Source organism: Nocardioides lentus (assembly GCF_039529515.1).
Lineage (GTDB): Bacteria > Actinomycetota > Actinomycetes > Propionibacteriales > Nocardioidaceae > Nocardioides > Nocardioides lentus.
This window is the reverse complement of sequence record NZ_BAAAMY010000001.1, coordinates 460,532-508,573: the sequence shown is the minus strand read 5'-3', so window position 1 is coordinate 508,573 and position 48,042 is coordinate 460,532. Positions and strand designations below refer to the sequence as shown.

Annotated in this window: 53 protein-coding genes; 15 read left to right on the top strand and 38 right to left on the bottom strand. The window is 75.7% G+C overall.

The features are described 5' to 3' along the window. The 5 genes from ABD158_RS02495 to pcaH form a co-directional block, all read right to left on the bottom strand. A partial coding sequence (locus tag ABD158_RS02495) for a TerC/Alx family metal homeostasis membrane protein (RefSeq protein ID WP_344003222.1) occupies positions 1 to 681 on the bottom strand: 681 nt, incomplete at its 3' end. A 172-nt stretch (positions 682 to 853) separates the two neighbouring features. Beyond that, complete coding sequence (gene pcaDC / locus ABD158_RS02490) at positions 854 to 2,020, bottom strand: bifunctional 3-oxoadipate enol-lactonase/4-carboxymuconolactone decarboxylase PcaDC (protein WP_344003219.1); 1,167 nt, start codon at positions 2,018 to 2,020, stop codon at positions 854 to 856. Then, positions 2,017 to 3,246 carry a lyase family protein gene (locus ABD158_RS02485; RefSeq protein ID WP_344003217.1) on the bottom strand — a complete coding sequence of 410 codons (1,230 nt, stop codon included), beginning with the start codon at positions 3,244 to 3,246 and terminating at the stop codon, positions 2,017 to 2,019. Before ABD158_RS02485 ends, pcaDC begins: the two co-directional genes overlap by 4 nt. Next, the gene (gene pcaG / locus ABD158_RS02480; RefSeq protein ID WP_344003215.1) at positions 3,243 to 3,827 is read right to left on the bottom strand and encodes a protocatechuate 3,4-dioxygenase subunit alpha; all 585 of its coding nucleotides are present in this window, start codon (positions 3,825 to 3,827) and stop codon (positions 3,243 to 3,245) included. The genes ABD158_RS02485 and pcaG overlap by 4 nt, the downstream gene beginning before the upstream one ends. Further along, complete coding sequence (gene pcaH / locus ABD158_RS02475) at positions 3,824 to 4,615, bottom strand: protocatechuate 3,4-dioxygenase subunit beta (RefSeq protein WP_344003212.1); 792 nt, start codon at positions 4,613 to 4,615, stop codon at positions 3,824 to 3,826. Before pcaH ends, pcaG begins: the two co-directional genes overlap by 4 nt. Before the next feature lie 80 nt (positions 4,616 to 4,695). On the opposite strand from pcaH, the gene ABD158_RS02470 reads away from it, so the two are divergent. After that, positions 4,696 to 5,979, top strand: a complete 1,284-nt coding sequence (locus ABD158_RS02470) for an MFS transporter (protein WP_344003210.1) — start codon at positions 4,696 to 4,698, stop codon at positions 5,977 to 5,979. Between the two features lie 25 nt (positions 5,980 to 6,004). Next, entirely contained in the window at positions 6,005 to 6,754 is a 750-nt protein-coding gene (locus ABD158_RS02465) for an IclR family transcriptional regulator (RefSeq protein ID WP_344003207.1), read from the top strand. A gap of 7 nt (positions 6,755 to 6,761) precedes the next feature. Here ABD158_RS02465 and ABD158_RS02460 read toward each other — a convergent pair whose 3' ends face one another. The 3 genes from ABD158_RS02460 to ABD158_RS02450 form a co-directional block, all read right to left on the bottom strand. After that, positions 6,762 to 8,117, bottom strand: a complete 1,356-nt coding sequence (locus tag ABD158_RS02460; RefSeq protein ID WP_344003204.1) for an MFS transporter — start codon at positions 8,115 to 8,117, stop codon at positions 6,762 to 6,764. A gap of 103 nt (positions 8,118 to 8,220) precedes the next feature. Then, entirely contained in the window at positions 8,221 to 9,093 is an 873-nt protein-coding gene (locus ABD158_RS02455) for a shikimate dehydrogenase (RefSeq protein WP_344003201.1), read from the bottom strand. 207 nt (positions 9,094 to 9,300) lie between these two features. Then, entirely contained in the window at positions 9,301 to 9,933 is a 633-nt protein-coding gene (locus ABD158_RS02450; protein WP_344003198.1) for a TetR/AcrR family transcriptional regulator, read from the bottom strand. Between the two features lie 69 nt (positions 9,934 to 10,002). Here ABD158_RS02450 and ABD158_RS02445 point away from each other — a divergent pair, with 69 nt between their 5' ends. Next, complete coding sequence (locus ABD158_RS02445) at positions 10,003 to 11,772, top strand: bifunctional sugar phosphate isomerase/epimerase/4-hydroxyphenylpyruvate dioxygenase family protein (protein ID WP_344003195.1); 1,770 nt, start codon at positions 10,003 to 10,005, stop codon at positions 11,770 to 11,772. A gap of 101 nt (positions 11,773 to 11,873) precedes the next feature. Further along, the gene (locus ABD158_RS02440) at positions 11,874 to 13,625 is read left to right on the top strand and encodes an SCO7613 C-terminal domain-containing membrane protein (protein ID WP_344003192.1); all 1,752 of its coding nucleotides are present in this window, start codon (positions 11,874 to 11,876) and stop codon (positions 13,623 to 13,625) included. An 11-nt stretch (positions 13,626 to 13,636) separates the two neighbouring features. Here the strand turns inward: ABD158_RS02440 and ABD158_RS02435 are convergent, their stop codons facing one another. Next, complete coding sequence (locus ABD158_RS02435) at positions 13,637 to 15,358, bottom strand: DEAD/DEAH box helicase (RefSeq protein WP_344003189.1); 1,722 nt, start codon at positions 15,356 to 15,358, stop codon at positions 13,637 to 13,639. Between the two features lie 125 nt (positions 15,359 to 15,483). On the opposite strand from ABD158_RS02435, the gene ABD158_RS02430 reads away from it, so the two are divergent. Both ABD158_RS02430 and ABD158_RS02425 read left to right on the top strand, forming a co-directional pair. After that, positions 15,484 to 16,041: a hypothetical protein gene (locus ABD158_RS02430; protein WP_344003186.1), complete on the top strand. Its 558-nt coding sequence runs from the start codon at positions 15,484 to 15,486 to the stop codon at positions 16,039 to 16,041. 107 nt (positions 16,042 to 16,148) lie between these two features. Continuing rightward, complete coding sequence (locus ABD158_RS02425) at positions 16,149 to 16,289, top strand: hypothetical protein (RefSeq protein WP_344003183.1); 141 nt, start codon at positions 16,149 to 16,151, stop codon at positions 16,287 to 16,289. Between the two features lie 84 nt (positions 16,290 to 16,373). Here the strand turns inward: ABD158_RS02425 and ABD158_RS02420 are convergent, their stop codons facing one another. The 8 genes from ABD158_RS02420 to ABD158_RS02385 form a co-directional block, all read right to left on the bottom strand. Then, positions 16,374 to 17,273, bottom strand: a complete 900-nt coding sequence (locus ABD158_RS02420) for an SGNH/GDSL hydrolase family protein (RefSeq protein ID WP_344003180.1) — start codon at positions 17,271 to 17,273, stop codon at positions 16,374 to 16,376. A 47-nt stretch (positions 17,274 to 17,320) separates the two neighbouring features. After that, positions 17,321 to 17,926 (bottom strand): hypothetical protein, encoded by a 606-nt coding sequence (locus tag ABD158_RS02415; RefSeq protein ID WP_344003177.1) that lies wholly within the window; start codon positions 17,924 to 17,926, stop codon positions 17,321 to 17,323. A gap of 19 nt (positions 17,927 to 17,945) precedes the next feature. Then, entirely contained in the window at positions 17,946 to 18,434 is a 489-nt protein-coding gene (locus tag ABD158_RS02410; RefSeq protein ID WP_344003174.1) for a DUF1707 SHOCT-like domain-containing protein, read from the bottom strand. Then, on the bottom strand, positions 18,431 to 19,120 hold the full coding sequence (locus tag ABD158_RS02405) for a PadR family transcriptional regulator (protein WP_344003171.1): 690 nt from the start codon (positions 19,118 to 19,120) through the stop codon (positions 18,431 to 18,433). The genes ABD158_RS02410 and ABD158_RS02405 overlap by 4 nt, the downstream gene beginning before the upstream one ends. Positions 19,121 to 19,333: 213 nt before the next feature. Continuing rightward, positions 19,334 to 20,221, bottom strand: a complete 888-nt coding sequence (locus ABD158_RS02400; RefSeq protein ID WP_344003168.1) for an NAD(P)H-binding protein — start codon at positions 20,219 to 20,221, stop codon at positions 19,334 to 19,336. Between the two features lie 29 nt (positions 20,222 to 20,250). Beyond that, positions 20,251 to 20,730, bottom strand: coding sequence for a glutathione peroxidase (locus tag ABD158_RS02395; RefSeq protein WP_344003165.1), 480 nt, complete (start codon positions 20,728 to 20,730; stop codon positions 20,251 to 20,253). A gap of 78 nt (positions 20,731 to 20,808) precedes the next feature. Beyond that, on the bottom strand, positions 20,809 to 21,258 hold the full coding sequence (locus ABD158_RS02390; RefSeq protein ID WP_344003162.1) for a hypothetical protein: 450 nt from the start codon (positions 21,256 to 21,258) through the stop codon (positions 20,809 to 20,811). Next, the gene (locus ABD158_RS02385; protein ID WP_344003159.1) at positions 21,255 to 21,623 is read right to left on the bottom strand and encodes a hypothetical protein; all 369 of its coding nucleotides are present in this window, start codon (positions 21,621 to 21,623) and stop codon (positions 21,255 to 21,257) included. The genes ABD158_RS02390 and ABD158_RS02385 overlap by 4 nt, the downstream gene beginning before the upstream one ends. Before the next feature lie 93 nt (positions 21,624 to 21,716). Here ABD158_RS02385 and ABD158_RS02380 point away from each other — a divergent pair, with 93 nt between their 5' ends. Both ABD158_RS02380 and ABD158_RS02375 read left to right on the top strand, forming a co-directional pair. Next, positions 21,717 to 22,442 carry a TetR/AcrR family transcriptional regulator gene (locus ABD158_RS02380; RefSeq protein ID WP_344003156.1) on the top strand — a complete coding sequence of 242 codons (726 nt, stop codon included), beginning with the start codon at positions 21,717 to 21,719 and terminating at the stop codon, positions 22,440 to 22,442. A 30-nt stretch (positions 22,443 to 22,472) separates the two neighbouring features. Further along, on the top strand, positions 22,473 to 22,988 hold the full coding sequence (locus tag ABD158_RS02375; protein ID WP_344003153.1) for a mycothiol transferase: 516 nt from the start codon (positions 22,473 to 22,475) through the stop codon (positions 22,986 to 22,988). A gap of 21 nt (positions 22,989 to 23,009) precedes the next feature. On the opposite strand, the gene ABD158_RS02370 is transcribed toward ABD158_RS02375, so the two are convergent. The 6 genes from ABD158_RS02370 to yczE all read right to left on the bottom strand — a co-directional run bounded on the left by ABD158_RS02370 (position 23,010) and on the right by yczE (position 29,055). Further along, positions 23,010 to 24,308, bottom strand: a complete 1,299-nt coding sequence (locus tag ABD158_RS02370; protein WP_344003150.1) for an LCP family protein — start codon at positions 24,306 to 24,308, stop codon at positions 23,010 to 23,012. An 81-nt stretch (positions 24,309 to 24,389) separates the two neighbouring features. Further along, positions 24,390 to 25,088, bottom strand: coding sequence for a TIGR03943 family putative permease subunit (locus ABD158_RS02365; protein ID WP_344003148.1), 699 nt, complete (start codon positions 25,086 to 25,088; stop codon positions 24,390 to 24,392). Between the two features lie 23 nt (positions 25,089 to 25,111). Next, positions 25,112 to 26,101, bottom strand: coding sequence for a permease (locus tag ABD158_RS02360; protein ID WP_344003145.1), 990 nt, complete (start codon positions 26,099 to 26,101; stop codon positions 25,112 to 25,114). Between the two features lie 74 nt (positions 26,102 to 26,175). Beyond that, positions 26,176 to 26,958, bottom strand: coding sequence for a DUF6885 family protein (locus ABD158_RS02355; RefSeq protein WP_344003142.1), 783 nt, complete (start codon positions 26,956 to 26,958; stop codon positions 26,176 to 26,178). Beyond that, positions 26,946 to 28,367, bottom strand: a complete 1,422-nt coding sequence (locus ABD158_RS02350) for a type I glutamate--ammonia ligase (protein WP_344003139.1) — start codon at positions 28,365 to 28,367, stop codon at positions 26,946 to 26,948. Before ABD158_RS02350 ends, ABD158_RS02355 begins: the two co-directional genes overlap by 13 nt. A 13-nt stretch (positions 28,368 to 28,380) precedes the next feature. After that, positions 28,381 to 29,055, bottom strand: a complete 675-nt coding sequence (gene yczE, locus ABD158_RS02345; protein ID WP_344003136.1) for a membrane protein YczE — start codon at positions 29,053 to 29,055, stop codon at positions 28,381 to 28,383. Positions 29,056 to 29,117: 62 nt separating this feature from the next. Here yczE and yczR point away from each other — a divergent pair, with 62 nt between their 5' ends. Together yczR and ABD158_RS02335 are read left to right on the top strand one after the other, a co-directional pair. After that, a complete protein-coding gene (yczR, locus tag ABD158_RS02340; RefSeq protein ID WP_344003133.1) occupies positions 29,118 to 30,572 on the top strand; it encodes a MocR-like transcription factor YczR in 1,455 nt (484 codons plus the stop codon). 86 nt (positions 30,573 to 30,658) lie between these two features. Continuing rightward, positions 30,659 to 31,231 carry a hypothetical protein gene (locus ABD158_RS02335; protein ID WP_344003130.1) on the top strand — a complete coding sequence of 191 codons (573 nt, stop codon included), beginning with the start codon at positions 30,659 to 30,661 and terminating at the stop codon, positions 31,229 to 31,231. 20 nt (positions 31,232 to 31,251) lie between these two features. Here ABD158_RS02335 and ABD158_RS02330 read toward each other — a convergent pair whose 3' ends face one another. Continuing rightward, positions 31,252 to 31,425, bottom strand: coding sequence for a hypothetical protein (locus ABD158_RS02330; protein ID WP_344003127.1), 174 nt, complete (start codon positions 31,423 to 31,425; stop codon positions 31,252 to 31,254). 48 nt (positions 31,426 to 31,473) lie between these two features. Beyond that, positions 31,474 to 32,757 (bottom strand): MFS transporter, encoded by a 1,284-nt coding sequence (locus ABD158_RS02325; protein ID WP_344003124.1) that lies wholly within the window; start codon positions 32,755 to 32,757, stop codon positions 31,474 to 31,476. A 194-nt stretch (positions 32,758 to 32,951) separates the two neighbouring features. Between ABD158_RS02325 and ABD158_RS02320 the strand changes: the two genes are divergently transcribed. Then, positions 32,952 to 33,788, top strand: coding sequence for a helix-turn-helix transcriptional regulator (locus ABD158_RS02320; protein ID WP_344003121.1), 837 nt, complete (start codon positions 32,952 to 32,954; stop codon positions 33,786 to 33,788). 31 nt (positions 33,789 to 33,819) lie between these two features. Here the strand turns inward: ABD158_RS02320 and ABD158_RS02315 are convergent, their stop codons facing one another. The 11 genes from ABD158_RS02315 to ABD158_RS02265 form a co-directional block, all read right to left on the bottom strand. Beyond that, positions 33,820 to 34,362 (bottom strand): copper resistance CopC family protein, encoded by a 543-nt coding sequence (locus ABD158_RS02315; RefSeq protein ID WP_344003118.1) that lies wholly within the window; start codon positions 34,360 to 34,362, stop codon positions 33,820 to 33,822. Further along, the gene (locus tag ABD158_RS02310) at positions 34,347 to 34,907 is read right to left on the bottom strand and encodes a hypothetical protein (protein WP_344003115.1); all 561 of its coding nucleotides are present in this window, start codon (positions 34,905 to 34,907) and stop codon (positions 34,347 to 34,349) included. Before ABD158_RS02310 ends, ABD158_RS02315 begins: the two co-directional genes overlap by 16 nt. Next, complete coding sequence (locus ABD158_RS02305) at positions 34,904 to 36,418, bottom strand: PepSY-associated TM helix domain-containing protein (RefSeq protein ID WP_344003112.1); 1,515 nt, start codon at positions 36,416 to 36,418, stop codon at positions 34,904 to 34,906. The genes ABD158_RS02310 and ABD158_RS02305 overlap by 4 nt, the downstream gene beginning before the upstream one ends. Positions 36,419 to 36,499: 81 nt before the next feature. Beyond that, entirely contained in the window at positions 36,500 to 37,105 is a 606-nt protein-coding gene (locus tag ABD158_RS02300) for a hypothetical protein (protein ID WP_344003109.1), read from the bottom strand. Between the two features lie 23 nt (positions 37,106 to 37,128). Continuing rightward, positions 37,129 to 38,301 carry a glycoside hydrolase family 6 protein gene (locus ABD158_RS02295; RefSeq protein ID WP_344003106.1) on the bottom strand — a complete coding sequence of 391 codons (1,173 nt, stop codon included), beginning with the start codon at positions 38,299 to 38,301 and terminating at the stop codon, positions 37,129 to 37,131. A 19-nt stretch (positions 38,302 to 38,320) separates the two neighbouring features. Beyond that, positions 38,321 to 38,980, bottom strand: coding sequence for a vitamin K epoxide reductase family protein (locus ABD158_RS02290; RefSeq protein ID WP_344003103.1), 660 nt, complete (start codon positions 38,978 to 38,980; stop codon positions 38,321 to 38,323). Positions 38,981 to 38,993: 13 nt separating this feature from the next. Then, complete coding sequence (locus ABD158_RS02285; protein ID WP_344003100.1) at positions 38,994 to 39,791, bottom strand: DsbA family protein; 798 nt, start codon at positions 39,789 to 39,791, stop codon at positions 38,994 to 38,996. 64 nt (positions 39,792 to 39,855) lie between these two features. Then, complete coding sequence (locus tag ABD158_RS02280; RefSeq protein WP_344003097.1) at positions 39,856 to 40,557, bottom strand: hypothetical protein; 702 nt, start codon at positions 40,555 to 40,557, stop codon at positions 39,856 to 39,858. Positions 40,558 to 40,622: 65 nt separating this feature from the next. Beyond that, complete coding sequence (locus tag ABD158_RS02275; RefSeq protein WP_344003094.1) at positions 40,623 to 41,150, bottom strand: hypothetical protein; 528 nt, start codon at positions 41,148 to 41,150, stop codon at positions 40,623 to 40,625. Next, the gene (locus ABD158_RS02270; protein WP_344003092.1) at positions 41,147 to 42,922 is read right to left on the bottom strand and encodes a CehA/McbA family metallohydrolase domain-containing protein; all 1,776 of its coding nucleotides are present in this window, start codon (positions 42,920 to 42,922) and stop codon (positions 41,147 to 41,149) included. Before ABD158_RS02270 ends, ABD158_RS02275 begins: the two co-directional genes overlap by 4 nt. 42 nt (positions 42,923 to 42,964) lie before the next feature. After that, positions 42,965 to 43,372 carry a VOC family protein gene (locus ABD158_RS02265; protein WP_344003090.1) on the bottom strand — a complete coding sequence of 136 codons (408 nt, stop codon included), beginning with the start codon at positions 43,370 to 43,372 and terminating at the stop codon, positions 42,965 to 42,967. 87 nt (positions 43,373 to 43,459) lie between these two features. Here ABD158_RS02265 and ABD158_RS02260 point away from each other — a divergent pair, with 87 nt between their 5' ends. Beyond that, entirely contained in the window at positions 43,460 to 44,749 is a 1,290-nt protein-coding gene (locus tag ABD158_RS02260; protein WP_344003087.1) for an endonuclease/exonuclease/phosphatase family protein, read from the top strand. 52 nt (positions 44,750 to 44,801) lie between these two features. Further along, the gene (locus ABD158_RS02255) at positions 44,802 to 45,122 is read left to right on the top strand and encodes a putative quinol monooxygenase (RefSeq protein WP_344003084.1); all 321 of its coding nucleotides are present in this window, start codon (positions 44,802 to 44,804) and stop codon (positions 45,120 to 45,122) included. 19 nt (positions 45,123 to 45,141) lie between these two features. Here the strand turns inward: ABD158_RS02255 and ABD158_RS02250 are convergent, their stop codons facing one another. Next, a complete protein-coding gene (locus tag ABD158_RS02250) occupies positions 45,142 to 45,579 on the bottom strand; it encodes a hypothetical protein (RefSeq protein ID WP_344003081.1) in 438 nt (145 codons plus the stop codon). 53 nt (positions 45,580 to 45,632) lie between these two features. Here ABD158_RS02250 and ABD158_RS02245 point away from each other — a divergent pair, with 53 nt between their 5' ends. After that, on the top strand, positions 45,633 to 46,214 hold the full coding sequence (locus ABD158_RS02245; protein ID WP_344003078.1) for a dienelactone hydrolase family protein: 582 nt from the start codon (positions 45,633 to 45,635) through the stop codon (positions 46,212 to 46,214). A 14-nt stretch (positions 46,215 to 46,228) separates the two neighbouring features. Here the strand turns inward: ABD158_RS02245 and ABD158_RS02240 are convergent, their stop codons facing one another. Beyond that, complete coding sequence (locus ABD158_RS02240) at positions 46,229 to 47,035, bottom strand: carbonic anhydrase family protein (RefSeq protein ID WP_344003075.1); 807 nt, start codon at positions 47,033 to 47,035, stop codon at positions 46,229 to 46,231. Positions 47,036 to 47,145: 110 nt separating this feature from the next. On the opposite strand from ABD158_RS02240, the gene ABD158_RS02235 reads away from it, so the two are divergent. After that, on the top strand, positions 47,146 to 48,042 hold an 897-nt coding region (locus tag ABD158_RS02235; protein WP_344003072.1), incomplete at its 3' end, for a GAF domain-containing protein.

Here is a 48,042-nt window from a genome sequence, read left to right as displayed (position 1 = left end):
CGTGAAGACGATGTAGGTCTCCTGGGTGAGACCGAAGATCGCGGGGATCGAGTCGAGCGCGAACAGGATGTCCGTGCCGCCGATGGCGATCATCACCAGCAGCATCGGCGTCATCATCCGCTTGCCGTTCTCGTACGTGAACAGCTTGTCACCGTCGTAGTAGTCGGTGGTGTTGAGCCGCTTCTGCGCGAACCGGATGATGAAGTTGTCGGCCGAGTCGTCCTCGTGGTCGTTGCCGATCAGCGTGTACGCCGTGTACAGCAGGATCGCGCCGAAGATGTAGAACATGAAGCTGAAGTTGTTGATCAGCGCGGCGCCGATGAAGATGAAGCCGGTCCGCGCGATCAGCGCGAAGACGATGCCGAAGAGCAGCACCTTCTGCTGGTCGGCGCGGGGCACCTTGAAGCTCGCCATGATGACCAGGAAGACGAAGAGGTTGTCGACGCTCAGCGCCTTCTCGGTGATGTAGCCGGCGAAGTACTCACCGCCGTAGGTGCCGCCGGAGAAGACCAGCACGCCGAAGCCGAAGACGATGGCGAGGCCGACGTAGAACGCCGACCAGACCGCGGCCTCCTTGAGCGTCGGCTCGTGGGCCTTGCGGACGTGGAAGAAGAAGTCGAAGGCGAGCAGGGCGAGGATCGCGGCGACCGTCGCGCCCCAGACCAGAGGTGAGACGTCCATGTGCGGGTGTCCGATCGTTCGGTGTCAGGTCCACCCGCCACGGGCGCGCGCGGTGGTCCACCGCTGCGCGCTCCGCTCCCGGGCCTGCCGCCCAGAATAGCGGCGCCGCGCAGGCCCCACCGATTCCGCATTCAACGAGTGCCGGGGACGGTGCGCCTCGCCGAGACGTGCGTCACGCGCCGTCGCTGTCCTCCAGGGCCTGGCGCACCAGCCGCAGGGCGTGGTTCGCGTCGGGGACGCCGAGGTAGATCGCGTTCTGGAGGACGACCTCGACGATCTCGGCCTCGGTCAGGCCGTTGGTGATCGCGGCGCGCACGTGCATGGCGAACTCCGCGTCGTGCCCGCGCGCCATCAGGGCGGTGAGCACGACCATCGACCGCGACCGGCGGTCGAGGCCGGGCCGGGTCCAGATGCCGCCCCAGGCGTACTGCGTGATGAACCGCTGGAACTCGCCCTCCGGCAGTCCCCGTGCGGCCGCGGTCGCGCGGTCGACGTGGGCGGCGCCGAGCACCTCGCGGCGCACGGCCATGCCCGCGGCGTGGACGTCGTCGGTCGTGACCCCCGGGGTCAGCGCGGTGACCCCGCCGGCGCCCAGGTGGGCGAGCAGGGCCGCGGCGACGGCGGCCGGGGCCTCGGCGGGCGGGAGGTGGGACACGCCGTCGAGGACGACCCGGGTGCCGGGCAGCGGGTCGCCGCTCGGCGGGGCGACGGGGTCCTCGGCGCCGAGCAGCTCGAGCAGCGGCACGGCGACCTCGCCGAGCCGGTCCCGGACGTCGTGGCCGGCGAGCGCCTCGCAGACCTGGGCGTAGCCCTCGGGGTCCACGCCGAGCAGCGCGTCGAGCAGGGGGGCGGCGACCTCCGGGCGGGCGTCGGCGAAGCCCTCGGCGAACCACCGCTGCCGCGACCCGTCACGGACCGCCCCCGTGCCCTCGGCGCGCACCAGGGCGGCGCGCTCGTGCCAGGCCTCGGGGGTGCCGAGCACGGCCGCGGAGGCCAGGACGGCGAGCGAGGTCAGCCGCTCGGCGTGGTCGAGCGCGAGGTGCAGCCCGGTCGCCCCGCCGACCGACACCCCGGCGTGGGCGAAGGGTCCGTCGGTGAACCGGTCCGCCACCGCCACGACGCCGGCGGCGAGGTCGGCGACGGAGAAGGCCTCGGCCGGCACCCGGTTGCCGCCGTGGCCCGGCAGGTCCCAGGCGACCACGTGGAAGTGGCGCGCCAGCGCCGGGACGACGTCGCGCCACAGCAGGCTGGCCCCTGTGCCGAGGGAGGGGCCGAGCAGCAGCAGCGGGCCGGCGTCGGCGGGACCCAGCTCGGTGGCGGTGAGGGTGGGGACGCTCATGCGGACTCCTCGGTCAGGTGGTGCCGGGCGTCGGTGACGGCGGAGGACACGATCCACGACGCGAGCCCGTCGTACGACGCGGCGGGCGGGCGGCCGGCGAGGTCGGCCATCGCGCGCTGCTCGGCGTCCACGCCGTCGGCGGCGGCGAGGTTCGCGGCCATCCGGTCGACGTCGACGCGCAGGCCGCCGAGCAGGTCGGTGGCCTGCCCCGCCGCCACGACCGTACGACGGGCCAGCAGCGCGAGGGTCTCCCACTCCACGTGCCACGCGCCGTCGGAGCGCTCGTCGACCGCGGTCGCCGCGGCCAGGTGGAGCGTGGCGCCCAGCCCGGGGGCGGCGAGGGCGGCGCGGCGCAGGAGGACGGACAGGACGGGGTTGGCCTTGTGGGGCATGGTCGAGGACCCGCCGCCGGCACCCTCCGCCACCTCGCCGACCTCGGAGCGGGTCAGCGAGAGCACGTCGGCGGCGAGGTGTCCCCAGGCGTCGGTGGCCGCGACGAGCGCGTCGCCGACGACGGCGACCGGACCGCGGACGGTGTGCCACGGCGGCGCCGGGGCGAGGCCGAGCCGGGCGGCGGTGGCGTCGGCCAGGGCGCGGACGACGTCCGCGTCGCCCGCGAGCTCGACGGCGGCGGCCAGGGTGCCCGCGGCGCCACCGAGCTGCACGCGCAGCCCGGCGCGGGCGTCGCGGACCCGGCGGGTCGCGTCGAGCACCCCGGTCAGCCAGCCGGCGACACGGACCCCGAAGGTCGTCGGCACGGCGTGCTGCGTCAGGGTCCGGGCGACCGCCGGGGTCGCCGTGTGGGCCTCGGCGAGCTCCGCCAGCAGCGTCAGCTGGCGTCGCTGGTGGGCGGTGACCGCGTCCAGCGCGTCGCGGGCGCCGAGCACGAGGGCGGTGTCGACGACGTCCTGGCTGGTGAGGCCGCGGTGCAGCCAGCGGGCGGCCTCGTGGGCGCCGCGGTCGCGGAGCCGGTCGCGCAGCAGGGCCACCAGCGGCAGCACCGGCGTGCCCCCGGACTCGGCCGCGGCGGCCAGGTCCGCGAGGTCGTCGGGGCCGACGAGGCCGGACAGGTCCGCCGGGTGGGCCGTCGCGCCGGCCGGCGCGACGCCCGCCTCGACGAGCCCGGCGAGCCAGGCCGCCTCGACGGCGACCATCGCGGCGAGCACCGCGGCGTCGTCCAGGACGCCGGCGGCGCGCTCGTCACCGGGCCACAGGAGCCCGCTCACCGGTCGTGCCGGGCGGGGCCGTGCGTCAGGAACACCGTCTCGTCCTCGCCCTGCAGGCGCAGGTCGAAGCGGAACCCGTCGTCGTCGGCCGTCGCGACGAGGGTGTCGCGGCGCTCGGGGGGCAGCGCCGCGAGCAGCGGGTCGGCGGCCAGCTCACCGGGTCGCTCCTCGGGCAGGTAGATCCGCGTCTGCAGCCGGTCGAGGAGGCCGCGGGCGAAGACCGTCAGCGCGACGTACGGCGCCTGGCGGTCCGAGGTGCGTCCGGGCCGCAGGGTGGTGAAGGAGTAGGAGCCGTCGTCGAGGGTCGCGCAGCGGCCCCAGCCGGTGAAGGTCCAGCCGTCGCGGCGCAGCGACCCGGGCCGGGCGACGACGGCGCCGGCCGGGTCGGCCTGCCAGATCTCCAGCAGCGCGTCGGGCACCGGCGCGCCCTCGCCGTCGGTGACCACACCGTGGAGCCGCACGGCGTCGGCGCGGCCGGGCGCGACGAGCTCGGCGTCGCCGGGGTAGGGCAGCGCGTAGCCGTAGAACGGGCCGACGGTCTGCCCGGGCGTGGGGGCCAGGTCGGTGGCGACGTCCCTCATGCGCCCTCCTCCTCGGTCGGGGTGCGGTGGGACCCGGTGAGCACGATGTCCCACCGGTAGCCGGTGGCCCACTCGTGGGTGGTCACGTCGTGGTCGTACGCCGCGACCAGCCGCTCGCGCGCGGCCGGGTCGAGGATCGACTGGTAGATCGGGTCGAGGCCGACGAGCTGGTCGTCGGGGAAGTACATCTGGGTGATGGTGCGCTGCGTGAACTCGGTGCCGAACAGCGAGAAGTGCAGGTGCGCCGGGCGCCACGCGTTGCGGTGGTTCCGCCACGGGTAGGGGCCGGGCTTGATGGTGGTGAAGCGGTACCAGCCGTCGGCGTCGGTGAGGCAGCGCCCCATGCCGGTGAAGTTCGGGTCGAGCGCGGCGGGGTGCTGGTCGCGCTGGTGCACGTAGCGACCGCCGGCGTTGGCCTGCCACAGCTCGACGAGCTGGCGCCGCACGGGCCGGCCCTCGCCGTCGAGCACGCGACCGACGACGACCGTGCGCTCCCCGATCGGCTCGCCGCCGTGCTGGATCGTCAGGTCGGACTCCAGCGGGTGCACGTCGCGCTCGCCGAAGCAGGGCGCCCACAGCTCGACGCCCTCGGGGTCGACCTGGAAGGGCGCCTTGGTCGGGTGGCGCAGCAGCGACGAGCGGTACGGCGGGTAGTCGAGCCGCGGTCCGGTCTCGGGGCCGGTGCGGGTCGCGGCGATCTCCGCGATCTCGGCGCTGACGTCGGCCTGGCTGTGCGCCGGCGGGCCGGGGGCGGCCGGCGGGGGCGGGGCGGGAGTGGTGCTCGTCACGCGCCGACCGTAGCGGCGGGCCCGGAGTCGGGACGCCGATCGTCTTCCGCTGGGCGGAAGATGCGGCGTACGCTCCGCCCATGACGACCACGCCCGCGACCGGTCCCGCCCCCGCCCGCGTGGGCAGCACCTGGCCCGTCGTCCTGTGCTGGGTGGCGGTGGCCCTCGACGGCTTCGACCTCGTGGTGCTGGGCGCGGTGATCCCGACGCTGCTGGGCACCGGCGCCCTCGGCTTCACGGAGTCCTCGGTGACGCTGGCCGCGACGCTCGGGCTGGTCGGCGTCGGCATCGGCGCGGTGACCATCGGGCCGCTGACGGACCGCTTCGGGCGCCGGCGGGCGCTGATCGGCTGCATCGCCTGGTTCTCGGTGACCACGCTGCTGATCGCCGTGGCCCCGAGCACCACCGCCTTCATCGTGCTGCGGTTCCTCGCCGGGCTCGGCCTGGGGGCGTGCCTGCCGACCGCGCTGGCCTACATGTCCGAGCACGCCGCGGAGGGCCGCCGCGGGTCGGCGGTGACGCGGATGATGACCGGCTACCACGTCGGCGCCGTGCTCACCGCGCTGCTCGCGCTGCTCCTCGTGGACTCCCTCGGGTGGGAGTCGATGTTCGTCGTCGGCGGGGTGGCGGGCCTGCTCGTGCTGCCTTTGATGGTGCTCAGGCTGCCGGAGTCGGAGGCCTACCTCGCGGCCCGCGCCCGGGCGGAGGCGGCCGCCGCCGACGGCGGGTCCGCCGCGGCCGGGCCCGCCCCGGTGCGCACCTCCGCGGTGCTGCGCGGGGGATACCTGCGGATCTCGCTCGGCCTGTGGGTCGCGTCGTTCATGGGCCTGCTGCTGGTCTACGGCCTCAACACCTGGCTGCCCACGATCATGGAGGCCGCGGAGTACTCCATCAGCGCCGGCATCGGCCTGCTGCTCGCGCTCAACGTGGGTGCCGTCCTGGGTCTCGTCGTCGCGGGCGGCGTCGCCGACGCGCGCGGCACGAAGCCGGTCGTGCTGGCCTGGTTCGGGATCGCCGCGGTGTTCCTCGCGCTGCTGTCGATCCGCATCGAATCGACCGTGCTGGTCTACGCCGCGGTGACCCTGGCCGGAGTGTTCGTGTTCAGCGCGCAGGTGCTCGTCTACGCGTTCGTCGGCCACCTCTACCCGCCGGAGATCCGCGGCACCGCGCTCGGCCTCGCCGCCGGCGTCGGCCGCGTGGGGGCGATCGTCGGGCCGTCCCTGGGCGGGGCGCTGGTCGCCGCCGGCCTGGCCTACCCGTGGGGGTTCTACATCTTCGCGCTCGCCGCACTGCTCGCCGTCGTGGCGCTCGCGGTGGTGCCCGCGCACGGGCCGCGCGCCCGGGCGACGGCCCCGGTGGCCTGAGCGCGCGACACGGGGCGGGGACCGGGTGGCCGGGGGGTCGGCGTCGGGCGCGTCCGTCACGCAGCGCGCGCTCGCGCTGGTGGCGGCCTTCGACGAGGACCACCGCCGCCTGACGCTCACCGAGCTCGCCGAGCGCGCCGACATCCCGCTCTCGACGGCCCACCGGCTGGTCGCGGAGCTGGTCGCGTGGGGGGCGCTCGCCCGCTCCGGCGACGGGGCCTACGTGGTGGGACGTCGACTCTGGGACGTGGGCCTGCTGGCCCCCGTCCGGGCCGGGCTGGTCGAGGTGGCCTCGCCGTTCCTGCACGACCTCTTCGGCGCGACCCGCGCGACCGTGCACCTGGCCGTGCGCGAGGGCACGGAGGCGCTCTACCTCGACCGTCTGCGCGGCCACTCCTCGGTGCCGGTGGTCTCGACGGTCGGCTCCCGGCTGCCGCTGCACGCCACCGGCGTCGGCAAGGTCCTGCTCGCCCACGCCCCGCGCGAGGTGCAGCGCGCGGTGCTCGCCGACCTGCGCGGCGTCACGCCGTACACGGTCACGCAGCCGGGCCTGCTCTCGCGCCAGCTCGAGGCGGTCCGCCGCGAGGACCTGGCGACGACCCGCGAGGAGATGAGCCTGGGCGCCTGCTCGCTCGCCGTCCCCGTGCGCCGGGGCGAGACGGTCGTCGCGGCCCTGGGGGTGGTCGTCGCCGACCTGCGCCGCGACCGCACCCGCCTGCTGTCCGGCCTCCAGGTCGCCGCCCGCGGCATCGGCCGCTCGTTCACCCGCCCCTGACCCGGCCTCAGGCCGCGACGGGCTCCCGGTCGGGCTCGCGCCGACCGAGCCGGGCGGTGGGGACGGCGCGGGTCTCGCGGGCGGTGAGGGCCGCGACGGTCGCGACGGCGCAGATGACGGCGGTGAAGCCGGCGATGACGACCCAGCCACCCTCCTGCACGCCGCCGAGGGCGGTGACGATCGTCGGCGCGAAGCCGGCCATCAGGAAGCCGAGCTGCGTGCCGATGGCCATGCCGGAGAATCGGACCTTCTGCGAGAACATCTCGCCGTAGAACGAGGGCCACACCGCGTTGGCGGACGCGTAGCCGAGCGAGAAGGTCGCGATGCCGAGGGCGAAGACGAGCAGCTCGGAGTCACCGGACATCGAGCGCATGTAGAAGGGCATCAGGACCGCGCTGGAGACCGCGCCGTAGACGAAGACCGGCTTGCGGCCGACGCGGTCCGCGAGCATCCCGAAGAGGGGCTGGGTGAAGAGCGCGACCACGTTGGCGACCACGACGAGCCACAGGGTGACGGAGTCCGCGAGGCCGACCTCGGCGCCGTAGGCGAGGGCGAGGTTGCCGAACACGGTGGAGACGGCGGCGATGAAGGCGCAGCAGACGACGCGGGCGACGTCCCAGCCGTGGTGGCGCATCAGCTCGACGAAGGGAAGCTTGGCGACCTGGCCGGTGGCCTTGGCCTCGGCGAACTCCGGCGGCTCGGTGAGGGTACGGCGGATGAAGTAGGCGACCACGACGACCAGGGCCGAGAGCCAGAACGGGATGCGCCAGCCCCACGTGAACTTGATGTCGTCGGGCAGCGCGAGCACGGGGATGAACACGAGGGCGGCGAGGATCTGGCCCCCCTGGGTGCCGGTCAGGGTCCAGGAGGTGAAGAAGGAGCGGCGGTCGTCGGGCGCGTGCTCGAGCGTGAGCGAGCTGGCGCCGGCCTGCTCGCCGGCGGCCGAGAGGCCCTGCATCAGCCGGCACAGCACGAGCAGCGCGGGCGCGGCCCAGCCGATCGTCCCGTAGCCGGGCAGGCAGCCGATGATGAAGGTCGAGAGGCCCATCAGGACGAGCGTGAACATCAGGACCTTCTGGCGCCCGACCTTGTCGCCGAAGTGGCCCAGGATCACGGCACCGAACGGGCGGGCGACGTAGGCGAACCCGAAGGTCGCGAAGCTCATGACCAGGGCCGCGTCGTTGTCGGACGGGAAGAACACCGTCGGGAAGATCAGCGCGGCGGCGGAGCCGAAGATGAAGAAGTCGTAGTACTCCACCGCGCTGCCCATGAAGCTCGCCGCGGCGGCCTTCTTGGGGGTCTTGACGGCGGTCGCCGGGTCGTCGGGCGCTCCGGACGGCACCGTGGGGGTCGCTGTGGTCATGACGTGCTCCTGCTCTGCGTCGGACTGGGTCGGGCTGGTCGGGCTGGGCGGGCTGGTCGGGCTGGTTGGGGGGGCCGGGTGGGCCGGGGAGGAACGGCGGAGGTCAGGACCCGGCCCGCGCGACGAGGTCGCGCAGGTGGCGGGACATGCGCTCGACGTCGGGCTCGAGCGAGGTGATCAGGCGGAAGGCGTCGACGGCCTGGCCGACGGCCATGTGGCCGCCGTCGAGGGTGCGGCAGCCCGCGGCCTCGGCGGCGTCGAGCAGCGCGGTGCGCAGCGGCCGGTAGACGATGTCGGCGACGAAGGCGTCGCCGTGCAGCAGCGTCGCGTCGAGGGGCAGGCCCGGGTGCTCGGCCATCCCGGTGGGGGTGCAGTGGACCAGGCCGGTGGCGGCGTCCATCAGGACGGGCAGCTTGTCGGGGCTCGCGCCGTCGGCGCGGACGGCGGGGTGGCGCAGGGCGAGGTCGTGCGCGAGGCGGGTGGCGCGGTCCTCGTCGACGTCGACGACGACGAGGTGCTCGACCCCGAGGCGGGCCAGGCCGGCGGCGACGGCGGCGCCCGCTCCCCCGGCGCCGAGCATGACGACCTCCGTGAGGTCGGCGTCGGGCAGGTGGGTGCGCACGGCGGTCTCGAAGCCGGTGGTGTCGGTGTTGTGGCCGACGGTGGTGCCGTCGGCGCGCAGCAGCACCGTGTTGACCGCGCCGAGGCCGGCGGCGACCGGGTCGACCTCGTCGAGGTGGGCGAGGACGAGCTGCTTGCAGGGGTGGGTGACGTTGAGGGCGTCGAAGCCGAAGACCCGCGCCTGGTCCAGCAGGTCGCCGATCGAGGCGGGGGCCAGGTCGTGCTCGAGGAGGTCGATCGGGCGGTAGACGTAGGACAGTCCCTGCGCCGCGGCCTCGGCCATGTGGAGCGCCGGCGTCAGTGACGGCCGGACGCCGGTGCCGACGAGCCCGACGAGGTAGGGGTGCGTGTCCATGGGGTCTCCCGCTTATGTACTAACTGGTACGTACGCTGCGATGAGGGTCACACGAGGCGCGACCGTGTGTCAACGGTCACGTGGGGATTCGGTCCCGTCGGGCCGCGGGGCCCCGACGCGCGTCGCCTCCTCGCGGGCTCAGGCGCGGCGCGTCAACGGCGGGTCAGCGGCGGGTCGACGGCGGGTCAGCGGCGGGTCGACGGCGGGTCAGCGGCGGGTCAGCCAGGAGACGACGACGTCGCCGATGAGCCCGCGCAGGTGGGCGGCGTTCTCGGGCGCGGCGAGGTCGCGGCCGAAGAGGTGGCCGAAGGTGTACTGGTTGGCGACCTGGAAGACGCAGTACGCGCTGATCACGAGGTGCACGTCGAAGGCCTCGACGTCGGCGCGGAAGACGCCCTCGTCACGGCCGCGGGCGAGGACCTCGTCGACGAGCGACATCGCGGGCTGCCCGAGGTCGCGCAGCGACTCGATGCGGCGCATGTGCTCGCCGCGGTGGATGTTCTCGATCGCGACGAGGCGGATGAAGTCCTGGTGGGCCACGTGGTGGTCGTACGTGGTCTCGGCCAGCCGGCGCATGGCCTCGAGGGGGCCGAGCTCCCCGACGTCGAGGCCCCGCTCGGCCTCGCGGATCCCGCGGTAGGCCTCCTCGAGCACGGCGAGGTAGAGGCCCTCCTTGCCGCCGAAGTAGTAGTAGATCATCCGCTTCGTGGTGCGGGTGCGCTCCGCGATCTCGTCGACGCGGGCCCCGGAGTAGCCGGACTCGGAGAAGACCTCGGTGGCGACGGCGAGCAGCTCCGCGCGGGTGCGTACGGCGTCGCGCTGACGCTCCGGCTCGACCACGCCCCCACCCTAGGGGCCGGCCGGCCGAGCTCTTCCGCAGGCAATGTACTGGTTGGTACATTGCCCGGCGTGCGGACCTCCATCGCCACCGTGTGCTTGTCCGGTGGCCTCGTCGAGAAGCTCCACGCCTGCGCCGCGGCCGGGTTCGACGGGGTCGAGATCATGGACGCCGACCTCGTCGCGGCGTACGAGTCGCCGGAGGAGGTCCGGGCGCTCTGCGACCGGCTCGGGCTGGGCATCGACCTGTTCCAGCCGTTCCGCGACGTCGAGGGGGTCGACGAGGCGACGTTCGCCGACACCCTGCGGCGCGCGGAGGCCAAGCTCGCCCTGATGCAGCGCCTCGGCGCGGACACGGTCCTGGTCTGCAGCAACGCCGGCACGGCCACCGTCGACGACGACGCGGTCGCCGCCGACCAGCTCGGCCGTCTCGCCGACCTGGCCGCGCCGTACGGGGTCCGGATCGCCTACGAGGCGCTCGCCTGGGGCCGGTACGTCGCGGACTACCGCCACGCGTGGCGGCTCGTGCAGGCCGCGGATCGGCCCAACCTCGGCACCTGCCTGGACAGCTTCCACATCCTGTCGCGTGGCGACGACCCGTCGGCGATCCGCGAGATCGACGGCCGGAAGATCTACTTCCTGCAGCTCGCCGACGCCCCCGCCCTCGACATGGACCTGCTCTCGTGGAGCCGCCACCACCGGCTGTTCCCCGGGGAGGGCGACTTCGACCTGGTCGGCTTCCTGGGCCACGTGCTCGCCGCCGGGTACGTCGGGCCGCTGTCGCTGGAGGTCTTCAACGACACCTTCCGCCAGACCGACGTCGTCCGCACCGCCGCCCACGCCCGACGGTCGCTGGCGTGGCTGTCGGACCGGGCCGGCTCCGAGGTCCTGGCGCACCCCGGGGCGCCCGAGGCGGTCGACTTCGTCGAGCTCGCGGGCGCCGACCTCGCCGAGCTCGACGAGACCCTGGACCTGCTCGGCTTCACCTTCCGGGGTCGCCACCGCAGCAAGCCCGTGCGGCTGTGGTCGGCCGGCGACGCCCACGTCGTGCTCAACGAGCAGTTCCGCGCCGAGGCGCCCCACCTCGCGGGCCTCGGGGTCGTGGTCGACGACGCCGGGGAGGCGGCGGCCCGGGCCGCGGCGCTGGGCGCCCCCCCGGTGTTCCGCCGCACGTTCGCGGGCGAGCAGGTGCTCCGGGTCGTCGCCGCCCCGGACGGCACCGAGATCTCCTTCGGCGGCGCGGGCTCCTCGTGGCGCGACGAGTTCACCGGGGGCGCGGACCGGCCCGGCGCGCTCGGGGCCGGTGCGGTCGTGGACCACGTCAACCTCGCGCAGCCGTGGCAGGACTTCGACGAGGCCGTCCTGTTCTGGACGAGCGTGCTGGGTCTGTCGTCGGGCGCCTCGACCGAGGTGCCGGGCCCCGCGGGCCTGGTGCGCAGCCAGGTGATGCGGACCGACGACGGGACCGTGCGGATCCCGCTCAACATGGCCCCGCCCACCTCGCCGCTGCCCGCCCAGCACGTCGCGGTGCGCTGCGGCGACGTCGTCGGCGTGGCCCGCCGGGCCCGCGAGCGCGGGCTGCGGTTCCTGCCCGTGCCCGCCAACTACTACGACGACCTCGACGCCCGCTTCGGCCTGCCCGCCGCGGTGCTCGCCGAGCTCCGCGAGCTCGACCTGCTCTACGACCGCGACGCCGACGGCGAGTTCGTCCACTTCTACACCCCGACCATCGGGGGCGTGTTCCTCGAGCTGGTCGAGCGCCGCGGCGCCTACGACGGCTACGGCGCGCCCAACGCCGCCGTCCGGCTCGCGGCGCAGCGCGCCCAGCGCGCCGTCGGCTGAGGCCCGCGGACCCCTCGGCCCGCCTCGGGCTCGGACGGACCCGGGCGGGTTGAGTACGCGGACCCATGCGCCGGGGGCCTCCCCGGGCGCACGCTGGACCCATGACCGAGACCGACGAGCGCCCCCGGCACGGCTCCCCCGAGGAGCTCCTGACCGAGCTGCGCTGGATCGACGGCCAGCTGGACGCCCTGTTCGCCCGACGCGCGGGGGTCGTCGGGCGGCTGCAGGCGCTCCACGCGGGCCGTCCGCTCGACGCCCGGGCGGGAGGGCCCGGGGCCCCGGGGCCGTCCGGCGCCCCGATGGCCGCCCCGGCGTCCGGGCCGAGCGGCGTGCAGGGCCTGCTGCTCGGCACCGGTGCGGTGCTGCTCGGGCTGGCGGGGCTGTTCTTCGCCGCTGTGGCGTGGGCGCTCGTGGGCCCCGGCGGCCGGATCGGCATCCTCGTCCTCCTGGGCCTCGCCCTGGGCGGCGGCGCGGTCGCGCTGCGCGGGCGGCTCTCCGGCGCGGCCGGCGCCCTCGCCTCGGTGTCCGCGTCGCTGGTCGCCACCGCGGGGTACGCCGGGCCCGCGATCGTCGGCGTCGACCTCTCCCCCACGGCGTACGCCGGGTGGGCGACGGCGGTGTCCGGGGTGCTCGCGGCCCTCTGGGTCGCGGCGGTCGCCGTGACCGGGATCCGCAGCTGGTCGGTCTCGGCGACCCTGGCCGCGGCGGTGGGCGTGCTCACCGCGGGCCTGACCGCCGCCGGGCTGGCCGACGACGTCCTCGCCCACACCGCGACCACCGCCGTGCTGGCGCTGGCCGTCGCCGCGGCGAGCGCGACCCCCTGGCCGCGCTGGTCGTGGACCCTGGTGCTCACCGTCGCCGGCGGCGCCTCGGTGCTGTCGCTGCTCGCCTGGGTCGTCGAGGTCGAGCGGGCCGTGCCCTACGCGGCGGCGCTCCTCGGCTGGGCCGGCGTCGTCCTGCTGGGTCGCCGGCTGGCGCCGTCGGCGGTGCCCGCGGTGGCCGCCCGCACGGCGGCGGCCGGGTTCGGCGCGGGCGCCGTCTCGCTCGTCGTCGGCACGCAGGCCTGGGGGCTGCCCAGCCTCCCCCTGCTCGTCGTCGCGGGCCTGCTCCTCGTCGCCGTCGCCCACCTGCGGGCGCTGCCCGTGGTGCCGCTCGCCGCCGCGGTGGGCGTCCTGGCCCTCGGCTCGCTGGCCGTGCCGGCGCTGGTGGGCGAGGGGGGCTCGCAGGCCCTCACGCTCGCCGCCCTGCTCGTCGTGACCGCCGCGACCGCGGCGGCCGGACTCGCCCCCCGGCTCGGGCCTGACGCCGCCCCCCGGGGCGCGCTGTGGTGGACCGCCGGTGCGGCCGCCGCCCTGGCCTGGGGCGTCGCCCTCGGCGACAGCGCGCTCGAGACCCCGGTCGAGCGGTTCACGGTGCCCGCCGGCCTGCTGCTCGTCGCGGCGGGCGTCGGCTGGGCGGCGGCCGTCCGCCGTACCGGCTCCGGCTGGCTCCCGACCGCCGCGACGCTCCTGCCCGGCCTGCTGGTGGCCCTGGTGCCCGGTGCCGTGGCCGCGCTGACCACGACCTGGGACGCCGGCTGGGCCGACGCCCTGCCCCGGTCCCTGGCCTACACCGCCGTCGGCGGCGCGGTCGCCGTCCTCGGCGCCCGCCTCCGGGTCGCGGCCCTGCTCGTCGCCGGCGAGGTCGTGGTCGCGGTGTGCGTGCTCGCGCACCTGTCGGGTGCGGCCCAGGTCGTGCCCCAGTGGCTGGTGCTGGCCGGCACGGGCGCGCTGCTGCTCGCCGTCGGCGCCCGCTGGGAGTGGCTGCGCACCCGCGGCAGCGCCGCCGCCGGCTGGGTGGGCCGCCTGCGCTGACGCGCGGGGGCTCAGCCCTTGCGGTGGGGCTTGGCCGGGCCGGAGTCGGGCTTGAGCTCGATGAGCTTGCCCGAGATGCGCGTGCCGCGGAGCTTGTCCCACGCGCCCGGGGGCAGCTCGGCCGGCAGCTCCACGATGGAGTGGTCGGCGCGGATGTCGATGTGGCCGAAGTCGCCGCGGGCCAGGCCGCCCTCGTTGGCGATGGCGCCGACGATCTGGCGGGGCTGCACCTTGTGGCGCTTGCCCACCGAGATCCGGTACGCCGACATCGGGCCCCCGCCACCGCGGCGGGGCCGGTCGGACCCGGGGCGGCCGCGACCCGGGCCGGAGCCCGGACCGTCGCCCGAGCGGGACGGACGGTCGTCGCGGTCGCGGGCCGGTCGCTCGGGCCGGTCGGCCTCGGGCGAGAGCAGCAGCGGCTCGTCGCCCTGCATGACCACGGCCAGGGCGGCGGCGACGTCCATCTCGGGGACGTCGTGGTTGGTGACGTAGTGCGCGACGGTCTCGCGGAAGAACTCGAGCCGGTCGGACGACAGCGCCTCGGTGATCGCGTCGTCGAAGCGCGCGAGCCGGGTGGTGTTGACGTCCTCGACGCTCGGCAGCTCCATCGGGGTGATCTTCTGCCGGGTCGACTTCTCGATGTGCCGCAGCAGGCCCTTCTCCCGCGGGGTCACGAAGGAGATGGCGTCGCCGGAGCGCCCGGCGCGGCCGGTGCGCCCGATCCGGTGGACGTAGGCCTCCGGGTCGGTGGGGATGTCGTAGTTGACGACGTGGCTGATCCGCTCGACGTCGAGGCCGCGGGCCGCGACGTCGGTGGCGACGAGGATGTCGAGCTTGCCGTTGCGCAGCTGGTTGACGGTGCGCTCGCGCTGCACCTGGGCGACGTCGCCGTTGATGGCCATCGCGGAGAAGCCGCGCACACGGAGCTTCTCGGCGAGCGTCTCGGTCTCGTTCTTGGTGCGGACGAAGACGATCATCCCCTCGAAGTTCTCGACCTCGAGGATGCGCGTGAGGGCGTCGACCTTGCGGGGGTAGGACACCGTCAGCCAGCGCTGGGTGATGTTGTCCGCGGTGCGCGACTGGTTCTCGACGCGGATCTCGACCGGGTCGTCGAGGTGCTTCTCGGCGATCCGGCGGATCGCGGCCGGCATCGTGGCGGAGAACAGCGCGACCTGCTTGGTCGGCGGCGTGGAGGCGAGGATCGTGTCGACGTCCTCGGCGAAGCCCATCTTGAGCATCTCGTCGGCCTCGTCGAGCACGAGGAACCGGAGCGCCGACAGATCGAGGGTGCCCTTCTCCAGGTGGTCCATGATCCGGCCGGGCGTGCCCACGACGACGTGGACGCCGCGGCGCAGCGCGGACAGCTGCACGCCGTACGCCTGACCGCCGTAGACGGGCAGGATCTGGACGCCCTTCATCCGGGCGGCGTAGCGGCCGAACGCCTCGGAGACCTGGAGCGCGAGCTCGCGGGTCGGGGCGAGGACGAGCACCTGGGGCGCGCGCTTGTCGGCGACGTCGAGGTTGGACAGCACCGGCAGCGCGAACGCCGCGGTCTTGCCCGTGCCGGTCTGGGCGAGCCCGACGACGTCACGTCCGGCGAGCATCGGCGGGATGGTCGCCGCCTGGATGGGGCTGGGGGTCTCGTAGCCCACGTCCTTGAGCGCCTTGCGCACGGGCTCTGCCAGCGCGAGGTCGTCGAAGGTGGTCGTGGTCTCGGGTGTTGCGTCGTTCACCGGTCAAGGGTAGTGGGCCGACGGCGCGGGAGCCGATTCCCGAGCGTGCCCGATCGTGTGGGCTCGCCGCGCCCGCGGTCGGGATCCGGGGACGCCGACCGCGCGGACGCAAGTAAAGTGCGCGCGTGCCACGTCCCCCGTCCCGCGCGCAGGCGGCGTGGTTCGACGACTGGCTCGGCCCCCACGGCACTCTCGACCGGGTGCCGCCCGGTCACGAGGCCGCCGTCGCGCTCCTGCACCCCGGGACCCGGGCGGCGCGCGACGAGCGGTTCCCGCCGTACCGGGGCCCGCGGCGCGGCGAGCTCGGCGCCGAGCAGAAGCGGTTGCTCACCCACCTGCTGATCGCCGTCAGCGGCACCCGCAGCCCGGCGACCTCCGCGTCCTGGGAGCCGGCGCCCGACGTGTGGCCGCAGCCGCCGCTCGACCTCGGGCTGCTCGTGCGCTCCGAGCTCGACTTCGTGCTGGTCGGCGGGCGCCTGGGCTCGCTGGTGTGGAGCACCTGGGAGCCGCGCCTGCGGCAGTCGCAGCCGGTCTCGGCGCTGTGGCCCGACGACCACGCGTGGTGCGTGTGGTCCGACCCGCGGCTCGCCTACAGCGTGCTGGCCGGCTCCGCCGCGCTGTGCGACCGGGCCCGCGAGGCCACGTCGCTGGGGGTCGCCGACCTCCGCCCCACCCGGCGCTAACGTTCCACCTGCGTCACCGGGCCCCACGTCCGCCACACGAGCGACTCGTGTTCCGTGAACACGTCGGCTATGGTTGGTGAACAGAAGGTGAACGAAAGGTGGACGCCATGGACATCACGGTCGACGACCGTCCGGTCATGCACTGGGTCGAGGTGCCTGACACGCGGGGCGGTACCCGTCTCGAGGCCCGGTGGAGCACTCCTGCCGACGTCACGTCGCAGGTCGCCCTGACCGCGCAGGCTGCCTGACCCACTCCTACGCACGAGGCCCGGGGCTCCCGCCCCGGGCCTCGTCGTACGTCCGGGCCCGTCGGGCCCCTGCCGCGCCGGGGCTCAGCCCCGCCGCAGGCCCAGGCGCTGCATGGTCAGCGTCGCCATCCGCGCCTCGCCGAAGGCGTTCGGGTGCACCACGACGGGGTTGGTGCCACCGACGACGGGCTCGATCCACCGCACGCCCGGCGCCTGGCAGGCGTCGTGGCCCTCGGACGCCGCGGGGATCGCGACGTACGTCGATCCCGTGAGGCGGGCCGCGCGCCGCACGCCGGCGTTGAGCACGGCCTGGAGGTTGCGCAGGTAGGGCACGTCGCCGCGGGCGATCGGCATCTGGGGGTAGCAGCCGACGCGCCGCGGGAGCAGCTGCGGGTAGCCGAGGATGGCGACGCGCGCACGGGGGGCCGCACGGTGCGTGGCGCGCAGCGTGCGCACGAGCGCCGGATAGGTCTCGGAGCGGACCTGGTCGACGAGCTCGGAGCCGAAGGTGTCCCGGCACGGGCTGCCCTGCCCGAGCGACGCGGCGCCGAGCGCGCCGCAGCGGGCGATGGCGCCCACGAAGACGCCCCCGTCGTTGCCGCCGATGGTCATCGTCACCAGCTGGGTGCGCTCGTCGAGGGCGTCGAGCTGGCGGGGGGCGTCGGGGTACTGCGCGGCGAAGTAGTCGCCGGTCTCCGCGCCGCCGCAGGTGACGTCCGTCAGCCGCGCCCCGGTGCGGCGGGCGATGACGTGGGGGTAGTTGCGCGTCGAGCGCTGGCACAGCGCCGGGGCGGTGAGGTCGGGGGGCAGCACGCCGGAGGCCGCGCTGAAGGAGTCGCCCAGCGCGACGTAGCGCAGCGGCGCCTCGGCGCGGGCGCCGGCCGGGTCGGCCGCGGCGGGCGCCGCGACCGCGCTCAGCGCAGCGGCGGGGACGGCGAGCGCGAGCAGCGCGGCCAGGAGAGTGGAGCGGTGACGACGACGCACGAGGACCTCCGGAGGTGACGCCGGTCACGCGCCGGCCCCGGGTGAGACTAGGGCGTCTCGACCGTCGTGACCACGGAGGTGACGGACGGACGGCGCGGCGTCGAGGAGAAGCCGAAGCGGCACGGCGGGTCGACGGGTGCGAGCGCCCCGAGGTCGACGCCGTCGAGCTCGCCCTCCAGCCCGGTGATCGCGTGCACGTCGGTGGCGCCGTAGTACTCGCGCCGACCGTGGCGGGCGGTGCCGCGGGTGCGGACCCCGCGCATCACCACGCGGGCGACGGGGTCGGTGAGGGTGCACCAGGCCGGGGCGGCGGCGAGCCGCGTCGGTACGCCGCGCAGCAGCACCCCGAGGGCGGTCCGGCCACCGACCAGGAGGTCGAGCGTGAGCGAGGGGGTGCGGACCTGCCAGGCCCGCGGGCCGCCCGTCACCGAGACGGGCTCGAGGCGCACCGCGTCGAAGGTGTACGTCGCGGTCACGAAGTCGCGCACCCGCGCGGTAGGGGCGAGCAGCACCCGCTCGCCCTCGGCGGTCTCGACCATCACGTCGGCGAACCGGCCCCAGGGCCCGTCGTCCCAGCGGCCGACGACGACCCGGGTGCCGCTCGTGCTGCCGACGCCGGCGATGGCGCCGGCGAAGCGCTGTCGGTCCGTCACGGGCGGCCCCGGGGGTCGGTCACCGGCGCACGGCCCGGTTCCAGGGGTGGTGGCCCTGCGCGTCGCAGCGGCCCGGCCCCTTGAGGAAGAACCACACGGCGAGGGCCGCGACGATCAGCGGCAGCGCGGAGGAGACCACGACGAACGCCGTGGGCACCAGCACGATCCCGGCGACCACGAGCACCCAGGTCGGCAGCTCGCCGGCCCGCCGGGCCACCGCCCGCGCACGACCCTGCGCGACGCCCGACGCCGGCCCGGCCGCGCCGGACCGGGCGCGGGGGGCGGACGGCGCGGGGCCGAGTCGCAGCGACTCCGGCGGACCGCCGGGCAGGTCGGCGAAGAGCACCGGCAGGTCGCCACGGACCTTGGCCGTCCACACCGCCGCCACGCGCTCGTCGTACTCGTCGGAGTCGAGGCGACCGGAGGCGAAGTGCTCGCCCAGGGCGGCGGCGGCGGTGTCGCGCTCGGCGTCGCCGATGCGCAGGGAGGAGCCGTCGTACCCGCTCATCGCAGCTCCCCTCGTGGTCCCTCGTCACCGGTCCCGTCCGTCGCACCGTCGGGCGCTTCGGCCGGGTCGCCGTCGGCCAGCACCTGGTAGAGCCGGCGACGGGCGTCGGTCATGATCGCGACCGCCTGGCGGCGCTGCTCCTCGGTGCCCGAGGACACGATCTGCCATACCGCGCTCAACGTCTGGCCCACCTCGGGCATGAAGGAGGCGAAGTCGCCACCACCGCCACGGCCGGACGCCGGGGTGTCGAGGAACGGCTCCCAGACCGCGGCGAGCTCCTCGGGGTGGTCGGCGACGTAGGACTCGCCCTCCGCGGTGAGCCGCAGGGTGCGCCGTCCGGCCGCCTGGTCGCCCTCGACCAGGCCCTCGTCCTCGAGCTGCTGGACCGTCGGGTAGACCGAGCCGGGGCTGGGGCGCCAGGCCCCGCCGCTGCGCTCGGCGATCTGCTGGATGAGCTGGTAGCCGTTCATCGGCTCGGCGGCGAGGACGTCGAGGATCGCCGCCCGCACGTCGCCCTTGCGGGCCCGCGGCGGCCGCGGCGGCTCCGGCCGCGTGAACCCCAGCATCTCCCCCAGCCACGGCGGCGGTCCCGGCCGTCCCCGATGGCCCCCGGACCCGCCGTGACCACCCCAGGCCCCACCCCAGCCGCCGCCGGGCATCCCCGACATCCCGTGCATCCCGCGCATGCTCGTCGCCTCCCTCACGTCGACACCTGTCGCCGACACTCACCGATATATCGTGACCGTACGCCGACGAGACGACGTCCGCAAGGGGTGCGCGCGACCGCGCGACGCGGTGGTCCCTGACGTCCAGACAACGATCGCGCCCGTCCGGGCGTCGGAACGTCAGGGACCAGCCGGCGGGGCGGTGCCCGCCGGCCGCGGCCGACGCCGCCGGCGTCAGTGGCCGGCGATGGCGGCGAGCAGGGAGTCGCGGAGGCCGGTGAAGGCGTGGTCGGGGGCGGCGACGGCGTGGCGGACGTCGTCGTCGGCGCAGACCATGTCGTGGCTGAGGCTGTCGATGAGGGCGGTGACCTCGTCGGAGTCCATGCCGGCGACGGCGGCGACGACCGGGCCGACGAGGAACTTCGGGGCGAGCGGCACGGAGAGCTGCCGGCGACGACGCCCGTCGAGGGAGGCGAAGAGGTCGAGCAGCTCGGGGTAGGTGACGACCTCGTCGCCGCCCACGTCGTAGGCACGGTCGACGGCGTCGGTGGTCAGCGAGCGCACCAGCAGGTGCAGCACGTCGGCGATCGCGACCGGCTGCATCCGCGTGTGCATCCAGGCGGGCAGCGGCGTCAGCGGCAGGCGCCGGCTGATCCGGCTCAGCAGCTCGTACGACGTGGAGCCGGCGCCGACGACCATCGCGGCGCGCAGCACCACGGCAGGCACCGACGACTGCAGCAGGATCTGCTCGACCTCCAGCCGGCTGCGCAGGTGCTCGGAGAGGACGTCGTCGGGGATCAGCCCGGAGAGGTAGACGATCCGCTTCACCCCGGCGGCCTCGCACGACTGCGCGAACAGCAGCGCGGCCTCCCGGTCGAGCTGCGCGAAGTCGACGTGCTCCATCGAGTGGACCATGTAGTACGCCGCGTCCTGGCCCTCCAGCGCCGCACGGACGCTGTCGGGCTCACCGACGTCGAAGTGGCGCGGGGTGACCCCGTCGGGCCAGGCGTCGGGGTCCAACGCGGAGCGGGTCGCCGCGGTCACCTCGTGGCCGGCGGCGACGAGCTCGGGGACGAGCGTGGAGCCGACGTAGCCGGTGGCACCGGTGACCAGGACGCGCATGGGTGGTCCGGTACCCCTCGTGGCGGCGCTCAGCGGCCGAGCTGCTTCTCGATGTCGGCGGCGATCTTCTCCGGCTTGGTGGTCGAGCCGTAGCGCTTGACGACCTGGCCGTCGCGACCGACGAGGAACTTGGTGAAGTTCCACTTGATGCGGCTGCCGAGCAGGCCGCCCTTCTCCGAGGTCAGCCACCGGAACAGCGGGTGGGCCTCGTCGCCGTTGACCGCGACCTTGTCGAACATCGGGAAGCTCACGCCGTAGTTCTTCTGGCAGAACTCGCCGATCTCGTCGGCCGTGCCGAGCTCCTGGTTGAACTGGTCGCTGGGGAACCCCAGCACCACGAGGCCGCGGTCGCCGTAGTCCTGGTGGAGCTTCTCGAGCCCCTCGAACTGGGGCGTGAAACCGCACTGCGACGCGGTGTTGACCACGAGCACGACCTTGCCCTCGTACGCCGACAGCGGCTGCTCGCCGCCGGTGATCGTGGTCGCGGTGAAGTCGGTCAGAGCGGTCACGGCAGGGCTCCTTCGAGCGTCTGGGGGGTGGTGGTCGTCCGTGGTTCGTAACGGTGGGGGTGGGCGGATGCTTCCGGCTCAGCGCCGGGTGGGGGTGCCGGACGAGGGTCGGGTCCGCGCGAGCCACCACAGTCCCACCGCGGGGAGCAGGAGGGGCAGGAACCCGTAGCCCCGCCCGTAGCCGGACCACACCGTGTCGTCGGGGAACAGGACGGGGTCGGCGAGGCTGAGCGTCCCCACGACCAGCACGCCCACCGCCTCGACGCCGACCGCGACCCACGCGACGGAGCGTGCCCAGGGCCGGTCGACCGCGAGCCCGACGGTGGCGCCGACGTAGACCAGCGCCGCGAGCGCGGACAGCGCGTAGGGAAGCGGCGCCTCGGAGGCCTGCGTCGTCAGCTGGAGCACCGAGCGACCCGTGGCCGCGATCGCGAACAGCCCGTAGACGGCGACCAGCACCCGTCCGGGCCCGGTGGCCGTGGGCGAGGCGGACCGCGAGGGCGGCGGGGACGCCCCGGACGGGCTCACACGATCCACGTCGGGTCCCAGATCTGCTGCAGCCGGAGCACCAGGAACGGGACGGTCACGCCCAGCACGACCAGCACGACCGTGCCCGAGCGGCTCGGCTCCCCCAGCGCCCACCAGGCCGCGACCGGCGGGAGGAGCAGCATGCCGACCAGGTAGCTGACGAAGGTGGCGCCGGAGATGTCGGGCGACTCCGAGACGAGCAGCACGATCCCGACCACCAGCTGGACGACGAGCGCGAGCTCGAGCAGGGCGGTCAGCCCGAGCAGGAGCCGGTCGGGACGCCGGTCCGGCACGAGGTACGCCGCGGCGACCACGCCGACCAGGAGGGAGAGCGCGACGACCGTGAGCTGGAGCTGGACGACCACCCCTCCATCATGACGGCGATCTGGGCGTTCGCCTGCGGTGGGTGCCGGGCCGGTCTAGCGTCCCCGGCACACCCACCGTCGCCGGGAGGCGAGATGACGATCTCCGTGGTCACCACACCGTCCGGTCGCGACCTGCCTCTCGCCGACCGTCCCAGCCCGGCCCGCCTCGAGGCCGCGGCCCGCGTGACGGCCGCCGCCCGCGCCGAGCTGTGCCAGCGCCCCGACGAGCTGTCGCTGCGCGCGGTGGCCCGCCGCGCCGGCCTCGACCCGCGCGAGGTGTCCCGGCTGGTGGAGTCACGCGAGCAGCTCGTCGCCAACGTGATGTTCGAGCTCGTCTCGGAGGCCCACGACGCCGTCCGGCCCGCGCTGGAGGCGACCGCCGGCGCCGCCAGCCGCGACCGGCTGGTCGCCGTCGCCCGGGCCTACCGCGGCTGGGCGCTGGCGCACCCCGCCGAGCTGTGGACGCTGCTGTCGCCACGCCGTCGTACGACGCAGGACCGGGCCGCGTCCGTCCGCGCCATGCGGTGGTTCTACGGCCCGGTGCTGGAGCTGTTCACCGCGGCGCTCGCGGCCGGCGAGATCGACGTCGACGCGGCCCGCTGCACCGACCGCTCCGCGCGCCTGGTGCACCCGGTGTTCCTCGACCTGGTCGGCGGGCTGGACGCGCGCGTGGTCAGCGGCTGCCTCGCGATGCTCACCGGTCTGCAGGGCCACCTCGTGCTGGAGACCTGCGGCCAGCTCTCGGCCCTGTTCGGCGACCTCGACCGCGCCTTCGACGCCCAGGTCGGCTCGCTGCTCGACGCCGCCGGCGTGCGCTGAGCGTCCCCGGCCCGGCGTAGCGTCGGGGGCATGACCCCCGCCGAGCTGCTCGTCGACGCCTTCGACCGCCTCCCGGACCTGGGCCGCGCCGCCGTGGCCGACCTGGACGACGCGACCCTGACCCGTCGGCCCGAGCTGGGCGGTGACCCGGTGAACCCGATCGCCTGGCTCGTCTGGCACGCCGCCCGGGTGCAGGACGACCACGTCGCCGACCTGCGCGGCGCCGAGCAGCTGTGGACCGCCGACGGCTGGTCGTCGCGGTTCGGGCTGCCGCTGGCCGACGACGACATCGGCTACGGCCACTCCTCGGAGCAGGTCTCGGCCGTCCGCGCGCCCGGCGACCTGCTCGCCGACTACCTGGCCGCCGTGACCGCGTCGACGACCGCGTGGCTCGCCGACGCCGTGACCCCCGAGGAGCTCGACCGGGTCGTCGACGCCGGGTGGGACCCGCCGGTCACGGTCGGCGTGCGCCTGGTGAGCGTGCTGGGCGACGACACCCAGCACCTCGGCCAGGCGGCGTACCTGCGGGGGATGCTCGGCGCCTGACGCCGACCGGCGCGGTCCGCGTCAGCCGCAGAGGCCGAACTCGGACGGCGACGGGCCGGCGTCACCACCACCCGACCCCGAGCCGCCCGAGCCGCCCGAGCCGCCCGAGCCGCCCGAGCCGCCCGAGCCGGAACCGCCGGTCTCGCCGGGCACGGGCTGGTCGGCGGCGATGGCGTCGGCGGAGTACTCCGGGCTCAACGGCTCGTCGTCGCGGATCAGCTGCCACAGCCCCTCGGCCTCGCCGGTCCACTGCAGCCGGTTGGGGTCGGCCGGGTAGGCCTCGAGGGGGACCGTGGTGAACTCGATGTTCTCCAGGCCGGTGCCCTCCAGCTGCAGGCCGAGCCCGACCAGCCGGCGGGTGTTGGCGAACCCCGGGTCCGTGGTCAGCGAGCTGGTCGCGGCGTCGAGGAACCGATAGAGCCGGTCGGGGCGCGCCAGCACGCCCCGGGAGGCCACCTTGTTGACGAGCGAGGCCAGGAACGACTGCTGGCGCTTCATGCGCCCGATGTCGGAGTTGGCCGAGAGCTGGTAGCGCTCGCGCACGTAGTCGAGGGCCGCGTCGCGGTCCAGCGTCTGGGTGCCCGCCTCGAGGAAGATGTCGCGCTCGGGGTCCTCCACGGGCTCGGGGATGCAGACCTCGACGCCGTCGACGGCCTCGACCATGTCACCGAAGCCCTGGAAGTCCACGACGACGTAGTGGTCGACGAACACGTCGGTGAGACGCTCCACCGTCGCCACGGCGCACGCCGCGCCGCCGACCGCGTACGCCGTGTTGAACAGGACCTGCGACTCCCCCGGCAGCGTCTCCCCGGCGTCGTCGAGGCAGTCGGGCCGGTCGACGACGGCGTCGCGCGGCAGGCTCACGCCGTAGACGGTCTCCCGGTCGGCGGAGACGTGCAGGAGGATCGTGGTGTCCGCCCGGGCGCCGAGGCCCTGCAGGCCGTCGATGTCGTTGCCCTCACCGTCACGGGAGTCCGAGCCCAGGACCAGGATGTTGAGCGGGCCGTCCGGTCCGGTGTAGGTGCGCTCGGGCCGGTCGGTGAGCTGGTCGGTGATCGGGTCGGCGGTGATGTTGGAGTCCAGGCGCTGCAGGAGCAGGAACCCGCCCGCGACGACGACCAGCACCACGACCAGCGCGGTCACGGCCACGGCCCTGATCACCCGGTGGCGCCGGGACCGGCCGGTCAGCACGACCGGCAGCCGCAGCCGTGCCTCGGGGTCCGTCGGCTCGGGGTCCGACGGCACGGGGTCCGACGGCACGGGGTCCGACGGCTCGGGGTCCGGGGCGGTCTGGGGGCTCGCGCCCGGGTGGTCGCTCATCGACCTGCTTCCTGCGGTGGGCCCCCTCGTGCGGGCGGCCCCATGACAGGGAAGGTATCCGGTCGAGCGAGGACGCGGGCGTCATCCGTACGGGTCGAGGGGGGCCGCCACGGGCTCGACGGCGCTCGCGGCCATCGCCGACCGCGGCCGGCCGCCGTCGAGCGGGTCCCACCGACCGGTCACCCGCACCCACGAGTCGCGGGGCGGCGCGTCGGCGCCGGTGACCATGATCCGGCTGGCCGAGGCGTCGGCGGCGCAGCAGGCCATCGACATCCGGGTGACGTACCAGTTGCCCTCGTCGTCGCCGCTGACGAAGCCCACGACCGACACGTCGCGTCCCTCCAGCGACCGGGCGTCGTCGTACTGGACGCGGACGACGAAGTCGACGACCTCGATCTCGAGCGGCCCCTCGGACGGCGGCAGCGGAAGCTCCGCGCCCTCGGCCTCGCGGGCCGGGACCTCGTTGGACGACCGCTCGGCGGACCACGCCCCGAGCGCCGGCGGGCTGATCGTGAACACGACCAGGACGGGCGCGAGCAGCAGCCAGGCGGCCCGCGAGACGCCGTGGTCGTCCTGCTCGTCGGGCTCCCCCCGGCCCGTGCGCACCGCGCCCGGGCGCAGCACCTGCAGCAGCGCGACCACGACGAGCAGCACGCCGCTGGCGAGCAGGGGCCAGCGCATCCAGTCGTTGACGTAGCGCAGGTGGGCCTCGGTCAGCGTCAGCCGCACCAGCGTCGCGCCGACGAGGGTCAGCACCAGCGCCTGGGTGGTGGGCAGCATGCGCCCCCGCGACGGCCCGCGGCTCACAGCAGCCACCCGCCGACCAGCACGGCGCTGCCGGTGGCGACGACCAGCACGAGCGGCACGAACACGAGCGCGAACGAGCGCCCGAAGGTGCCGACCTGGAGGGAGGCGAGCTTGATGTCCATCGCGGGTCCCACGACCATGAAGACGAGCTTGGCGGTGTCGGAGAAGGCGGAGAGGCTCGCCGCGACGAAGGCGTCGGCCTCCGAGCACATCGCGACGACGAAGGCGAAGGCCGCCATGCTGACCACCGCGAGCAGCACGTGCCCGGCGACCGAGTCCAGCACGGCGCGGGGCACGAAGGTCCCGACCGCGGCCGCGACGCCCGCGCCCAGCACGAGGAAGCCGGCGGCGTGGAGGAAGTCGTGCTGCACCGAGCCGAGGAACGAGCCGCCGTGGCCGTGGGCCCCTCCGCCCCGGGGCAGGCGCATCGGCACCGCGCCGCCCCGCCACACCCACAGCCATCCGACGACCACGGCGGTCAGCAGGGAGGCGAGGAACCGGGCGACGACCACCAGCGGCTGGTCCGGGAAGGCCACCGCGGTGGCGACGAGGACGACCGGGTTGACCGCCGGCGCGGCGAGCATGAAGGTCAGCGCGACCGCGGGCGCCACCCCGCGGCGGACCAGGCTGGCCGAGACCGGCACGGACGCGCACTCGCAACCGGGCAGCGCGACGCCGGCCAGGCCGGCGGCGGGCACCCCGAGCACCGGCCGCGACGGCACGACGCGAGCCAGCACCCGGTCGGAGACGAGGTGGGCGATGACGGCGGCCAGCAGGACCCCGAGCACGAGGAACGGCACCGCCTGCACGACGATCGCGACGAAGACCGTGCTCCACGTGCGCAGGGCCTCGTCGGTCAGGCGCGGCACCAGCCAGGACTGCGCGGCGAGGGCGCCCAGGACGACGACCAGCACGGCCTCGGTCTGGCCGACCCGGCGCCGGCGCGGGGTCCGCGACCCGGGCGGGGCCGCGCTCGTCGTGGTCACCGGGCACCTCCGGTTCGGGCTGAGAACGATTGTCGTCCGCGGGACCATAACCCAGCCGGGCCCGGCCGTCACCCTCAGGCGCGCCAGGCCTCCAGCACCATGCCGAGCTCGACGCTGCGCTCGGCCAGCAGGGCGGCCCGCTCGGGTGGCGCGAGGAGCAGCAGGCCCCGACCGGGCTCCTGGCCGAGCGCCTCGCCGAGAGCCTCGACGGTGACCAGCCGGCAGCCCGGCGGCATGCCCTCACCGGTGAGCTGCACGTAGTTGTCCGCGAGAGCCACCAGCCCGGCGTCCGCGTCGAGGCCCCAGATCACGACGAAGTGGCCGACGTCCCAGGTCGTGTCGCCGTCGATGCCGCCGAGCGGGCCGGTCGCCACGTTGGCGACCACCCCGACCGGGTAGGGCGCCGCCGCGACGTCGCCGAGCAGCGTCGTCAGCTCGTAGGCCGGCCACGGGCCGGGCGCCGCCTGGCGCACGGGCACCACGCCGACCATCCCGCCGGTGCAGGAGATCAGGCCGGCGGCGAGGCCGGCGGCCTCGGTGCCGCCGTCGTACGGCGAGGGCGCGTGGGGCAGCTCGTCCCAGCCGAGGGGCACGGACTCGACGCCCGGGGGCCGGGCCTCCGGCAGGTCCTCCGGGTACACCCGGGTGCCGGCACACCGCGCGAGCTCCAGCAGGCCCGGGATCGCCTGCGGTCCGCGGGCCAGCGCGTGCAGCGCGACGTGCGCCGCGAACGGCCCGCACATCTGGTCCGGCTGCGGCAGGGAGGCGCGCTGGGCGGCGAGCACCTGCTCCGCGCCGGTGAAGCGCACCAGGCCCGGGGTCTCCCCCGCGGGGGTCGCGGCGCTCAGTACTGCCACCTCAGCGACGCGACGACCTCGTCGGCCGTGCGCGGGGCGGCCCAGGCGGCGTCGGCGTCGCGGCAGGCGACGAACGCGCCGAGCAGGTCCTCGCCCAGCACGTCGCGCACCAGCGCGCTGCCCAGCAGGTCCGCGCGGGCCCGCTCGGGGGTCGTGGCGAGGGCGGTGATGCCCGCGGCCTCGCGCCGCTCCTCGGACCACGTGCCGACGTCCTCGCCGATCGGGTCCGGCGGGACGGCGCCGTCCGCGACGCCGGCCAGACCGGCGGCGAGGACGACGGCCAGGGACAGGTAGGGGTTGGCCGAGGCGTCGGAGGCCTTGAGCTCCACGTTGGTGACCTCGGCGCCGAGCAGGGCGCTCGGGGGCACCAGCCGGACGGCCGCCTCACGGTTCTCGACGCCCCAGAAGCCGTAGGCGCTGGCCCAGAAGCCCGGGCGACGGCGCAGCAGCGACCCGGAGCTGGGAGCGGTGACCGCGGTGACGCCCGGCAGCTCCCGCAGCAGCCCGGCGACGTAACCCAGCCCGGCCGGGGACAGGCCGTGCGGCCCGTCGCCGGCGAGGGCGTTGGTGCCGTCCGGGCCGGACAGCGAGCTGTGCAGGTGCCAGCCGTTGCCGGCGCCGGCCAGCGTGGTCACCGGCGCGAAGGACAGCCGCAGGCCGTGGCGCTGGGCGGCGGCGTGCGCGGTCTGGCGGGCCAGCACCTGGGCGTCGGCGGCGCCGACCCCGGGCAGCGGGCTGAGCGACATCTCGACCTGCGACCCGCCGTACTCGGCGTGCAGCTGGCCGATCCGGATCCCGTCGGCGGCCAGGTCGGCCAGCAGCGCGCGGCAGAAGCCGGAGACGTCGCGCATCGCGTTGGCGGAGTACGCCGGGCCGCGGTGCGCGGGGACGACGTCGCCGGTGGGCTCGTGCGGGTCGTCCTCGTGCGAGACGACCATCTCCATCTCGAACCCCGCGACGAAGGTGTAGCCGGCGTCGGCGGCGCGGTCGAGCTGGCGCTCCAGCACGGCGCGCTGGTCGTAGGCCCACGGCTCGCCGTCACCGGTGAGCTGGCGCCCGGGGACCCACGCGAAGCCGGGGAGCCCGGACTGCGCCGTCACGCCCAGCGGGCCGTCGAGGACCGGGGTCAGCCGCACGTCGCCGGACGGCGTCGAGAGGCCCTCGTGGGCGAAGGTGATGCCGTCGTGGGAGTCGAAGACCGCGAAGGCGGCGGTGTTGCCGACCCCGCGCCGCGAGGCGGCGGGCAGCTCGGCGACCGGCACCGTGCGGCTGCGGACGATCCCGTTGTTGTCGACCCAGCCGATGCTGACGCCGACGACGTCGCGGGAGTCCAGCTTGCGGGCCAGCTCCTCCACGCCGACGGCCGCCGCGGGGCCGGACGTGCGGGTCGGGGGGCGCTCGGCAGACATGCCGCGGACGCTACTACGGGCGCTGCGGCACCCGCGGGCGTTCCGGCAGCTGCACCACGGCGAGCGGGATCATCCGCTGCGCGAGCGGTCCGATCATCAGCGCGTAGACCACGGTGCCGACGCCGACGACCCCGCCGAGCAGCCACCCCAGCGCGACCACGCCCGCCTCGATGCCGGTGCGGACGCGGCCGAGGCCGACGCCGGTGCGGCGGTGCAGGCCGGTCATCAGCCCGTCGCGGGGCCCGGGGCCGGGCTGGGCCCCGATGTAGAGGGCGGTCGCGAGCGCGTTCAGCAGCACGCCGCCGACGAGCAGACCGGCGCGCGCCCCCGGGTGGTCGGGGGCCGCGAGGAGCCGCAGCCCGAGGTCGGCCACGGGGCCGACCATCAGCGCGTTGGCGATGGTCCCCAGCCCGGGGGGCTGGCGCAGGGGGATCCAGGCGAGCAGCACGAGCACCGACGCGACGACCACGGCGGTGCCGATGCTCATCGGCAGGTGGACCGCCATGCCCTGGTGCAGCACGTCCCAGGGGGCGTTGCCGAGCGTGGCGCGGATCAGCATCGCCAGGCTGGCGCCGTACAGGGCGAGGCCGACGACGAGCTGGAGCAGCCGCCGTGGCAGGCGGCCGGCGCGGAGCTGGGCGAGCGGGCCCAGGACGGCGAGCTCGCGGGCCACGGGTCGGAGGGTCACGTGGTCGACTCTGGACTGCTCGAGGGTTGGCGGGAAGGGCCAATCGTGATCGACTGGCCTGCATGACCCGCGCCGTCGCCGCTCCCCGCCTCGCCTCCCTGCTCGGCGACTTCGCCCGCGACCCGGCGTACCTCGGCCTGGCGGACGGCGTGCGGGCCCTCATCACCGACGGCCGGGTCCCCGTCGGCACGCGGCTGCCGAGCGAGCGCGACCTGGTGGCGGCGTGCGGGGTCAGCCGGACCACCGTCGCGCGGGCGTACGGCGCGCTGCGCGACGCCGGCTACCTCGTCTCGCGCCAGGGCTCGGGCAGCGTCGCCCGGCTGCCGCCCGGGCGCGGTCACCGCGGCGACCACCTGCTCGCCCCGGGGGTCGAGCCGGGCACCGGGTGGGAGGACGGCGACGTCGTCGACCTCACCTGCGCGGCCCCGGCGCCGGTGCCGGAGGTGCTGGAGGCGTTCCGGCGCGGCGTCGAGGCGCTGCCCGCGCACCTCGGCGGCAGCGGCTACTACCCGTCGGGGACGGCCGAGCTGCGCGAGGCGGTCGCCGAGTCCTACGCGCGGCGCGGCCTGCCGACCGACCCCGGGCAGGTGGTCGTCGTGCCGGGCGCGCTCGCGGGGGTGGCGATCGCCGCGCGCTCGCTGCTCGGCACCGGCGACCGCGTCGTGACGGAGAGCCCCACCTACCCCAACGCGATCGCGACCCTGGTGCGCGCGGGCGGCCGCGTGCTCGGCAGCGACGTGCTCGACGACGGCCGCGACACCCAGGGCCTGTCGACGACCCTGCGCCAGGTGCTGCCCCGCGTCGCCTACCTGATCCCCGACTTCCACAACCCGACCGGCGTGCTGCGCGACGACGAGGCCCGCGCCCGCGTCGCCGCGACGCTGCGGCGCACCGGGACCACCGCGATCGTCGACGAGTCGATGGTGGCGCTGCCGCTGGAGGACCAGGCGATGCCGGCGCCGTTCGCCGCGCACGCCCGCGACGCGATCAGCGTCGGCAGCGTCTCGAAGCCCTACTGGGGCGGGCTGCGGGTCGGCTGGCTGCGGGTGCCCGAGCAGCGTCTCGACGGCGTGCTCGCCGAGCGACTGGCCCTCGACCTCGGCACGCCCGTGCTCGAGCAGCTGGTCGCCGCCGACCTCCTCGCCGCCGGCCCCGAGGTGCTCGACGCCCGCCGCGCGCAGCTGCGGGCCTCCCGCGACGCGGCCCTCACGGCGCTGGCCGCGCGGCTGCCGGACTGGTCCGTCGTGCCGCCGCCGGGGGGCCTGTGCCTGTGGTGCCGCCTGCCGGGGCCGCTGTCCACGGCGCTGACCGTGCGCGCCCGCGACCACGGCGTGCTGCTCGCGCCGGGCCCGGCGTTCGCGCCGGAGGGCGGGCTGGACCGCTACGTGCGGCTGCCGTTCACCCAGCCGCCCGCGGTCATGGTCGACGCCGTGGAGCGGCTCGCGGCCGCCTGGGCGGAGACCCTCGCCTCGCCCGACACCGCCGGCCGGGCCCCGTCGCCGGTGCTGGTGGCCTGAGCCCGTCGGGCGGGCGGTCGGCTCGTACCCGCCGGTAACCCGACGAGGGTGCCCCGGCCTGTGGCGCACGGCACTACGGTGGGGCGATGTCGCTGGTCATCCCCGCTCCCCAGGCCGTCGTCACCTTCGCGGGCCGGGTGCGGGCGGCGGTGGTCGAGGTGCTCGACGCGGTGCCGCGCCTGACCGGCCTCCTCGACGCCGTCGAGACCATCCTGGTCGACGTCGCGGGCCTGCTCGACCGGATCGAGGCGACCCGCATCGCCGCGGACGGCGTGGTCGCGCGCGTCGACGAGACCCGGCGCAACGCCGACCTGCTGCTCGGGTCGGCGACCCCGATGCTCGACGCGCTGCGCCCGCTGCTGGAGTCGTTCACGCCGTCGCTGGAGAAGCTGCAGCCGACGCTGGAGCGGCTCGCGGAGACCACCGACCCCCACGAGGTCGACGCGATGATCAAGCTGGTCGACCAGCTGCCGACGATCGTCGACGAGCTGGAGAAGCAGGTCATCCCGATGCTGGAGAGCCTCGGGACGGTCGCGCCCGACCTGCACGACCTGCTCGGGGTGTCCAAGGAGCTCAACGAGATGCTCGCGCGCCTGCCCGGGATGAAGCGGGTCAAGCGCCGCGTCGACGAGGAGCAGGCGATCCGCGGGATCCACTGACGCCGGCTCCCCGTCACCGCTCAGCGGCGGCGCTTGCGGGACAGCCCGCGGAACAGGCTCTTCGCGCCCTGGGCGATCTCCGCGTTGGCGCTGCCGCCGCCGGTGGGCCGGCGCGCGCCGGGGGTCGTGGTGCCGCCCGCGGCCGGGCGACGCCGGCCCGCCCCGCGGACCTGGTTGAGGATGCTGCGCAGCATGGTGGTGCCTCCCTCCCCCGGCCACCGTGGCCGAGAAGGCTCTCGAACCTAGACCCGTCCCCGGGGAGGCGCCAGGGGGACCCGGTGGCGGACGAACGCCGGCACCAGCAGGGCCGCCGCGACGGTGCCGACGACGACCAGCACGCCGCCGCCCCCGGCGGCCACCGCCGTGCCCACCGCGGCCGCGGAGGCGCCGTGGGCGACGTCGGCCAGGCGCGGACCGCCGGCGACGACCACGATGAACACGCCCTGCAGCCGGCCCCGGACCGCGTCGTCCGCGGCGGTCAGGAGCATCGCGTTGCGGAAGACCGAGGAGACCATGTCGGCGGCGCCGCCGACCACGAGCGCCGCGACCGCGAACGGCAGCATCGGCAGCGCGCTGCCGCCCGCGAGCCCCACCGCGAGGCCGAAGGCGGCCATCGCCGCGCCCCACACGCAGATCGCCACGACCACCGCGAGCCCCTGCCGCGCGACGCGGGAGACCCAGCCGGAGAACACGCCGCCCAGCACCGCGCCCGCCGGGATGGCCGCGAAGAGCAGCGCGAAGGCCACGCCGCCCTCCCCGGGCCCGCCGAACGACACGTCGGCGATCTCGGGGAACAGCGCGCGGGGCATCCCGAAGACCATGGCGACGAGGTCGACGACGAAGGACATCAGCAGCACCGGCTGGCGGCGCAGGTAGGCGAAGCCCTCCAGCACCGAGCGGATCCCCGGCGCCGACGCCGCGCCCGACGCCGGCAGCGGTGGCAGGGACAGGACCGCGGCGAGCGTCGCCAGGAGCGTGAGGGTGTCGACGAGGTAGAGCCACGAGAAGCCCACCAGCGGGATCAGCGCGCCGCCGACCAGCGGACCGGCGATCGCCCCGCCCTGCATGACCGTGGTGTTGAGCGAGCTCGCCGCCGGGATCAGCTCCGCGGGGATCAGCTTGGGGATGATCGCGGACCGGGTCGGCTGGTTGACGGCGAAGAACGCCTGCTGCACCGAGAACAGCGCCAGCAGCGCCCAGACGTTGCCGAGACCGGTCGCCGCCTGCGCCCAGAACAGCCCGGACGTGACGACCAGCCCGACGGTCGTGACCACCAGCAGCGTGCGGCGGTCCATCCAGTCCGCGAGCGCCCCGCCCCACAGCCCGAACACGACCAGCGGGACCAGGCCGAACACCCCGGTCAGCCCGACGTACGCCGAGGAGCCGGTGAGGGCGTAGATCTGCGCGGGCACCGCGACGACCGTCAGCTGGGCGCCGACGACGGTGACGATGTTGGCGGTCCACAGCCGCCGGAACGCCGGGACGGCGAGCGGCCGGGTGTCGGCCAGGAGTCCGCGCAGGTGCACGTCCGGCGACGCTACGCCCGGCCCCGCGCCAGGTCCGCCCGAGGGTGGCGGAAGGGGGGAGCGTCGGTCCCTGCCCCCGCGGGCGCTCACCGGGCAGGCTGGACCCGCGCGGGGCACGCTGGACGACGAGCCGGGGGGACACCCGGGGACCGCCGCGCGCGGACCGACGGAGAGGAGCCCTCGTGGGTGGAGCCGTGAGCCGGCTGGACCGGCCGGGTCTGGCGGACTTCCTGCGCCACCGGCGCGCCGCGCTGCAGCCCGAGGACGTCGGGATGCCCCGCGGGGAGCGTCGGCGCGCGAGGGGTCTGCGGCGCGAGGAGGTGGCGGTGCTGTGCCACATGTCGACCGACTACTACACGCGCCTGGAGCAGGAGCGCGGCCCGCACCCGTCGACGGCGATGGTCGCCGCCATCGCGCAGGGACTCCACCTCGGCCTCGACGAGCGCGACCACCTCTACCGGCTGGCCGGCCACGCGCCGCCGCCGCGGGGCACCGAGAGCCGCCACGTCGGGCCCGGCCTGCAGCGGATCTTCGACCGCCTCGGCGACACGGCCGCCGAGATCACCACCGAGCTCGGCGAGACCCTGCGCCAGACGCCGCTGTGCGCGGCGCTGCTCGGCGACGCGAGCCGGCGGCGGGGGCCGGCGCGGAGCCTCGGGTACCGCTGGTTCACCGACCCCGGGGCGCGGGCGTCGTACGACGAGGCGGAGCACGCGTTCCTGTCGCGGCTCTTCGCCTCGGGGCTGCGGGAGATCGCGACCCTCCGCGGACCCGACTCGGAGGCCGCCGCGCTGGCCGCCGACCTGCGGGCGGCCTCGGCGGAGTTCGCGGCCCTGTGGGACCGCCACGAGGTGGGGGTGCGACCCCACGCCACGAAGCGCTTCGTGCACCCGGACGTCGGGTCCCTGGAGCTGCACTGCCAGACGCTGCTGGACCCCGACCAGTCCCACCGCCTGCTCGTCTACACCGCCGTCCCCGGCAGCGTCAGCCACGAGCGCCTGCAGCTGCTGTCGGCCCTCGCCCCGCACTGAGCGGCTCCGGGCCCGACCGGGAGGGTCCGGCTCAGGCGGCGCGGCGGTCCCGGCGGACGCGGACGACGAAGAGGCCCACGACGACGAGCAGCGCGAGGGCGCCGACGCCGACGATGGTGGCGGTGCCGACGGAGAAGCCGTCGTCGGCGGCCTCCGGCGCCGCGAGGTCGACGCCCTCGCAGGCCGCGGCGTCGACGGGCGAGCCGGCGTCGGTGACCTCGAAGGAGTAGCGGCTCTGCGCCGGGTGGCCGTCCTCCGACATGACGCGCCAGTCGAGGACGTACTCGCCGGGCGCGAGGGCGTCGGTCGCCGCACAGACGCCGAACCCGTCGTCGACCACGCTCGGCTGCCCGACCGCGACGGCGTCGCCGCCCGCGGTGGCCAGGGTGACCCGGTTGACGTCGTCGTCGGCGACCCCCTCCCCGAAGACCAGGTGCACGCTCGCCGCGCCCGCGGCGACGTCGTCACCGGGGCCCGGCGAGGCCTCTTCGAGGTCGGAGTGGGCGGCGGCCGGGGCGGCGGTGGCGATCACCGCCACCACCGCCACGGCCAGCCCGCTCAGAAGTCGGCGCATACGAGCCGGTTGTCCGGGAGGTCGGTCGGGTGCACCACGATCGACGGCGCGCCGTCGCCGACCTCGCGGTCGTTGGTCGTCGTCGCCGTCGCGTTGCCCTCGTCGTCGGCCTCGAGCCCGAGGTGCACCTCGTTGGGGGGCACCTCCTCGCCGCCGACCTCGAACTGGAAGTGCGGCCCGCCGTCGTCGGTCCCGCAGGGCTCCGCGTGCAGGTGGGCCATGTACGTCGCGCCCGGCTCGAGGCCGCTGAGCTCGACGGACACCGTGGTGCCGCCGTCCTGCGCCAGCCAGGCCTCGCCCGCGACGTCCTCCGAGCCCGGCGGCGCGGAGTCGAGCACGGTGAAGGCACCCTCGGCGGCCCCGTCGACGTCGTACGCCGGGGTGGCGTCCGGGTCGTTCATCGCCATGACGTCCATCGACGAGTGGTCGGCCGCGCCCGCCTCGGCGCCCCCGTCCGCGGTGTCGGCGTCGTCGCCGCCGCAGCCGGCGAGCAGCAGGGTGGTGGTCAGCAGGCCGGTCAGCGTGACCGCGGCCCTGCGGTTCATCGGGTCTCCTCGAGGACGGCGTCGGTCTCCTCCGCCACGGTAGCCGGGCGGCGGGAGCGCGAGCGGGCCACGCGTCCCAGCACCACGTCGAGCACCAGGAACGCCAGCAGGCTCACCCCGAGCAGGGGCACGAACCAGCCGACGGCGAGCGCGACCACCGCCACGCCGGCGAGGGCCGCGGGCGAGGCGGCGCGCCAGGCGCCCCGGCGTGGGGCCCGGCCGACCCGGGCGGTGCGGCCGTCCGCGCCCGCACGGGTCGGGCGGCGCTGCCACCACATCCGGTAGCCCGTGAGGGCCATGACGACGATCGCGACGGCGAGGAGCAGGAAGACGACCTGGTTGACGAGCCCGAACAGCACCCCCATGTGCAGGTCGATGCCCCAGCTCGCGAGCCTGGCCATGAGCGGCCAGTCGGCGAAGCGGACCTCGTCGACGACCTGGCCGTCGGCCGGGTCGACCGAGACCACGTCGGCGCGGGTGGGCCAGGTGCTGTCGGTCTCGGACACCACGTAGGTGCCGGTCGCCCCGACGGGCTGGTCGACCTGCAGCGGCCCCGAGAGCCCGGCGTCGGCGGCGGCCGCGAGGGCACCGTCGAAGCCGACGCCCGGGCCGTCCGCGACGACCTCCGGCTCGGCGGTGTCGCCGTGCCCGCCGTGGTCGGCGTGGTCGCCGCCGCCGGTGCCGCCGTCGGCGGCCAGGTCGCTGGTCACGGCCGGGGTGCCCCAGCCCAGCGCCAGCCGCAGGTCGGTCACGTGGGTGCCGGCGTACGTCGACCACGTCAGGCCGGTGGCCGAGAGCACGAGCATGCCGAGCAGCGCCCAGGTGCCGAGCGACCCGTGCCACGACTGGGTACGGCGGCGCGCGGAGCGGGACTCACGCCGACGCAGCGGACGCCACCGGCTCGTGCCGTCGCGGCGCGGACCGGTCCACCACAGCACGAGACCGGCGAGCGCCACGACGCCCAGCCACGAGGCGGCGAGCTCGCTGTAGAGGCGCCCCGGCTCGCCGAGGTGCAGGTTGCGGTGGAGCTCGGAGATCCAGGTGCGGACCGGCAGCGACCCGGACCCGCCGTACGAGGTGAGCTCGCCGCGGACCTCGCCCGAGGCGGGGTCGACGAAGACGGCGAGGGTGCGGGAGGCGTCGGTGCGCCCGTCGTCGAACATGACGCGGGTCGTCTCGCCGACCCCGCCGTCGTCGGGGGCGGCGGGCCGGACCGCGACCAGGGGCAGCTCGTCGCCGACGGCCGCGCGGGCGGCCTCGACCTGCTGCTCGACCCGCAGCGCCGGGCCCGACGAGCCCGCGGTGAGCTCGTCGGCGTGGACGAGGCGCTCGAGCGGGGTCGCCACGGCGTACAGCCCGCCGGTGATGGCGGCGACGACGATGAACGGCGCCACGAGGATCGCGGCGTAGAAGTGCAGGCGGACGACGAGCGGCCGCAGGGTGCGCCGCCCGGGCGGGGGCGCCGTGGTCGGCCGGGACTCGGGGCCGGCCTGGGGGGTGGACAGGGTCATGCGGGGTCCTTCCGGCCGCGCGGGCGCGCGGCGGCGAGGGCCGAGCGGCCCGTCGCGGCGCGGGGACGGCGGCGCGGGCGCTCAGGCGGGGACGAGGGTGCGGGCGGGGCGGACCGTCCGCACCGGCGGGCCCCGCGGCCCGACCACCTCGGGCGACTCCGCGGACACCGGTGCCGCGCCGCGCCGGGGCGTGACCCGGGGGCGGGGGGCGGTCGCCGGGACCGCGACCGGGGTCGCGGGCGGCGCGGGGAGCAGGCGCAGCAGAGCGGCGCGGGCCAGCGCCCACCAGGAGGCCTCGGCGCCGCCGGCGACGGCGGCGACGAGCAGCGCGGTCCCGGCGTGGGCGAGCAGCATGGTGGTCTCGGCGCCGGCCGTGTGGGTCATGCCGTGGGTCGCGCCGTGGGTCGTCGGGTCGGCTGCGGCCCCGAACGCCTGGTGGAAGACGAGCTGGGCGCCGCCGGCGAGGAGGAGCAGCGCGACGGGCCCGAGCCGCCGGCGGCCCGCGAGGGCGGCTCCGGCGAGGGCGGCGGCGGTGACGAGGGCCAGCGCGAGCGCGCTGGGCGCGGCTCCGCCGGCGAGCACGTGGGCGGCCGCGCCGCCGGGCCCGCAGAGGGCTCCGGCGCTCAGGGCGCGCGGGAGCCGGTAGGGCGCCCCGGGCGCCCGCCGGTCCCCGGGTGGCCGCGTCACCGCGGCATCGTACGACGGGCGCGTCAGCGCGGCTTGAGCCGCCAGCTGCGGGCCAGGTCGTAGGCCCGCTGGTGGACGAAGGGGCTGGCCTGGTCGTGCAGCCAGGGCCGTCCGAACCACATCCAGCCGTCGACGTACTCTCCGGCGGCGGCGCGGGCGGTGGCGTCGAGGCCCAGCCCGGGCGCGTCGACGCGGGCGCCGGGCGGGATGCCGAGCATCACGCACATCGCGGTGTCGTCCACCGACGTGCAGGTGCGGGCGTTGTCCTGGCTGGCCTTCGGCTCGTAGTCGCCGAAGGTGAAGCCGCGCCCGTTGGAGGTGGTGCTGATGACGCCCCGCTTGCCGGGCACCCCGCGCGCCGCCAGCTCGCGGGACAGGTCGCGGGCGCGACGGATCTCGCGCCCGACCGGCGAGTAGTGGGTGGCGTTGAGGGCGAAGCCCCGGGCGCTGCGGATGCCGGACTCCAGCAGCAGGTCGGCGGCCGCAGCGGCGCCGCCCTGGCTGGCGTTCGGCCAGTCCCAGGCCCCGGAGTCGAGGTAGACCGAGGTGTGGGGGGCGGCGGACAGCGCCCGCGAGGCCCAGGCGACGAGGCTGCGGATCGCGCGACCGCCGTCGGGGCTGCAGCGGGCGATCAGCAGGTCGGGCTGGAGGACGACGGCCGTGTGGGCGTCGCCGATGCCGTTGACCGCGGCCCGCACCCAGGCCTTGTAGGCGTTTCGCTCGCCGCTCGTCGGCACACGGCGACACATCTCCGCGCCCCAGGGCTGCATGCCGAACAGCGCCAGCTGGACGAGGGTGCCCGGGTCGCCCGCCTGCGAGACCCGCACGTACTCGCGGACCTTCTCCCGCAGCTGGCGGGGGCCGAGGTTGCGCACGAACCACTTCGCCTTCGGGCGCAGCGCGATCTCGGCGAGCAGCTCCTTCTGCGCGCCGCGCGCCTGCACGTAGGGCTCCCAGGCCTGCTCGATCGGTCCGCGGTAGACGCCCCACCGACGACCCGCCAGCGGGTTCGTCGGGTTGTCGCGGTGGGCGCCGACGACCGGGGCGGCGTAGCGGGCCGCGGTGTCGTCCGCCGCCGCGACCGACGCCGCGACCGACGCCGTGGCGGGTGCCGTCGCGGACGCCGTCACGGGGGACGCGGGCAGCAGGAGGGGGACGGTCAGGGCCAGGGCGGCGAGGAGGGGGCGCAGACGCACCCCCCGAGTGTCGCCGACCTCAGAGCAGCGTGCGCCAGAAGTACCAGAACTGCACGAGCGCGACGGTGACGAAGGCGGCGTACCAGAGCAGCACGACGAGGTAGCGCCAGAACCAGACGCCGCGCCCGACACGGCCGAGGATCCCGCGGGAGCCGGCGAGGAACGAGCTGGTCGTCCACACCGCGATCGGGATCGTCACCGACCACACGACCATGCACCACGGGCACAGCGCGCCGATCACGAAGGCCGACTGGTAGGCGAGCCAGTGCACGAAGGTGAGCCCGGCCAGCGAGCCGAGCGCGAGGCCGCCGTGGACCCACCGCGGCAGCCGCGCCGAGAGGCTGAGCAGGCCGACCGTGACGACCACGGAGAAGCCGATCACGCCGAGCAGCGGGTTCGGGAAGCCGAACAGCTCGGCCTGCTCGGTGGTCATCACCGACCCGCACGACAGGACCGGGTTCAGGTCGCAGGACAGGCTGACCTGGGGGTCGGCCAGGATCCGGTACTTGTCGACGGCGAGCGCGAACGCCGCCGCGAGGCCGACGGCACCGAGCACGACCAGCGCGACCGACAGCCCGCGCGTCCAGCCCCCCGCGTACGACGGGTCGTCGAGCTCCCCGCCGTCGAGGTCGTCGTCGAGCCGGTCCTCATCGAGGTGATCGGGGCTGGTGGTCGCCATGGGTTCCGCCTCCTCAGCCCTCCGCCAGGGCGCCGGTGATCGCGTTCTGCAGGACGAGCGGGGTGGGCTCGGTGAGCCGCTCGCCGTCGACGACGACGTCGGGGGTGGCGGTGTAGTCGCCGGCGGCCTCGGAGTCGACCGCGTCGGCCCACTCGGCGCGGGCGCCGGAGTCGATGCACTCGGTGACCTCGGCCTCGTCGGCGCCGGCGGTCGTCGCCAGGCCGATCAGCTCGGTGTCGGAGGGGCCGTCGGTCTGCTCGGCGGGCTGGGAGGCGTACACGGCCGTGGTGAAGTCGCGCCAGACGCCGAGGTCGCCCTGGTCGAGCACGCAGCCGGCGGCGGCCGCGGCGCGGGAGGAGAACTCGTTGGGCGAGGCGCGGTCGAGGGCGGTGACGACGCGGTACTCGAGGCGGACCTGGCCCTCCTCGACGTACTGGTCGAGCGCGGGCCCGGCCTGGGCGTCGAACTGGGCGCACGCGGGGCAGCCGAAGTCGCTGATGATCTCCACCGTCACCGGGGCCGACTCCTCGCCCAGGACGACCGCGCCGTCGTCGTCGGTGCCGGGGGGACCGTCGGCGGTGATGTCCGACGCGCTCTCGCGGAGGACGAGCCAGGCGACGAGGGCGCCGACCAGCACGAGCATCCCGGCGCCCGTGCCGATCTGCACCAGCGTGCGGCGGCGTCGCCGGGCGCGCTCGCGCTCGACCTTGGCCTCCTGCTCGCGCTTGCGCTCGGCCTGTCGCGCCTCGCGGCGCGCCACCTGCTGCTCCCTGGACCGCTGCTTGCCGCGACCGGGCTTGCCCTTCGCCATGGGGCGATCCTAGGCAGCGACCCTGACCGTCCCCTGAGCCGGCACGGGCCGGTCGGTGGCGGGCTCAGGCCCCGACGAAGCGCCGACGGCGCGGCCGCGGCTCCTCGACGGTCGCGGCCGGTGCCGGCGCGGCGGCCGGGGCGTAGTGCCGCTCGAGCCGCTCGGCGGTCGCGATGCCGACCTCGAGCAGGGCCCGCAGCCGGTGGTCGACGTCGTTGCCGGCGGCCGCCACGATCCCGTCGACGGCGCACGACACCACGGAGGGCGCCGAGTGGGTGACGAACGCCTTGTGGCTGATGCGCCGCTCGCCGCCGAAGCTCCGCGCCCACTGCTCGGCGCCGGGAACGCCGTCGAGGGCGGGCCGCACGCGGTCCGCGCCGGGGACGGGGGCCTCGAGGGTCGCCGCGACCTGCTCGCAGCGCACGAGGCCCGCGGCCAGGGCCCGCTGCGCGGGCTCGGGGACCTCCCGGACGGCGTGCACCGCGACCCCGACGGTGAGCCCCAGCGTCCAGCCGACCCCGTGGCCGCGGATGCCCACGACGTTCGGGATCAGCGGGGCCAGGGCCGTCCGCTCGTCGTCGGAGGTGTGGTCGTTGACCATCCGCGCCAGCTGCGCGAGCAGCGGGTGCGTGCAGGAGGGGTGGTCGCTCCACCGCTCCCCCGCCAGGTACGACGCCATCTCCATGAAGCAGGCACCCTTGCGCGGCGACCGGTGCCGGCCGCGCGACAGGACCGGGACCAGGTCTAGCGAGAACTCACGAGTCACGTGGATCACCTCTCCGCCAAGTCTGTGCCCGATCGGCACGCTCCACAAGCACCGGGGCCGAACTCTCAGTGGTCCGCGCAGCAGAGCACCTGGTGCCGCACCTCGAACGGGCGCAGGCCGTGGGTGCCGGGCTGGACCAGCAGCTCGCACCGACCGGCCCGCCAGGTGGGCCGGACGAAGTCGTCGGTGTCGACCTCGTCGTCGTCTCCCACCACGCAGCCGGCGAGGCCGACCACCGCGTCGACCTCGCTGTCGGCGACGATCCCGGCGGCCGTCCGACGGCCCACGAGCGCCGCGACGCCGCGGAAGACGACGAGCCGGCCGGAGGTGCGGGAGACGTGGGCGCGGACGACGTCGGGGGCCGCGGCCACCCGGACCCCGTCGAGGAGGTCCAGGTGGCGCGCGACCACGTCGGGGGCGACCCCGTCGACGGCGAGACCCACGCGCCGGCCGGTGTCGTCGGCCAGCACGTGGCTCGCGACGCGCACGCCCTCGCCGCAGGCCGCGGCGAGGACGTGCGCGGCATGGTCGGCCGCCGCGGCGCCCGACCAGCCGCCGTCGAGCACGGTCACGGGACCGAGGGGGCTGCTCACCGGGTCGGCACGACCCACACCGGGTTCGTGTAGAACCACAGGTCGAGCCAGGGGTCGGAGTCGCCCGCGGGATCGAGGCGCGGGCCCTCGGCGTCGACGTCGGCGCCGAGGTAGCCCGGCTGGGAGACGTTGCCGTCGGTGCCGCGCAGGCGCACGTAGAACGGGTCCTCGACCCGGCCGAGGTCGCGGGTCAGCTCGAAGCGCTGGGTGCGGCCGGAGGTGTCCCACCGGCCGACGACCCTCGTGTCGGGAGCCGTGAACGTGTCGCGGTCGCTGCGGGCCGGGCGCGGGTCCACGGCGCCGCGGACCAGGTCGACCCGGTTGAGCGACGGGGTGAACTGCGCCCAGTTGGGCCGCCGCGCCGGGGTGATGCGGACGACCATCTCGACGGGCGTGCCCCGCTTCACCTGGAGGGTGCCGCCGAGGGTCACGCCCTGGCCGCGCCCGCGCTTGGGCCGCACGAGCACCTCGACCTGCTCGACGAGCTGGCCGTGGTCGACCCACACCTGGCCGGCGCGGATGCCCTGCATCACCGCGGCGTACCCCCGACGTGCGGCGCCGACGTGGGTGCGGGAGTAGAACCCGGGCCAGAAGTCGCCCGCGGCGAGGTTGACCTGCCCGGCGTAGACCGGGTCGCCGTAGCGGCCGTCGCGGGCGAACTGCTCGCTGCTCGAGCCGTCGGGCCGCCGGGAGGTGTCGGACCAGTTCACGTGGGAGTCGGAGTTGGCGCTGATCGTCCACGGCCTGCCCTCCGCGAGGAGGCTGTCCCACAGCCCGCCGACGGTGGCGGTCATCCAGTCGAAGCCGCCCCAGGTGCGGTAGGACTCGGGGGGGTAGCCGGGGAACGAGTTCGCCCCCGGGCTGTTGCCGTAGTAGCCGCGGTTGGAGCCGGGCCCGTAGCCGGCCGGCAGGCTCGCGGCCTGGTGGCCGGGCGCCCCCTCGAAGCCGACGGCGACGCGCGGGTCGGCGTCGCGCCAGGCGCGGATCTCGTGGGGCGAGTCGATGCCGTTGCGGGCGGGGTGGTTGGCCAGGAACAGCGCCTCGGCCACCCGCTTGCGGTCCATCTGCTGGCCGAGCCACTGGACGCCGGCGACGGCGAGCCGCTCGTTGGCGACGGTGGAGGACGAGGCGTTGTTGACGCTGCCGTCGTAGTCGGTCTCGAACTGCTTGAGCACCGCGACCTCGTTGCGGCCCGGGGTGACGAACACCGTGCCGTGCTCGGCCGCGGGGATGTTCCACTCCAGGCCCTGGAAGATCAGGGTGCCGGGCAGCCGGGTGCGGGCGGCGCGGATGTCGGGGTTGACGAGCTCGACGCCGATGCGGGCGTGGGTGGCGCCGCCGTGGTCGGTGATCACCATCCAGTCGAGGCCGTACGCCGCGCCGTGCTGGGTCTGGTCGAGGACCGTGTACTGCGCGTCCGAGCTGTACTGCGTGTGGATGTGGTGGTCGCCCGCGAGCCAGCCGGCGGCGCCCGGGCGCTGCGGCGGGGCGCCCTCGGGGCGCCCGCCCCCGGGCTCGGCCATGGCCGGGGTGACCCCGACCATCCCGGCCGCGCCGGCCGCCGCGGCCGGGCCACCGGCGATCCCGGCGGCGCGGAGCAGGTTGCGGCGGCTCAGCTCGCCCGGCGACAGGTCGCGGTCGGCGGCGGAGGGGTCGAGGGCGGCCAGCGTCGCGTCGTCGGGCTCGGCGTGCGCGTGGGTGTGGCCGTCGTGGGCGTGGGTGTGGCCGGCGTCGTGGGAGTGGCCGGTGTCGTGAGGGGGCTGGTGGGTCACGACCAGCGAGCGAACCCCCCTCCGGTGACCGTGGCGTGAACGTCAGGCGGCGGGCGGGGTGAGGTCGACCATCCACCGGACGCCGTAGGCGTCGGTGAGCTCGCCGAACTCGTCGCCCCACATCTGCTTCTCGAGCGCGACGGTGATCTCGCCGCCCTCGGCGAGGGCGGAGAACCACTCGCGCAGGACGACGTCGTCGCCCGACAGGCAGACCGTGCCGTTGGGCGGCGGGGCCCCCATGCTCGCGGGCACGTCGGCGCCCATCAGGACGTGGCCGCTCGAGGCGGTCAGCTGGCCGTGCATCACCTTGTCGGCGTCGTCGCCGGCGTCGGGCATGAACTCGGCGAAGCGGGTCAGGTCGAGGGTGCCGCCCAGGACCGAGTGGTAGAAGGTCAGGGCCTCGGCGGCGGTGCCGGCGAAGCTCAGGTAGGGGTTCATCCGGATGCTCATGCGGACTCAGACCCGGGCCGACGTCGGAACTCATCGGTCCCCCGCCCGTCACCCGGGTGTCACCTCGGGTGCGTAGGTTCCCGGGCCATGACCTCTCGGAACCGCCGCACCGCGGCCCTGCTCGCCGCCGGCGCCCTCGCCGGCTCCCTCGCCCTCGCCGGCCTCACCTCCGCCGGCGCCACGTCGGCGACAGCCGGGCCGCGGGGCCCGGGTCACGGTCACGGTCACGGCCCGGGTCACGGCCACGGGGCCCGGGAGGCGGTCCGCTTCGCCACCTTCAACGCCTCGCTCAACCGCGCCGCCGAGGGTGGGCTGTCCGCGGACCTCGCCTCCGGCGACGACGAGCAGATCCGCAACGCCGCCGAGACCGTGCAGCGCACGCGGCCCGACGTGCTCCTGGTCAACGAGTTCGACTTCGTGGCCGGCGGCGGCGCCGCGGACGACTTCCGCGAGAACTACCTCGAGGTCCCGCAGCGCGGGGCGCGGCCGATCCGCTACCCCTACGCCTACGTCGCGCCGGTCAACACCGGCGTCCCCAGCGGTCACGACCTGAACAACGACGGGACCGTCGGCGGCCCCGACGACGCGTTCGGCTTCGGCACCTTCCCCGGCCAGTACGGGATGCTCGTGCTCTCCCGACACCCCGTCGACCGGTCGCGGGTGCGGACCTTCCGGGAGTTCCTCTGGGCCGACATGCCCGGCGCCCTGCTGCCGGAGGACCCGGCGACCGGCGAGCCGTGGTTCACCGACGCCGAGCTCGCGGACGTGCGGCTGTCGAGCAAGTCCCACTGGGACGTGCCGATCCGTGTCGGGCGTCGCACGGTCCACTTCCTGGTCTCGCACCCGACGCCTCCCACCTTCGACGGCGCCGAGGACCGCAACGGGCGCCGCAACCACGACGAGATCCGCTTCTGGGCCGACTACGTGGCCTCCGGGAAGCGCGCGCGCTACGTCTACGACGACCGCGGCCGGCGCGGCGGGCTGCCCCGGGGTGCGGCGTACGTGATCGCGGGCGACCAGAACGCCGACCCGTACGACGGCGACTCCGTGCCCGGCGCGGCGCGGCAGCTGCTCACGGCGCCCCGCGTGATCGACCCCCGGCCGGCCAGCCGCGGCGCGGTGGAGGCGTCGCGCACCCAGTCCGGCAACGCCGACCAGGAGGGCCCGGCCCGCCTCGACACCGCGGACTTCGCCGACCCCGTGCCCGGCAACCTGCGGGTCGACTACGTGCTGCCGTCGCGCCCGCTGCGCGTGCGCGACGCCGGGGTCTTCTGGCCGGTCGCGGCCGACCCGCTCTCGCGCCTGACCGGCACCTTCCCGTTCCCGACCTCCGACCACCGCCTGGTCTGGGTCGACGTCACCGTGCCCGGGAGGTGATTGACGCCTGCATGATGGTGACCGTCACCCACCACCAGGAGGTTCAGCACCCATGATCTTCATCTGCGTCCGGTTCGCCGTGAAGCCCGAGCACGCCGAGGAGTGGCCCGAGCTCAGCCGCGCGTTCACCGAGGCCACCCGCGCCGAGCCCGGCAACCTGTTCTTCGACTGGTCGCGCAGCCTCGAGGACCCGAACGAGTACGTGCTGGTCGAGGGCTTCAAGGACGACGCCGCCGAGGCGCACGTCGGCTCGGACCACTTCAGGCAGGCCCAGGCGGACCTGCCCCAGTACCTGCAGGCGACCCCGCGGGTGCGCAACATGCTGATCGAGGGCGAGCACTGGGACGAGCTCGGCGAGATGAAGGTCGACTGAGGGACCTCTCCCGAGCAGGTCAGGCCCAGGCGGGCCCGAGCAGGTGCAGCAGCGCGCCGGCGACGCCGAGGAGCGCACCGACGGTGCGCACCAGGTCGGCGCACCGCAGCCGGCGCAGCAGCCCCGGCTCGGGCCCGTCGCCCAACCGGCCGTGGGTGGGGGCGGCCACCAGCGCGGTCGTCGCGAGCGCCAGGCCGACCCCCGCCAGCCCCAGCCACAGGCCGGGGCCCCGCGGGCCGACCACCAGGACGCCCGCCGCGGCGGCCAGCAGCCCGGCGTACAGGACGCCGACGAGGGGCGCGATGCCGCGGCTGTGCCCGTCGTGGAAGCCCGACCACGCCGCGGCCGGCACGCGCCTGAAGGCCGGGTAGACCACCAGCGTCACCGTCAGCTGGAAGCCGGCGTGCAGCCCCGTCGCGAGCAGCCACGCGACCGCCCACCCGCCGTCGGTCGTCACCGGGCCGCTCCTGCTGTCCCCACGGTGTCGGAGGCTAGTGCCAGGGTGGGGGCATGGCCGACGTCCTCCTCCTGCACCACGCCCAGGGCCTCACCGAGGGCCTCACCGCGTTCGCCGACACCCTGCGCGGTGCGGGTCACACCGTCACCGCGCCCGACCTGTACGACGGGAAGGTCTTCGCCGACCTCGTCGACGGCCTGGGCCACGCCGAGAAGGTGGGGTTCGGTGCGCTGGCGAAGCGCGGCGTCGACGCCGCCGAGGCCCTCGGCGAGGACCTCGTGTACGTCGGGTTCTCCCTCGGGGTGATGCCCGCCCAGCAGCTCGCCCAGACGCGGGCCGGCGCCCGAGGCGCCGTGCTCGTCGGCTCGTGCGTGGGCCCGACGGAGTTCGCCCCCGGCTGGCCCGCGGGCGTGCCCGTCCAGGTGCACGGCGGCGAGCGCGACGAGATCTTCGTCGAGGAGGGCGACCTCGACGCCGCCCGCGAGCTGGTCGCCGCGGCCGCCGACGCCGAGCTCTTCCTCTACGACTGCGACGGCCACCTCTTCCCCGACGCGAGCCTCGACGACCACGACGAGGCCGCGGCGGCACTGTTCACCGAGCGCGTGCTCGCCTTCCTGGCGCGCCTCGACGGCTGAGGCCCTCGGACCGGTCAGCCGTCGTCGCGGGCGGCCCGTCGTCCACGGACGAGCCGGATCGAGCGACCGTTGCGGGGCTGCGGCGCACGCGAGTCGCCCTCGACGAACAGTCGCCGGAACCGGTCGATCGTGGCCTGCTCGACGCGGCGCGGCTCGCGCATCACGTGCCACGTCACGCCCTGGGTGTGGGGCGGGGTGGTGAGCGATCCGCGGTAGGTCCAGCTCGCCAACGAGCCGGGCAGCATCCGCGACAGGTCGAAGCCGCGCAGCCGCAGCGGCTCGTCGCACTCCTCGGGCAGGCGCCGCAGGAGCCGGTCCTGGGGGCCGTGGCCGCCGGGGAGGAGGAACACCCCGATGACCAGCAGCGCGCCGTCGGTCGTGCGCTCGTGCACGAAGTGCTGCTCCATCGGGAACGCGCGCCCGTCGACGCGGTGCTCGGAGGAGATGTGGAAGTGGGTCTGCACCAGCCGCCAGGTCTCGCCCCCGCGGCGGACCACAGCCCGCTCGCTGAAGCCGCCGGCCTGGACGGTCTCGTCCTCGGTGCGCTCGCCGCAGCCGTCCTCGCCGTCCTTGTTGACGTAGGCGAGGTCCAGGGCCACCGAGCGCGGGTAGTCGACGACGAGCGGCGGCGCGGCGGGCGAGCGGACGGCCCGGTCGGTGCGGATGTCGATGGGCGACTGGCGCCCCGAGCCGTCGGGGTCGGCCCACGCCACCGGTCCGAGCAGGGAGCAGGTCGCCAGGCCCGCGCCCGCACCGGCCGCCCCCAGCAACACCCCCCGGCGTCCGACCTGGTGCTGGTGCTGGCGGCCTGCGTGCGGCATCCGTGGTCCTCCCGAGAGATGGTGTGCCGACGTCGGTGTCGACGTCATGGAGTTACCCGCCGTCGCTGTGGTGACGCTGTGAGCACGGTGAACAGCGGGTGGACTGCGTCATGATCGGCCCCGTGGCGCGCACCTTCACCGACCTGCTGTGGTCCGACGCGCCGCGCGCGGAGTACGACGCCGTGCTCGCCGTCCTCCTCGCCGAGCCCGGGGCCGACGCGGCCGCGCTCGGCGTCGAGCACGCCCGGGCGCTCGCGCTGCGCGAGCGGATGGCCGCGCACCGGGGCCGCGAGGCGGAGCTCGCGGCGCTGAACCAGACCGCGGCCGACCTCACCGCGATCCGTGACCTCGACGCGGTGCTCGGGGCGATCGTGCGCCGCGCCCGCCAGCTCCTGCGCGCGGACATGACCTACCTGTCGCTGAACGACGAGCGGGAGGGGGCGTCGTACATGCGGGTGACGGACGGCGCGCTGACCCCCGAGTTCGGCCGGTTGCGGCTCCCGCTCGGCACCGGCCTGCTCGGGCTGGTCGCGCAGGCGGGGGCGCCGTACTTCACCGAGGACTACCAGGCCGACGAGCGCTTCGTGCACCGCGACTTCATCGACAGCGCCGTCGCGGGCGAGCAGATCCGCGCGATCCTCGGGGTGCCGCTCGAGGTGGAGGGCGAGGTGATCGGGGCGCTGCTGGCGGTGCACCGGGTCGTGCGGCCGTTCCCACCCGGCGAGGTGGCGCTGCTGACGTCGTTCGCCGCGCACGCCTCGGTCGCGCTGGAGAACGCCCGGCTCTTCGAGGACGCGGCCGCGGCCAACGCCGAGCTGCGCCGCCGCACGGAGTCGGTGGAGCGCGCCGCCCGCGCCCACGACCGGCTGACCGCGGCGCTCGTGGCCGGCGCGGGGGTCGCGGAGGTCGCGGCCGTGCTGCGGGACGCGCTCGGCACGGACGTGGGCGTGCTCGACGGCGAGGGGGCGCCGCTCACCGCCGGCCCCGAGCTGACGGCGGCGGCCGCG

What these genes read in the sequence shown, in the direction of transcription:
- pcaDC (WP_344003219.1), bottom strand. Translation starts at nt 2,020, where the DNA reads ATGAGCGTCCCCACCCTCACCGCCACCGAGCTGGGTCCCGCCGACGCC.
- pcaG (WP_344003215.1), bottom strand. Translation starts at nt 3,827, where the DNA reads ATGAGGGACGTCGCCACCGACCTGGCCCCCACGCCCGGGCAGACCGTC.
- ABD158_RS02470 (WP_344003210.1), top strand. Translation starts at nt 4,696, where the DNA reads ATGACGACCACGCCCGCGACCGGTCCCGCCCCCGCCCGCGTGGGCAGC.
- ABD158_RS02460 (WP_344003204.1), bottom strand. Translation starts at nt 8,117, where the DNA reads ATGACCACAGCGACCCCCACGGTGCCGTCCGGAGCGCCCGACGACCCG.
- ABD158_RS02455 (WP_344003201.1), bottom strand. Translation starts at nt 9,093, where the DNA reads ATGGACACGCACCCCTACCTCGTCGGGCTCGTCGGCACCGGCGTCCGG.
- ABD158_RS02440 (WP_344003192.1), top strand. Translation starts at nt 11,874, where the DNA reads ATGACCGAGACCGACGAGCGCCCCCGGCACGGCTCCCCCGAGGAGCTC.
- ABD158_RS02425 (WP_344003183.1), top strand. Translation starts at nt 16,149, where the DNA reads ATGGACATCACGGTCGACGACCGTCCGGTCATGCACTGGGTCGAGGTG.
- ABD158_RS02410 (WP_344003174.1), bottom strand. Translation starts at nt 18,434, where the DNA reads ATGAGCGGGTACGACGGCTCCTCCCTGCGCATCGGCGACGCCGAGCGC.
- ABD158_RS02405 (WP_344003171.1), bottom strand. Translation starts at nt 19,120, where the DNA reads ATGCGCGGGATGCACGGGATGTCGGGGATGCCCGGCGGCGGCTGGGGT.
- ABD158_RS02400 (WP_344003168.1), bottom strand. Translation starts at nt 20,221, where the DNA reads ATGCGCGTCCTGGTCACCGGTGCCACCGGCTACGTCGGCTCCACGCTC.
- ABD158_RS02380 (WP_344003156.1), top strand. Translation starts at nt 21,717, where the DNA reads ATGACGATCTCCGTGGTCACCACACCGTCCGGTCGCGACCTGCCTCTC.
- ABD158_RS02375 (WP_344003153.1), top strand. Translation starts at nt 22,473, where the DNA reads ATGACCCCCGCCGAGCTGCTCGTCGACGCCTTCGACCGCCTCCCGGAC.
- ABD158_RS02370 (WP_344003150.1), bottom strand. Translation starts at nt 24,308, where the DNA reads ATGAGCGACCACCCGGGCGCGAGCCCCCAGACCGCCCCGGACCCCGAG.
- ABD158_RS02365 (WP_344003148.1), bottom strand. Translation starts at nt 25,088, where the DNA reads ATGCTGCCCACCACCCAGGCGCTGGTGCTGACCCTCGTCGGCGCGACG.
- ABD158_RS02350 (WP_344003139.1), bottom strand. Translation starts at nt 28,367, where the DNA reads ATGTCTGCCGAGCGCCCCCCGACCCGCACGTCCGGCCCCGCGGCGGCC.
- yczR (WP_344003133.1), top strand. Translation starts at nt 29,118, where the DNA reads ATGACCCGCGCCGTCGCCGCTCCCCGCCTCGCCTCCCTGCTCGGCGAC.
- ABD158_RS02335 (WP_344003130.1), top strand. Translation starts at nt 30,659, where the DNA reads ATGTCGCTGGTCATCCCCGCTCCCCAGGCCGTCGTCACCTTCGCGGGC.
- ABD158_RS02330 (WP_344003127.1), bottom strand. Translation starts at nt 31,425, where the DNA reads ATGCTGCGCAGCATCCTCAACCAGGTCCGCGGGGCGGGCCGGCGTCGC.
- ABD158_RS02315 (WP_344003118.1), bottom strand. Translation starts at nt 34,362, where the DNA reads ATGCGCCGACTTCTGAGCGGGCTGGCCGTGGCGGTGGTGGCGGTGATC.
- ABD158_RS02310 (WP_344003115.1), bottom strand. Translation starts at nt 34,907, where the DNA reads ATGAACCGCAGGGCCGCGGTCACGCTGACCGGCCTGCTGACCACCACC.
- ABD158_RS02305 (WP_344003112.1), bottom strand. Translation starts at nt 36,418, where the DNA reads ATGACCCTGTCCACCCCCCAGGCCGGCCCCGAGTCCCGGCCGACCACG.
- ABD158_RS02290 (WP_344003103.1), bottom strand. Translation starts at nt 38,980, where the DNA reads ATGGCGACCACCAGCCCCGATCACCTCGATGAGGACCGGCTCGACGAC.
- ABD158_RS02285 (WP_344003100.1), bottom strand. Translation starts at nt 39,791, where the DNA reads ATGGCGAAGGGCAAGCCCGGTCGCGGCAAGCAGCGGTCCAGGGAGCAG.
- ABD158_RS02265 (WP_344003090.1), bottom strand. Translation starts at nt 43,372, where the DNA reads ATGAGCATCCGGATGAACCCCTACCTGAGCTTCGCCGGCACCGCCGCC.
- ABD158_RS02260 (WP_344003087.1), top strand. Translation starts at nt 43,460, where the DNA reads ATGACCTCTCGGAACCGCCGCACCGCGGCCCTGCTCGCCGCCGGCGCC.
- ABD158_RS02255 (WP_344003084.1), top strand. Translation starts at nt 44,802, where the DNA reads ATGATCTTCATCTGCGTCCGGTTCGCCGTGAAGCCCGAGCACGCCGAG.
- ABD158_RS02245 (WP_344003078.1), top strand. Translation starts at nt 45,633, where the DNA reads ATGGCCGACGTCCTCCTCCTGCACCACGCCCAGGGCCTCACCGAGGGC.
- ABD158_RS02240 (WP_344003075.1), bottom strand. Translation starts at nt 47,035, where the DNA reads ATGCCGCACGCAGGCCGCCAGCACCAGCACCAGGTCGGACGCCGGGGG.